Source organism: Altererythrobacter sp. BO-6 (genome assembly GCF_011047315.1).
Classification (GTDB): domain Bacteria; phylum Pseudomonadota; class Alphaproteobacteria; order Sphingomonadales; family Sphingomonadaceae; genus Erythrobacter.
In genome coordinates this window covers 966,261-1,022,211 of the sequence record NZ_CP049259.1, presented here as the reverse complement: position 1 = coordinate 1,022,211, position 55,951 = coordinate 966,261, and the positions used below count along the sequence as shown (strand labels likewise).

55 protein-coding genes and 1 pseudogene (2 of these 56 only partly in view) are annotated in these 55,951 nt (G+C 63.3%); 30 read left to right on the top strand and 26 right to left on the bottom strand.

Going from position 1 to position 55,951, the window contains the following annotated elements; all coding sequences use genetic code 11:
• The 4 genes in view from G6N82_RS05000 to G6N82_RS04985 are tightly spaced (at most 44 nt apart) and all read left to right on the top strand, a layout consistent with a single transcriptional unit that may run on beyond the window.
• Nucleotides 1-35, top strand: the 3' portion of a protein-coding gene (locus G6N82_RS05000; RefSeq protein ID WP_165194333.1) for a polysaccharide deacetylase. Its footprint begins 883 nt before the window's first position; the window shows 35 of its 918 coding nt (coding positions 884-918); the start codon falls outside the window, past its left edge; its stop codon occupies nt 33-35.
• A 41-nt stretch (nt 36-76) separates the two neighbouring features.
• The gene (locus tag G6N82_RS04995; protein ID WP_165194331.1) at nt 77-1,585 is read left to right on the top strand and encodes an aldehyde dehydrogenase family protein; all 1,509 of its coding nucleotides are present in this window, start codon (nt 77-79) and stop codon (nt 1,583-1,585) included.
• 44 nt (nt 1,586-1,629) lie between these two features.
• On the top strand, nt 1,630-2,418 hold the full coding sequence (locus G6N82_RS04990) for an alpha/beta hydrolase (protein ID WP_165194329.1): 789 nt from the start codon (nt 1,630-1,632) through the stop codon (nt 2,416-2,418).
• Nucleotides 2,411-3,157 carry an SDR family NAD(P)-dependent oxidoreductase gene (locus G6N82_RS04985; RefSeq protein ID WP_165194327.1) on the top strand — a complete coding sequence of 249 codons (747 nt, stop codon included), beginning with the start codon at nt 2,411-2,413 and terminating at the stop codon, nt 3,155-3,157. The genes G6N82_RS04990 and G6N82_RS04985 overlap by 8 nt, the downstream gene beginning before the upstream one ends.
• Nucleotides 3,158-3,163: 6 nt before the next feature.
• Here G6N82_RS04985 and G6N82_RS04980 read toward each other — a convergent pair whose 3' ends face one another.
• From G6N82_RS04980 to G6N82_RS04960, 5 genes are all read right to left on the bottom strand, one after another.
• The gene (locus tag G6N82_RS04980; RefSeq protein ID WP_165194325.1) at nt 3,164-3,457 is read right to left on the bottom strand and encodes a hypothetical protein; all 294 of its coding nucleotides are present in this window, start codon (nt 3,455-3,457) and stop codon (nt 3,164-3,166) included.
• Between the two features lie 10 nt (nt 3,458-3,467).
• Nucleotides 3,468-4,571, bottom strand: a complete 1,104-nt coding sequence (locus G6N82_RS04975; protein WP_165194323.1) for a class I SAM-dependent methyltransferase — start codon at nt 4,569-4,571, stop codon at nt 3,468-3,470.
• Nucleotides 4,572-4,641: 70 nt separating this feature from the next.
• Complete coding sequence (locus G6N82_RS04970; RefSeq protein WP_241255201.1) at nt 4,642-6,096, bottom strand: aldehyde dehydrogenase family protein; 1,455 nt, start codon at nt 6,094-6,096, stop codon at nt 4,642-4,644.
• Between the two features lie 164 nt (nt 6,097-6,260).
• Nucleotides 6,261-7,823: an FAD-binding oxidoreductase gene (locus G6N82_RS04965; RefSeq protein WP_165194321.1), complete on the bottom strand. Its 1,563-nt coding sequence runs from the start codon at nt 7,821-7,823 to the stop codon at nt 6,261-6,263.
• 129 nt (nt 7,824-7,952) lie between these two features.
• Entirely contained in the window at nt 7,953-9,296 is a 1,344-nt protein-coding gene (locus G6N82_RS04960) for an MFS transporter (protein WP_165194319.1), read from the bottom strand.
• 363 nt (nt 9,297-9,659) lie between these two features.
• Between G6N82_RS04960 and G6N82_RS04955 the strand changes: the two genes are divergently transcribed.
• Entirely contained in the window at nt 9,660-12,083 is a 2,424-nt protein-coding gene (locus G6N82_RS04955; protein ID WP_206520296.1) for a TonB-dependent receptor, read from the top strand.
• An 18-nt stretch (nt 12,084-12,101) separates the two neighbouring features.
• Nucleotides 12,102-12,662, top strand: a complete 561-nt coding sequence (locus G6N82_RS04950; protein ID WP_165194315.1) for a cytochrome b — start codon at nt 12,102-12,104, stop codon at nt 12,660-12,662.
• Here the strand turns inward: G6N82_RS04950 and G6N82_RS04945 are convergent.
• The 5 genes from G6N82_RS04945 to G6N82_RS04925 form a co-directional block, all read right to left on the bottom strand.
• A complete protein-coding gene (locus tag G6N82_RS04945) occupies nt 12,659-13,561 on the bottom strand; it encodes an alpha/beta fold hydrolase (RefSeq protein WP_165194313.1) in 903 nt (300 codons plus the stop codon). The two genes, G6N82_RS04950 and G6N82_RS04945, sit on opposite strands and share 4 nt — an antisense overlap.
• Nucleotides 13,558-14,007 carry a VOC family protein gene (locus G6N82_RS04940; protein WP_165194311.1) on the bottom strand — a complete coding sequence of 150 codons (450 nt, stop codon included), beginning with the start codon at nt 14,005-14,007 and terminating at the stop codon, nt 13,558-13,560. Before G6N82_RS04940 ends, G6N82_RS04945 begins: the two co-directional genes overlap by 4 nt.
• Before the next feature lie 99 nt (nt 14,008-14,106).
• Nucleotides 14,107-15,018 (bottom strand): DUF1838 family protein, encoded by a 912-nt coding sequence (locus tag G6N82_RS04935; RefSeq protein ID WP_165194309.1) that lies wholly within the window; start codon nt 15,016-15,018, stop codon nt 14,107-14,109.
• Nucleotides 15,015-15,917, bottom strand: a complete 903-nt coding sequence (locus tag G6N82_RS04930) for a DUF1838 family protein (RefSeq protein ID WP_206520295.1) — start codon at nt 15,915-15,917, stop codon at nt 15,015-15,017. The genes G6N82_RS04935 and G6N82_RS04930 overlap by 4 nt, the downstream gene beginning before the upstream one ends.
• 85 nt (nt 15,918-16,002) lie before the next feature.
• Nucleotides 16,003-16,914 (bottom strand): LysR family transcriptional regulator, encoded by a 912-nt coding sequence (locus tag G6N82_RS04925; protein WP_206520294.1) that lies wholly within the window; start codon nt 16,912-16,914, stop codon nt 16,003-16,005.
• Nucleotides 16,915-17,160: 246 nt separating this feature from the next.
• Between G6N82_RS04925 and G6N82_RS04920 the strand changes: the two genes are divergently transcribed.
• The 6 genes from G6N82_RS04920 to G6N82_RS04895 all read left to right on the top strand — a co-directional run bounded on the left by G6N82_RS04920 (nt 17,161) and on the right by G6N82_RS04895 (nt 21,412).
• The gene (locus tag G6N82_RS04920; RefSeq protein ID WP_165194303.1) at nt 17,161-18,249 is read left to right on the top strand and encodes an NADP-dependent oxidoreductase; all 1,089 of its coding nucleotides are present in this window, start codon (nt 17,161-17,163) and stop codon (nt 18,247-18,249) included.
• Nucleotides 18,240-18,695, top strand: a complete 456-nt coding sequence (locus G6N82_RS04915; protein ID WP_165194301.1) for a VOC family protein — start codon at nt 18,240-18,242, stop codon at nt 18,693-18,695. Before G6N82_RS04920 ends, G6N82_RS04915 begins: the two co-directional genes overlap by 10 nt.
• 114 nt (nt 18,696-18,809) lie before the next feature.
• Nucleotides 18,810-20,024 carry a class I SAM-dependent methyltransferase gene (locus G6N82_RS04910; protein ID WP_165194299.1) on the top strand — a complete coding sequence of 405 codons (1,215 nt, stop codon included), beginning with the start codon at nt 18,810-18,812 and terminating at the stop codon, nt 20,022-20,024.
• Nucleotides 20,021-20,380, top strand: coding sequence for a hypothetical protein (locus G6N82_RS04905; RefSeq protein ID WP_165194297.1), 360 nt, complete (start codon nt 20,021-20,023; stop codon nt 20,378-20,380). Before G6N82_RS04910 ends, G6N82_RS04905 begins: the two co-directional genes overlap by 4 nt.
• Nucleotides 20,381-20,405: 25 nt before the next feature.
• Nucleotides 20,406-21,098, top strand: coding sequence for a hypothetical protein (locus G6N82_RS04900; RefSeq protein ID WP_165194295.1), 693 nt, complete (start codon nt 20,406-20,408; stop codon nt 21,096-21,098).
• An 11-nt stretch (nt 21,099-21,109) separates the two neighbouring features.
• Nucleotides 21,110-21,412 carry a DUF1330 domain-containing protein gene (locus tag G6N82_RS04895; protein ID WP_165194293.1) on the top strand — a complete coding sequence of 101 codons (303 nt, stop codon included), beginning with the start codon at nt 21,110-21,112 and terminating at the stop codon, nt 21,410-21,412.
• A gap of 3 nt (nt 21,413-21,415) precedes the next feature.
• Here the strand turns inward: G6N82_RS04895 and G6N82_RS04890 are convergent, their stop codons facing one another.
• From G6N82_RS04890 to G6N82_RS04865, 6 genes are all read right to left on the bottom strand, one after another.
• Nucleotides 21,416-22,018: a VOC family protein gene (locus tag G6N82_RS04890; protein ID WP_165194291.1), complete on the bottom strand. Its 603-nt coding sequence runs from the start codon at nt 22,016-22,018 to the stop codon at nt 21,416-21,418.
• Nucleotides 22,015-23,196 (bottom strand): CaiB/BaiF CoA-transferase family protein, encoded by a 1,182-nt coding sequence (locus G6N82_RS04885; RefSeq protein ID WP_165194289.1) that lies wholly within the window; start codon nt 23,194-23,196, stop codon nt 22,015-22,017. Before G6N82_RS04885 ends, G6N82_RS04890 begins: the two co-directional genes overlap by 4 nt.
• Nucleotides 23,193-24,110: a hydroxymethylglutaryl-CoA lyase gene (locus tag G6N82_RS04880; RefSeq protein WP_165194287.1), complete on the bottom strand. Its 918-nt coding sequence runs from the start codon at nt 24,108-24,110 to the stop codon at nt 23,193-23,195. The genes G6N82_RS04885 and G6N82_RS04880 overlap by 4 nt, the downstream gene beginning before the upstream one ends.
• Nucleotides 24,111-24,326: 216 nt before the next feature.
• Nucleotides 24,327-24,947, bottom strand: coding sequence for a 3-isopropylmalate dehydratase small subunit (gene leuD, locus G6N82_RS04875; protein WP_165194284.1), 621 nt, complete (start codon nt 24,945-24,947; stop codon nt 24,327-24,329).
• Nucleotides 24,944-26,323 (bottom strand): 3-isopropylmalate dehydratase large subunit, encoded by a 1,380-nt coding sequence (locus G6N82_RS04870; protein ID WP_165194282.1) that lies wholly within the window; start codon nt 26,321-26,323, stop codon nt 24,944-24,946. The genes leuD and G6N82_RS04870 overlap by 4 nt, the downstream gene beginning before the upstream one ends.
• A gap of 173 nt (nt 26,324-26,496) precedes the next feature.
• On the bottom strand, nt 26,497-27,882 hold the full coding sequence (locus tag G6N82_RS04865; protein ID WP_241255200.1) for an alpha/beta fold hydrolase: 1,386 nt from the start codon (nt 27,880-27,882) through the stop codon (nt 26,497-26,499).
• A gap of 90 nt (nt 27,883-27,972) precedes the next feature.
• On the opposite strand from G6N82_RS04865, the gene G6N82_RS04860 reads away from it, so the two are divergent.
• The 9 genes from G6N82_RS04860 to G6N82_RS04820 are packed head-to-tail and all read left to right on the top strand — an operon-like array spanning nt 27,973 to nt 35,302.
• Nucleotides 27,973-28,656 carry an isochorismatase family protein gene (locus G6N82_RS04860; protein ID WP_165194279.1) on the top strand — a complete coding sequence of 228 codons (684 nt, stop codon included), beginning with the start codon at nt 27,973-27,975 and terminating at the stop codon, nt 28,654-28,656.
• A 3-nt stretch (nt 28,657-28,659) separates the two neighbouring features.
• Complete coding sequence (locus G6N82_RS04855; protein ID WP_165194276.1) at nt 28,660-29,538, top strand: polysaccharide deacetylase family protein; 879 nt, start codon at nt 28,660-28,662, stop codon at nt 29,536-29,538.
• Nucleotides 29,535-30,455 carry a polysaccharide deacetylase family protein gene (locus G6N82_RS04850; protein ID WP_165194273.1) on the top strand — a complete coding sequence of 307 codons (921 nt, stop codon included), beginning with the start codon at nt 29,535-29,537 and terminating at the stop codon, nt 30,453-30,455. The genes G6N82_RS04855 and G6N82_RS04850 overlap by 4 nt, the downstream gene beginning before the upstream one ends.
• The gene (locus G6N82_RS04845; RefSeq protein WP_165194271.1) at nt 30,452-31,870 is read left to right on the top strand and encodes an aldehyde dehydrogenase family protein; all 1,419 of its coding nucleotides are present in this window, start codon (nt 30,452-30,454) and stop codon (nt 31,868-31,870) included. The genes G6N82_RS04850 and G6N82_RS04845 overlap by 4 nt, the downstream gene beginning before the upstream one ends.
• Nucleotides 31,870-32,328, top strand: coding sequence for a hypothetical protein (locus G6N82_RS04840; RefSeq protein ID WP_241255199.1), 459 nt, complete (start codon nt 31,870-31,872; stop codon nt 32,326-32,328). Before G6N82_RS04845 ends, G6N82_RS04840 begins: the two co-directional genes overlap by 1 nt.
• Complete coding sequence (locus tag G6N82_RS04835; RefSeq protein WP_206520293.1) at nt 32,325-32,834, top strand: DUF1330 domain-containing protein; 510 nt, start codon at nt 32,325-32,327, stop codon at nt 32,832-32,834. The genes G6N82_RS04840 and G6N82_RS04835 overlap by 4 nt, the downstream gene beginning before the upstream one ends.
• Complete coding sequence (locus tag G6N82_RS04830; protein WP_165194266.1) at nt 32,831-34,018, top strand: class I SAM-dependent methyltransferase; 1,188 nt, start codon at nt 32,831-32,833, stop codon at nt 34,016-34,018. Before G6N82_RS04835 ends, G6N82_RS04830 begins: the two co-directional genes overlap by 4 nt.
• The gene (locus G6N82_RS04825) at nt 34,015-34,269 is read left to right on the top strand and encodes a hypothetical protein (protein WP_165194263.1); all 255 of its coding nucleotides are present in this window, start codon (nt 34,015-34,017) and stop codon (nt 34,267-34,269) included. The genes G6N82_RS04830 and G6N82_RS04825 overlap by 4 nt, the downstream gene beginning before the upstream one ends.
• 4 nt (nt 34,270-34,273) lie before the next feature.
• Nucleotides 34,274-35,302 (top strand): NAD(P)-dependent alcohol dehydrogenase, encoded by a 1,029-nt coding sequence (locus G6N82_RS04820; protein WP_165194260.1) that lies wholly within the window; start codon nt 34,274-34,276, stop codon nt 35,300-35,302.
• Between the two features lie 6 nt (nt 35,303-35,308).
• Here the strand turns inward: G6N82_RS04820 and G6N82_RS04815 are convergent, their stop codons facing one another.
• From G6N82_RS04815 to G6N82_RS15300, 8 genes and pseudogenes are all read right to left on the bottom strand, one after another.
• Entirely contained in the window at nt 35,309-36,031 is a 723-nt protein-coding gene (locus tag G6N82_RS04815) for a DUF3108 domain-containing protein (protein ID WP_165194258.1), read from the bottom strand.
• Nucleotides 36,031-37,188 carry a nitrilase-related carbon-nitrogen hydrolase gene (locus tag G6N82_RS04810; protein WP_165194255.1) on the bottom strand — a complete coding sequence of 386 codons (1,158 nt, stop codon included), beginning with the start codon at nt 37,186-37,188 and terminating at the stop codon, nt 36,031-36,033. The genes G6N82_RS04815 and G6N82_RS04810 overlap by 1 nt, the downstream gene beginning before the upstream one ends.
• On the bottom strand, nt 37,189-38,751 hold the full coding sequence (locus tag G6N82_RS04805) for an FAD-binding oxidoreductase (protein ID WP_165194252.1): 1,563 nt from the start codon (nt 38,749-38,751) through the stop codon (nt 37,189-37,191).
• The gene (locus G6N82_RS04800) at nt 38,751-40,052 is read right to left on the bottom strand and encodes an MFS transporter (protein WP_241255198.1); all 1,302 of its coding nucleotides are present in this window, start codon (nt 40,050-40,052) and stop codon (nt 38,751-38,753) included. The genes G6N82_RS04805 and G6N82_RS04800 overlap by 1 nt, the downstream gene beginning before the upstream one ends.
• A complete protein-coding gene (locus G6N82_RS04795; protein ID WP_165194246.1) occupies nt 40,049-41,251 on the bottom strand; it encodes a serine hydrolase in 1,203 nt (400 codons plus the stop codon). Before G6N82_RS04795 ends, G6N82_RS04800 begins: the two co-directional genes overlap by 4 nt.
• Entirely contained in the window at nt 41,241-42,275 is a 1,035-nt protein-coding gene (locus tag G6N82_RS04790; protein ID WP_165194243.1) for a VOC family protein, read from the bottom strand. The genes G6N82_RS04795 and G6N82_RS04790 overlap by 11 nt, the downstream gene beginning before the upstream one ends.
• The gene (locus G6N82_RS14945; RefSeq protein ID WP_241255197.1) at nt 42,275-43,279 is read right to left on the bottom strand and encodes a TonB-dependent receptor; all 1,005 of its coding nucleotides are present in this window, start codon (nt 43,277-43,279) and stop codon (nt 42,275-42,277) included. Before G6N82_RS14945 ends, G6N82_RS04790 begins: the two co-directional genes overlap by 1 nt.
• A 187-nt stretch (nt 43,280-43,466) precedes the next feature.
• Nucleotides 43,467-44,852 (bottom strand): annotated as a pseudogene (locus G6N82_RS15300) (TonB-dependent receptor); the annotation flags it as partial.
• 190 nt (nt 44,853-45,042) lie between these two features.
• Here G6N82_RS15300 and G6N82_RS04780 point away from each other — a divergent pair.
• Nucleotides 45,043-45,726: a hypothetical protein gene (locus G6N82_RS04780; protein WP_165194241.1), complete on the top strand. Its 684-nt coding sequence runs from the start codon at nt 45,043-45,045 to the stop codon at nt 45,724-45,726.
• Between the two features lie 44 nt (nt 45,727-45,770).
• Here G6N82_RS04780 and G6N82_RS04775 read toward each other — a convergent pair whose 3' ends face one another.
• A complete protein-coding gene (locus tag G6N82_RS04775; RefSeq protein WP_165194238.1) occupies nt 45,771-46,694 on the bottom strand; it encodes a DUF1838 family protein in 924 nt (307 codons plus the stop codon).
• 138 nt (nt 46,695-46,832) lie between these two features.
• Here G6N82_RS04775 and G6N82_RS04770 point away from each other — a divergent pair, with 138 nt between their 5' ends.
• Genes G6N82_RS04770 through G6N82_RS04750 form a run of 5 tightly spaced genes read left to right on the top strand, consistent with a single transcriptional unit; the run spans nt 46,833 to nt 51,718 of the window.
• Nucleotides 46,833-47,657, top strand: coding sequence for a CoA ester lyase (locus G6N82_RS04770; protein ID WP_165194236.1), 825 nt, complete (start codon nt 46,833-46,835; stop codon nt 47,655-47,657).
• Nucleotides 47,650-48,159 (top strand): MaoC family dehydratase, encoded by a 510-nt coding sequence (locus G6N82_RS04765; RefSeq protein ID WP_165194234.1) that lies wholly within the window; start codon nt 47,650-47,652, stop codon nt 48,157-48,159. The genes G6N82_RS04770 and G6N82_RS04765 overlap by 8 nt, the downstream gene beginning before the upstream one ends.
• Before the next feature lie 10 nt (nt 48,160-48,169).
• Nucleotides 48,170-49,354, top strand: coding sequence for an acyl-CoA dehydrogenase family protein (locus G6N82_RS04760; protein WP_165194232.1), 1,185 nt, complete (start codon nt 48,170-48,172; stop codon nt 49,352-49,354).
• A gap of 13 nt (nt 49,355-49,367) precedes the next feature.
• A complete protein-coding gene (locus G6N82_RS04755; RefSeq protein WP_165194230.1) occupies nt 49,368-50,585 on the top strand; it encodes a CoA transferase in 1,218 nt (405 codons plus the stop codon).
• A gap of 20 nt (nt 50,586-50,605) precedes the next feature.
• Nucleotides 50,606-51,718, top strand: coding sequence for a CoA transferase (locus G6N82_RS04750; RefSeq protein ID WP_165194228.1), 1,113 nt, complete (start codon nt 50,606-50,608; stop codon nt 51,716-51,718).
• A gap of 8 nt (nt 51,719-51,726) precedes the next feature.
• On the opposite strand, the gene G6N82_RS04745 is transcribed toward G6N82_RS04750, so the two are convergent.
• Nucleotides 51,727-52,452 carry a GntR family transcriptional regulator gene (locus G6N82_RS04745; protein WP_241255196.1) on the bottom strand — a complete coding sequence of 242 codons (726 nt, stop codon included), beginning with the start codon at nt 52,450-52,452 and terminating at the stop codon, nt 51,727-51,729.
• Between the two features lie 98 nt (nt 52,453-52,550).
• On the opposite strand from G6N82_RS04745, the gene G6N82_RS04740 reads away from it, so the two are divergent.
• The 3 genes in view from G6N82_RS04740 to G6N82_RS04730 are tightly spaced (each overlapping or abutting the next) and all read left to right on the top strand, a layout consistent with a single transcriptional unit that may run on beyond the window.
• On the top strand, nt 52,551-53,780 hold the full coding sequence (locus G6N82_RS04740) for an MmgE/PrpD family protein (protein WP_165194226.1): 1,230 nt from the start codon (nt 52,551-52,553) through the stop codon (nt 53,778-53,780).
• Nucleotides 53,777-55,063, top strand: a complete 1,287-nt coding sequence (locus G6N82_RS04735; RefSeq protein WP_165194224.1) for an MmgE/PrpD family protein — start codon at nt 53,777-53,779, stop codon at nt 55,061-55,063. Before G6N82_RS04740 ends, G6N82_RS04735 begins: the two co-directional genes overlap by 4 nt.
• Nucleotides 55,060-55,951: the 5' portion of a phenylacetate--CoA ligase family protein gene (locus G6N82_RS04730; protein WP_165194222.1), read on the top strand. The gene runs 476 nt beyond the window's last position; 892 of the gene's 1,368 nt are visible here — the first part of the coding sequence; the start codon lies at nt 55,060-55,062; the stop codon falls past the right edge of the window. Before G6N82_RS04735 ends, G6N82_RS04730 begins: the two co-directional genes overlap by 4 nt.

The window sequence follows — 55,951 nt, the reverse complement described above, 5'->3', positions numbered from 1 at the left end:
ACCACGCGGATCACTTTCCCGGACAGCTTGGCTAGGGATCGATGCAAAGGCTGGCAGAGCTGTGGGAGGACATAGAGTGAAGATTGATGTCAACCTGCCGCATGGTACGCCAATTCTGCCGCACGGCCTTGATTGGGCTGCGGGGGAGGCTCAGCCGGGCCAATCGAGGCTGATCTACGCGGCCACCGAAGAACCACTGGTGGATGTGCCCGATACCAGCGAAGCGCAGGTCGACGCTGCTGTCGCGCGGGCGCGCCATGCGTTTGCTAATGGCCCCTGGCGCAAATTGACTGCTGCCGACCGCGCGCGCATCCTCGCCAAATGCGAAGCCGCGGTGCTCGCCCATGCCGATGAACTTGCAACACTACAGGCGCTGGAGACCGGGATTCCCTATGCGCAAATTCGCGGCATGCATGTGTCGCGGACGGCGGAGAATTTTCGGTTCTTTGGCGAGCTTGTCACCTCGCTCTCGGGCGAAAGTTACGAGCAGACCGGGCGCTATCTTTCGATCGTGACGCGCGAACCGGTCGGTGTCGGGCTGCTAATCGCTCCGTGGAATGCGCCGCTCGTCTTGGGTTCGATGAAGATGGCTGCAGCCATCGCGCTGGGCAATTCGGTGATCGTAAAGCCGAGCGAATATGCCCCGCTGGCGATCATGCGGCTGGTCGAAATCCTGGAGGAAGCCGGCCTTCCGCCAGGCGTGGTGCAGGTGGTTACCGGGCCCGGCGCCAGCGTGGGCTCGCAGCTGGTGCGGCATCCTGGCATCGACGTGGTCGGCTTCATCGGCGGCACCGCAACAGGAAAACGGATCATGGCCGATGCCGCTTCCGGCTTGAAGAAGGTCGGTCTGGAACTGGGCGGCAAATCGGCCAATATCGTTCTGGCATCGGCCGATTTCGAGCGCGCGCTGGATGGGACGATTCTGGGTTTCCTGGCCGGCAATGGCGAGCAGTGCCTGTCCGGATCGCGCATCATGGTCGAGGATTCGATTGCCGATCGCTTCATTGAGGCGCTGGTCGCCAGGGTCGAGAATGTGAAGGTTGGCGATCCGTTCGCTGCCGATACCGAGCTGGGCCCGATGGCGTTCCGTGCGCATTACGAACGCGTGCTCTCGTTCGCACAGGAAGCGCATGCCAGCCCCGATTACCGCGTGCTGACAGGTGCGAAGCGGGCCGAGGGGTTCGAGCGCGGCTATTACGTTGCGCCAACGGTAGTGGAAGCGTTCGAAAATTCGACGCGGCTTTGCCAGGAAGAGGTGTTCGGCCCCTTTGCAATGGTTCAGCGCGTGCGCGATCTCGACGATGCACTGCAGCGCGCCAATGACAGCGAGTTCGGGCTGGTCAGCTACATCTGGTCGAACGATTTGCCATCGGTCATGCGCGCCCGGCGCGAACTTCAGGCCGGAACGGTGTGGGTCAACACGCCGATGTCGCGCGATCTGCGTGCGCCCTTTGGCGGCTATAAGCAGTCGGGGATCGGGCGTGACGGCCTGCCCGGGTCGGTCGAGCTATTCACTGAAGAGAAGACCACGATGATCCCGCAAGAGCCGCTCGACCTGCCGAAGGTGGGCGGGACTCTCTCCTGAGCGGCGCGCTCGCCAGGGCCTATGCCGCGATTGCCGAGGGGCAATTGCACCTGCGGTGCAAGAACGAACAGTCGGGCGACCTGCCGCTTGTGCTGATGCATGCGTCGCCCGCCAACTCGGGAGCACTCGAACCATTGATGCGGCAGTTGGGCGAGCGTCACCCGCTCTATGCTTTCGACACGCCCGGCAATGGTCAGTCCTGCCTGCCGCTTCAGCTGCAGCCGGAGGTGGCCGACTATGCCGACATGCTGTCGCGCGGGGCAAGCGCACTGGGGATCGAAAAATTGGCGCTGTATGGCACCCACACCGGCGCGCATATTGCGATTGAATGGGCACTGGCAGAGCCAGAGCGGGTCGCGGCCTTGGTGCTCGATGGGGTTGCGCTGCTGGACGAGGTAACACGCCGCGAATTTCTTGAGGTCTATGCCCCGCCGCAGCAACCCGACCCGAATGGCGCTCAGTTCCATTGGGCGTGGAGTTATATTCGTGATCAAATGATCTTCTTCCCGCATTACAGGAAGGATGCGGCGCATATTCGCGCTGGCGGCAGGTTCGACGCGGATATCCTGCACGAGCTGACCGTGGGCATCTTGAACAACCTCACGACCTATCACCAGCCTTATGAAGCTGTCTTTCGCCACGAGGCGAGAGATGCACTAGCGCGCCTCAAGGTGCCTGCGCTGATCCTTGGCGAGGCGGAAGGGCCGTTGCAGGACGCGAATGAAGAACTGGGGCGATTGGTTCCGGGCGCGCGAATGGCGACGGATTGCCACGGGCTGGCAGACAAGGCTGCGGCGATCGTCCGGTTCCTCAAGGAGGTTGAACATGGATAGGCCGGTATTCCTGGTGGCCGGGGCAAGTTCGGGCATGGGGCGGCTGGCCGCGCTCAAACTCGGGCAGGGCGAGGGGCACATCATTTTGGCCGCGCGCCGGATCGAGCCGCTTGAAGAGGCAGCAGAGCGGATTCGGTCGGCGGGAGGGTCGGCCGAAGCGATGGCATTCGACGGGGCCGATCCGCAGTCGGTTGAAGCCATGATCGCACAGATCGCCAGCTCCCATGGCCGGCTCGATGGGGCGTTCAACAATCTGGGCCATACTTTCGGAGATTCGCCGCTTCATGAAACACCGCTGGAACGCTGGCATGATGCGCTAGCGGTCAACCTGAGTGCCGTGTTCTACCTGATGCGATCGCAAATCCCGCTGATGCTTGCGAATGGCGGCGGAAGGATCGTGAACAACAGCTCGACCGGCGGGCTGCGCGGCACGCGCAACATGAGCGATTATTCCGCCGCGAAATGGGGACTGATCGGGCTCACCAAATCCGCCGCGCTGGAATACGCCAGCCAGAACGTGATCATCAATGTGATTGCGCCGGGCATCATCGCGACCGAGAAATTCAGCCAGTTCGAAGCGCAGATGCCCGAATTGTTCGAGCGGTTGCGGCAAGAAACGCCGGTGGGGCGGTTCGGCGAGATGAGGGAGATCGCCGAAGTGGTCGACTGGCTGCTGCGCGAAGCGCCGGCCTATCTCGCCGGCAGCGTCATACCGGTCGATGGCGGCCGGACCGCCTGAGCCGGTTCAGGAAAGATCGTGCATCAACCCTTCGATCAGGCTTTTGCGGCGCGCGGCGCGCCTGGCCGCACGCTCCGGATCGGGATTGTAGGATTCCACATCCAGGGCGGTGTAGGCCCCACTTTGCTCGGCCAGGGCTTCATGCGTGTCGATCCGGTCGCGCAGGACCGAAATTTCCATCGCGAGCCGCAGGATTGCAGCGACTGCCTTGTCCTGACCCGGGTTATCCAGGAATTGCGGCTTCTTGCGGTCAGGATCGTTCAGCAGGGAAATCGCGCCGGGCTGGTCGGGTTTGCTCATGCCTGCTGCCTTAGCCCGCCTTGCTGGCGCCGAACATGAAATAGTCGCCGCTGCCGAGCGGGATGTAATCGGCGAAGATCCTGTCCTCGTCGAAACCTGCCGCGCGCATGGCGTCAGTCACGTCGGTCTCCGCGAAACCGCGCCAGAAGGGCTCGCCATTGTAGGCAACCTGCCAGGCGTTGGTGACCTGCTTGGGAACCGGGATACGGTGCATCTGGTAGGCCACGTCGGCATTGAGGAATACGCCGCCGGGTGCGAGCAGGCGCTGTGCCTCCTGCATGATCTGCGGCAGGATCTCATGCGATGTCTCGTGGAACAGGATATGTGAGACGATGAGGTCGAAATGCCCGTCAGGATAAGGCGTGCACGCGGCATTGCCCTGCCGGTAATGGACGGGAATTTCGTGCTCCTCTGCCCACAGGTGGGCGAAGCGCAAAAACGGCGCCGAAAGGTCGAGGCCATGAACCTCTGCACCCTCGAATGCGCGGGCAAAACCGAGTGTTTCCGTGCCCGGGCCGCAGCCAAGATCGAGAATACGCTTGGGTGCAAACCCTGTGAACTTCTCGCCCAGCACCTTCAGCATCAACGGTGCCATCCCGGGTTGGCCGGTTTTGGCATTGGTCCCAAGGCCCTTTGCGGCGCGATAGAGCTCGACGCTGGAAAAATAGAGCAGGGGTGAGATCAGGTCGTCGGGGCCGGTTTCGTGGAAATAGCCGCCCGGCTGGCGATGGATTTCGCGCGAGGCAATTGGCTCAGGAAGGGCAAGCTCCGGATCGAGCACGAGCGAGCCTAGCGTTTCTCCTCGATCCTGCAGCGCCTGCCAGCGCGCATCGAATTCGGGCGTTACCCGGTCGACCGTCTGCCCGACCGATTCCCACAGGAGATCCTGCGAGGTGTACACTGCGCTACCCCAGAGCTGATAGGGCGCTTCGCGCTCGTACAAGGCGATAACATCGTCGAGCTGGCCACTATCACGCGCGGCAAGCTTCTTTTCGTACAGTTCGGCAAGGTCGGCCTCCATCGGGCCGTTCACATGCGACTTGAGTGCGCCGACAAAGGCCTGGCGTGCGGCTTCGTCATGATCGGCGCTATAGATTTCGGCGATGTGGGTCATGACGTCTCCTTACACTATTGCGCAGACTGTTTGGAGATTGAGATAGTTCTCGATCGCCACCTGGCCACTGTCACGCCCCCCAGCCCGACTGCTTGATGCCGCCGATGGGCAGTGAGGGATCATACATGGCATGGCTATTGATCCAGACCGTTCCAGCCTCAAGGCGGCGCGCGGTGCGCGTCGCGGTGGAAAGGCTTTCGGTCCACAATCCCGCGGCGAGGCCATAGTCGCTGTCATTGGCGGCAGCGATCACCGCGTCGAGCTCATCGAACCGGGTCGCCACCACCACCGGGCCGAAGATTTCCTCGCGCACTACGGACATGTCGGGCGTGACATCGGTCAGCACGGTCGGAACGACAAAGCTGTCATTCGGGCCACAGGTCTCGCCGCCGACCAGCACACTGGCCCCGGCCTTGCGCCCATCATCGATGTAGCTTGCGACCTTGCTCGCATGGTGTTTCGAGACGAGCGGCCCCATTTGCGTTTGCGGATCGAGGCCGTGGCCCAGCTTGATCGCTTCGGCCTGCTTCGCGATCCCTTCAACGACGCGGTCGAACACCGAGGAATGGGCGTAAAGGCGGGAGCCGGCGATACAAACCTGCCCGCCGTTGAAGAAGATCGCATTGGCGGCCCCGGGAATGGCCGCGTCAAGATCAGCATCGTCCATGATGATGACCGGGGACTTGCCGCCAAGCTCCAGCGTGACCCGCTTGAGGTTGCCCTTGGCGGCGTCGAGAATGGCGCGGCCCGTTGCGGTCGAGCCGGTGAAGGCGATCTTATCGACCCCCGAATGCTTGGCCAGTGCCGCGCCAGCTTCGGCTCCGAGCCCCGTCACGAGGTTGACGACACCATCCGGCAGCCCGGCTTCCTGCATAAGCTCGAGCAGACGCACAGCGGTGAGCGAAGTGTCTTCGGCCGGCTTCAGCACGACCGTGCATCCCGCCGCCAGCGCAGGAGCTAGCTTCATCGCGGTCAGCACCAGCGGCGAATTCCACGGCACGATCGCGCCGACCACTCCGACCGGCAAATGCTGGGTGTAGGCAAAGACTTCCTTGCCCTCGGGCTGGTAATTGATCGATGTCGGAATGGTCGCCCCTTCGATCTTTGTGGCGAGCCCTGCGAAATAGCGGAACTGGTTGATCGCTCCGGGGATTTCTGCCCACCGCCCGACATAGAGCGCCTTGCCCTGGTCGAGCGTCTCCAACTCGGCCAGCTCGTCGATATTCTCTTCCAGCTTGTCGGCGATCCGCCACAACAGCTTGCTGCGTTCGAGCGGAAGCATCTTGGGCCACGGCCCGCTTTCGAAGGCTTTTCTGGCTGCCGCTACCGCCGCGTCCACCTCTGCGGCGGAGCCGCGCGCCAACTGGCCGATGCTTTTACCAGTCGCAGGGTCGAAGGTCTCAAAATACTCGCCCGAACTGCTCTCGACCCATTCGCCGCCAATCAGGTGGCGGTGTGTCTTGCGGCCAAGAAAGGCCGCAGCTGCCGCGTTCTGCGGAGTGGAAATGGCGAATTCCGTAAGCATCAACCTACCTTCTCAGCTGCGCGAAACTTCGAGGAATTTCATCTAGTCAAATCAACAAGGGAACTGATGCGGCACGTTCGTCCTGATCGTCCAGTGGATAGCAACGTGGTTCCAGAAGACCGATTGTCAATCGAACGCCTTTCTGGAATCGGCCCGCCACTTCGCTAGAGTCCCAGCGAGCCTGGATTCATCAAGCCCTTCGGATCAAGCTGGCGCTTGAGCAACTGTAACAGCGCGTTCGCGGCCGGATCGAGACTTTCGCGATAGCGATAGGTGCGCCCGATCTGGAAATGCACGGCCTTGTGCTCGAAGAACAGGTCGACCAGCGCGCGCTTCAGTTTTTGCGTCAGCGCCCAGCTTTCGGCGTTGGCTGCAAGCTTCGGCAAACGTTTTAGATGCGAGTCTTCCACTGTGTCGCGGATCAGCGGATTGCTGGCATCGGGCCAGTAGATGCATGGCTCAATGATGACGCCTTGCCCCCCGACATTGGCAACGAGCGTGCCGATATGGATGCCGAGCCGCTCCATCTCGTCACGGTGACGATCGAACAGGGCATTGATCGCATTGTAACAATCCTGCGCCTTGCCGTGCGGCAGCAGTCCATGGATCGGCGCCCAGCGTTCGCCATCGGGGCCGAGCATGGAGTTCAACGGCCCGAACGGATTGGCGCGCACGATTTTCGGGATGGAGTTTTCGACTTCGCGCCCGCCGTGGCGGTGTACAATCGCACGGGCCGCCTCGATATCGGCTTCGGCAGCTGCCGCGATCCGCCCCTCGGCCAGGACGTGCAGCGAGAACCTGGCATCCTTGAGGAAATCGCGACCAGCCGCGACCACTTTTGCGCCTTCCTTGAGCGCTTTCAGCACGCCGCCACCCGATCCGGCCTCTTTCTTCATCATGCCGACCAGCTGCCTGGCATCGCTGCTCAGGCTGTCGCGCTTCATGCGCAGGGCATTGAGGTTAGGGTCGAAACCGAAGCATTCGGTGGCAATATCGCTGCGCTCGATTTCCGATGACGCAGCCAGCCAGCTCGCATGATCGTCGAACACGAAGCTGGCATAGGCGTTGTGCGCCGCTTCCCGCACCAGCCGCAGCGTGACAGTGGCCTTGATGCCGAGCGCCCCTGTGTCGCCGCAGAACAGGCCGGTGAGATCGGGGCCGTAGGGCCGGGAGAATTCGCTGCCCGTCCGCATGACGGTGCCGTCGGCCAGGACCACTTCGAGTGCCACGCAACTGAGCGCGGCGGAGCCGTGGCGGCTCGATCCCCAGAAGATACCATTCTGGCTCATCCCCCCGCCGATGCTGGCCTTCAGACCGGAAAGAGTACCCCACATCGGGGTGCGCAGCCCCATTGGCTGGAGCGCCTCGTACAGCTTGGCCCAGGTACAGCCTGCCTCGACCTTGACCGTCATGTCGGTCTCGTTGATGTCGAGAATCCGGTCCAATGCTGCAAGGTCGAACAGCACGGCGCCGGGCTGTTGCTGGGTGTAGCCACCGGTGTAGCTCATGCCGCCGCCGCGCGGGGCAACAGGGCGGCCCGCTTCGATTGCCACTTTGACTGCGGCGGCGAGCTGCCCGGTGTTGGCAGGACGCACGATGGCGGCAAGATCGGCACCGCGCGAATAGATATCGTGCGCGTAGAAATCGAGCGAGCCAGGGTCGTCCAAAACCTCGGCGCCGGTGTCGCGCAAGGTGGAAATAAGCGACAGTTCGGCAAGTGTTGCCATTGATTAGCCTCCAATTGAGGTTTCCGGCACCGTCAAAGCGATGCGCTGCCACACGCTTTTGAACAGTGATCGGGTAATTTGCCACGCGCGTGTGCCCACCTATCCGGACAACGAACATGGCGGTCGTTCTCAAGGCCCTTGGTCATGCCTATGTTGTTCGACATGCAGCTTATAGAGGCGATATGTGCCGGGCAGCAGTAGCGCGGGCACAATCCCGTAAATCACCGGAATGGCGGCGAGCGCATAATGGATGTTTTCCTCGCCCAGCAGGCGGGTGGACAGGGTGCCTACGGTGGTCGGGCCAAGCAGCAGCCCCGCCATGCTCACCACCATGTAATAGAGCGCGACCATTTGCCCGCGGATCGATGCCGGCGTTATCATCAGCAAGGCTGTGACGCCGACTGCGGATACCATGGCAATGCCAACGGTATTGATCGCCAGCATGGTGTAGGCGAGCGGTGCGCTGGGCATGAAATAGGGCAGTACCCCGCTGGCCAGCATGACGCCGTAGCCAATCATCAGCAGTCGAAACGGCGCGATGCGCAGCCCTTTCTGGCTCCACCGGTCGGACAAATAGCCTGTTCCCATCACTGACAATGGTCCGATCACCAGCATGACAAGCCCGTTGACCAAAGCGTAATACTCCACTTCCCAGCCCCAGATCCGGTTAAAGGTGGAGGGCAGGAAAGCCTGGCTATAGGCGATGATCGTCATCACGCAGACCAGCGCGACGAATCCGCCGAACAGCCGCCCGTTGGCAGCCACATACTGCAGCGCATCGCGCAGGCCGTTGCCGGCCAGCTTGTCAGCCTCAGCTTCGCTCGCGCGGCGCGCCGGTTCACGCAGGAACAGGAAGACAAGCGCCAGGGTAACGCCGGGCAATCCGACAGCGATGAAGGTTGCCTGCCATGGCGCCATTTCACCCAACAGCGGGACTGCAACCGTGTCGTGACGTTTCGCCCACGAGATCACCGCGCTGCCGATCAGCGATGCGAGCCCAGCGCCCAGCGTCAGGGCGGCGGAATAAAAGGCGATCGGCTTGCCCCGCCGGTCAGGCGGAAAGCTGTCGGCGATCATCGAAAAGGCCGCCGGGCTGAGTGTTGCCTCTCCTGCGCCCACCGCCATTCGGGCCAGAAAGAGGTGCCAGAACTTGCTTGCCAGTCCCGATGCCGCAGTCGCCAGCGACCACACCGCGATCCCCGCCGCAACGATCCATGTGCGCCGCTTGCGATCGACCAGCCACCCCAGCGGAAGCCCCATCGTCGCATAGAAAATCGCGAAGGCCCAGCCGATCAGCCAGCCGATCTGCTCGTCGCTCAGCGACAGATCCGCCTTGATCGGCTCGATCAGCAGGCCAAGGATATAGCGATCGACGAAGCTGAAAATATAGGCAATCGTCAGCAGTACGACCATGGCCCACGAACGTGATAGGGAGGGCCATGCGTCGCTGCCGCTAGGCTCGGTACTGGTCATGGTTCAATTACCCCCAATTTCCCCTCGCGCGTGCCCGTAAGAGCCCCTGCTGCGCAGAACTGCGACCAATGTGGGACAAATTCGCAACAGGACGATGCGCAATTTATCCTTCTGAGTCCGCATGATCCATTAGCTCAGTAGCAGTTGTCCGGACAAATTTGGAGCAAAATTAAGGGCCTGCAGACGACGCTGGCCGATCGATGCGATCTGAAGATCGCTACATTTATCGAAACTATTGAAAGCTAAAAATAATAAATTCGACTTTGGTGGTTCGAATGGCACCGTGTGGCCGACTGCACCTTGGTGCGATGGGAGGAAATTATGCGAAAAATGCGGTGGTTGGCCGGTGTTGCAACATTTGCCGTGGCTTTGCCGGTAACTGCTCAGGCGCAGGAAAGCGGTTCCGATGAAGCCGAACAGAGGGCGGCTGGCTCCCCTGTCATTGTCGTCACCGCACGCAAGCGCGAGGAAGACCTGATCGATGTGCCGCTCTCGATCACCGCGCTCGGCAGCGAGGAAATCGCTGAGGCGGGGATCGACAACATCGCCGATGTCGCGTTGCAGACGCCGGGCTTTTCGTTCCGCCAGGGCTTTGGTCGCACTGGCGGCGGCGATGGCGGGGCCAGCGTGCGGCCTGCGATCCGCGGCATGTCGAACATCCTTGGCGCGCCGAATGCGGGCTTCTTCGTCGATGGTATCTTCGTTTCTGGCAATATCACCAGCTACCAGCTGGAAAACCTTGAACGGGTCGAGGTGATCCGCGGCCCGCAGGCGGCGCTCTATGGCCGCCAGACCTTTGCCGGGGCAGTGAACTTCGTCACCCGCAAGCCTGACGACACGCTGCGCGCTGGCGTCAAACTGACGCTTGGCCAGTACGATCATCAGGAGATTTCAGGATATGTCTCCACTCCGCTACAGGAAGGGGTCGCCGCGCTGGAGGTGAACGGGCGCTATTACAGTTTCGGCGGCGACTATCGCAATGCAGACAACGGCAAACGCGATATCAATGACCAGCAAAGCTGGAACGTGGGCGCCAAGTTCCGCCTGACGCCGAGTGACAATTTCGAGGCTATCCTGGGCGTCGCCTATGGTGAAGACCGCGACAAGGGCTATGCCACCTACAAGGTCGGATCGAACAATCTCAACTGCTTCCTGCCGATCACCAATGTCCTGACTCCTGTGTTCGGGATCCCGCGCAGCACGACGCGGTCGCGCGGCTATTTCTGTGGCGAAGTCGAACAGCCCGATACGCTGGCCTACAACAATGACGAGCTCGAGCAGCTCGGCTATCGCGGGTTGACGCGCGATTATTTCCGCAGCGACCTGACGATGAATTACTTCTTCGACAGCGGCTGGCAGCTGACCTCGATCACGGCCTACAACGGATCGGAAAACATCAACGGCTTCGACAATGACCTTGTCGCAAAGACGAACCCCAGCCTGACAATCGGCGGCAGCTCGACGCATGACTTCAGCCAGAATGTGCGCCTGCTTTCGCCACAGGAAGGCCGCCTGCGTGGCTTGGTTGGCGCCTATTACTACCGCCAGCGGGATGGCGAAGGCTTCGATGTCAACACCACATGGACGGTAACCGGCGGCGCGCCCAACCCCGCGTTGGGCGACATCTATCGCTTCGACTCTGACGACGGCGTCAACAACTGGGCCGTCTACGGCATGGTCGAATTCGATCTGACCGACAGGCTGACGATGAGCGCCGAAGCGCGTTATCAGGAAGACAAGATCTTCGCTTCGATCGAAAGCAACGGCAATAGCGCGGCGATCACCCCGGCAACCGGGCAACGTGACGAAACCTACACTGCCTTCCTGCCACGCTTTACCGCTCGGTATGAGCTGACACCCGACTGGAACCTTTATGCCGCCGTGGCCAAGGGCAACAAGCCGGGTGGCTTCAACGATTTGCCGACCAATATCGTCCAGTCATTCCTCGACGATTTCATTGCGGACGGGATCGAGACCTTCGATGAGGAACAGGTCTGGTCTTACGAAGTCGGCACCAAGGGGCTGATCCCCGGTACCAATCTGGCCTTCAACGTGGCGGGCTTCTATCTTGACTGGACCAGCCAGCAGCTGACCCAGTCGCAGCCCTATCAGCAGCTCAATGGCAGCTTCACCACTACTCCGTTCATCGTCAATGCCGGCGCTTCGGAGATCAAGGGGCTGGAAATGGAACTGTTCGGCAGCCTGACTGACTGGTTCGATATCCGCCTCGGCTATTCCTACAACGATGCCACGTTCAAGGATTTCTATGACGAGAATACCGAGGAACTGCTCGACACCGATGGTCGTCCGAGTTTCCTTGATGCGGACTTCACCATCCCCAACCCGGCAGATGTTGACGGTCCGAACGGCCAGGTTGCCGGAAACCGGTTGCCGCAAACCCCTGTTCACCAGCTCAATGCGTCAGGCACCCTGCGCTTCCCGGTGGGCAACAATGTCGAATTGTTCCTGCGCAATGACCTGATGTACGAAAGCAATCGCTATGCGCAGGTCCACAACCTCACGCGCACAGGTGACAGCTATAACTGGAATATCCGCGCCGGTGCCGAATTCGGCGACATCACTGTCACAGCCTTTGTCGACAATGTGCTGGAAGACCAGACGCCGCTGGTGATCACGCGCCTGTTCGACTTCAATCGTACCCTGCTGGTACCGGATCCGGTGCGTACCTTTGCCGGACGTCCGGCGCGCCTGACCTTCTATCGCGACTATATTGTCGGTGCCCCGCGCAAGCGGCAGTTCGGCGTGACTGTAAGCTGGCGTTACTGATCGACGGGAGGCCGGGCCATGCCGCTCGGAAATAGCGCCGACAAATGGGGCGCGCTCAGCAAGTGGTTACACTGGCTGATCGCGCTCCTGATCATCGGCACATCGGTGCTGATCTGGCACGTCAATGACAGCACCTATTGGTTCAAGTCGACCGCGCCGATTTTCCTGGAATATGTCCATTGGCACAAGGCGTTCGGTCTGTTGGCGCTGGTGCTGATCCTGGTGCGGCTGTGGTGGCGACGCCGCAACCCGCCGCCGCAGGTTGCCGAGCTGACCCCGTTCGAGGAGCGCTGGAGCAAACGGGTGCACGCCGCTTTTTATATTCTGATGGTGATTGTGCCGATCAGCGGTTGGGTCAGCTCCAGCTTCTTCGGCAGCCCAACCAAGGTATTCGGCTGGTTCGTGGTCCCGGGCATCGTGCCGGAAAACAAGGACATGGTGCCGTTCGCCTATTGGGCGCATTTCGGCCTGGCCTGGGCGCTGATGCTGTTGGTGGTTGGGCACATCGGCGGTGCGCTCTACCACCACTTCGTGCGCAAGGACCGGGTGCTTACGGCCATGTTGCCTGAGCGCGGCTAGCGATCAAGGAATGCCAGCACCGGGGCCGCAACAATGGCAGGTGCTACGTCGAACAGGCCATAGGCATGATCGGGCAGCTCGATTAGCGCGGCATCGCGGATTGCGCTGGCGGCGGCGCGACTTTCGGCCTGCAAGCCGTCATGCGGGGCAAGCACCAGCACCGGTTTCTCAATACTAGCCAGCGTCGCGGCGAGGCTCGCTTCGAGCGCCGACAGCAGGGCCCATGCACCAAACCGCCCGGCGCGCTGCTTTTCGGCAACCAGCCGGGCAATGTCGTCATTCGACTGGCCATCGGCCCGCGCGCGGAACGAGCCTTGCCACAGCGGCAACAGGTGTGACCCGTCTTCGGCATAGTCTTCGATCGGATCATCGGGATTGCCGATCATCGCGATGAGCTCGTCGCGTCGCTCGGCCGAGAAATAGGGCATGGAAACGAGGACGCACTTCGCCACCTCTTCCCGCCTTGCCGCCATGTCAGCCGCAATCGCGGCGCCGGTATGATAGCCCAGCACATCGAAGCGCTCACCGGCAACCGCCTGTATCGCCTCGGTAATGGCGTCAGCATAACCGGCCAGGTTGGGGCGAACCGAAGGACGGTCCGACTCGCCATATCCGGGCGTGTCGACCGCTATCACCCGACGCTGCCGAGCAAGGTAAGGCATGAACCGCTCGAACATCCGGCCTGACAACGCGGTCTGGTGCAGCAGGACCAGCGTGTTTGCCGTCGCCGAGGCGCCCGACGGATCGGCAATCCGCAGATGGATCTGGCCGAAAGCGCCATCGACATACTGTCGGCGCATCGCCGGATTGGGCGGATCGGGCAGGGCGCGAGCCGGTGTGAAAGTCGCGAATGCGCCAGCCAGGCCAAGGCCAGCGAGCACGCGCCGCCTGCCGATCAATTGTGCCTCTCGGTCAGTTCCACCATATTGCCGTCAGGGTCGAATACCATCAGGAAGCTTGCATCCCACTCGCTGTCGACGCTTTCGATATGCGTCGTCTCCAGCGGTTTGTGGATGCGATAGCCCTCCTGTGCAAGCTTTCCGGAGATCGCGGCAAGCCCGGTGGTCTCGATCATCATGATCGCATCCCCCGGTGTCATGCGCCCGACTTCGGGCAATGGACGCTTTGCGCCATATTGCAGCAACCCGATCATCCCGATGTAGGGGTGCTTGCCTTTCATGATGATCAGCTGACTTGGGTCGCCGGGTTTGACGCCGTCGATCGGCAATCCCTCTCCCGAAACCGTGCCGCCTTTGCCGACATACCAGCGCTCGAACCCGATCGCTTCGTAGAAGGCAACCGAGGCATCGATATCATGCACGACCAGCGTGGCACGCCGCAGCACGGTCCCGTCGCTGGCACCCGGAGTGTTGGCGGAGATCGGGGGAGGGGGGCATTGCGCAGCCCGCAAGGCTCAGCAGCGATGCAACAATGGCCCAGCGCGTCATTCGCTTCCCGCTGGCTCTTTGGCGGCGCGCGCGGCATCGATCGCACGCTTGGCAACGGTCCAGCTCGTGTCGTTGGGTCGATCGTCGTCGACCGGAGGCGGCGCAACATAGGCCGGGTAATTCGTGCGGATTTCGTTCTTCATCTTGTCCGGCATTTCGTCCCAGGTGTTGAGCCTCAGGCCGCCGGTATAGAAAACCAGCACGCCTTCACGCCCGCCCATCTTCATCCACGGCAGCCAGCGCGAAATCCGGCCCCAGGAAATGACATTGTCGACCACATGCGGCGTATCGCCGTCCTTGATATCGGCAAGGGGCGCGGTCCAGGTCAGGAATTCGGCCGCCTGGTACTTGTTGCCGACGTAATCCTGGTAGTCGCCCGCCAGCGGATTGTCATAGAACAGCAGTGCCGCGCCGCCGCCCTGATAGGCATACTCGCCCATGACGATCGGATCGAACTTCGCTGTTGGCTCGCCCTTCTCGTCGCGCGACCAGCTGGGTCTGCGCGAATTCACCGGATCGTTGGCGACATGCAGCACTTCCACCGTTTCACCAGTCCACGGATTGTTCCATTGGCGCAGGATTTCGCCGGTTTCCGGATCGAGGTAGAACATCACCTCGCGGCTGACGGATCGCGAGCCCACACCGCGCACCGGGTCTTCAAAGGCTTCGCATTGCCGCGTGTTCATGGCGATCACGTCGAACAGGTGGCGGTCCTTTTCGCCGCGGATCACCGAATAGACCGTCCCCTCCCAGTAATAGACGGTCGGATCTTCCGTCTCGAGCGAGCAGAACATCTTGGTGCTCATGCGGAATGCGTCATCCGCGTTGTTCGGATCCAGCTCATCGGCAGCGAGGGGGCTGGCGATAAGGGCACCTGCCGCGGCTGCAGTTGCAATAGTGCGGATCATTTCTCGCCCCCTTGCTTGCGGGTTTCCATCAGCTTCTTGAACACTTCCCAGCTGGTTTCGTTGGGACGCTTGTCATCAAGCGGCGGCGGGGCAGCATAGAGCGGATAGCGTTCGCGCAAGGTCGTCCGCAAAGGTTCGGGCAACTCGTCGATCGAGTTCGCACGCCCGCCGACGGTCGCGGTGTAGACGATCCCGTTGCGGTCACCCATTTTCATCCACGGCAGCCAGCGTGACGTGCGTGACCAGCTGATCGAATGATGCGCCACGGTCGGCTTGTCACCGTCGAACAGGTCATCGGCGTAGAAGAACTCGTTGCCCATCTCCATCGCGTGATAGCTGCCGCCGACCCAGTCCTGGTAGTCGCCGCCCAGCGGATTCTTGTAGAACAGCGGGGCATTGCCGGTGCTGATCGCCCGGCCGTTGATGACGAGGTAATCTGTTGTCAGCGGCTTTCCATCGGCGCGGCGGGCGAAAATCGGCGCGCGCATGTTCACCGGATCATTGGCGACATGGATCACTTCCAGTTCCTCGCCGGTCCATGGATTGGTCCAGCTGTCGCGCACTTCGCCGGTTTCGGGGTCGAGATGGATCATGATCTCGCGGCTGACGCTGCGAAACCCCTCGCCTCGCTGTGGATCGCGCACGGTCGCGCATTGGCGGATGTTCATGCCCTGAAGGCCAAACAGCTTGCGATCGCGCTCACCCTCGACGCGGCTGAACATCGAGCCTTGCCACCAATATATCACAGTCTCGCCATCATTGAGCGAACAGATCGCCTTGCGCATGATCTTGAGCGCGTCTTGCGGATCGTCCTGGTCGAGTGGTTCCGCCATCGTCGGCACAGCAAGCAAGCCAGCAGCTAACGGCAGGCACATTGCGACAAATCGGTGTCGAAGCATCCGTTTCCTCTCCTTGTCATGACAAGGGATGCGGACGCGCCGTCATTCGGTCAAATTTATAAAATTCGCCGCTGCATATGCAGCCTTAATGGCTTGCCTCGGCTAGTCGCTCATCAAGCCGCTCCAGGAATATCCGCACGCTGGCAGGCGGGCGCTTGATCGTGGAAGTGATCGCGTTGATGGTCAGCCGCCAGTTGATTTCCGGCGGCGTTACCGAGTGTAGCAGCCCGGCGTCGAGATCGGCCTGCACCATCGGCTTGGGCAGCACCGTCAACAGCTTGCCTCGGTGCAGCATGTCGCGCACCAGCGCCAGGTTGCGGATATCGACCGCGATGCGCGGCGGCGAAAGGCGGGCGCGGGCAAAGGTTCTGCTCCATTCGGGCAAGTTGGCATTGATGTCGCCGATCTGGATCCACGGATGCCGGGTCAGGTCTTCCAGCGAAACATCCAGCTTCTTGGCCAGGGGATGACCGGGGCCGGCGACAGCAACCATGGCGACATCAAGCAGCGGCGTGAAATGGAGCGCCGAGTCGCGCAGGCCATCGACCGATGCCCCCACCAGCACGGCTATCTCGCCATTATGAAGCCGCTCCGCCGCAGCCGGCAGCACCCCGTGCGAAATGTGGATCTCCAGCTGCGGGAATTCCTCCACCATCCGGCTCAGCACGTCGCTGATCACAGTTCCAGTGGCGCTGGGTGACATGCAGATATCGAGCCGACCGATGCGGCCGCTTTCCATCGCGCTGACCTCTTCGCGGGCTTGCTTTATTTCACGCACGACTCGCTGCGCACAGGCCGTCATCAGTTCGCCCGCTTCAGTCAGCGCCACGGGCCTGGTGCCGCGTTCGACCATGGGTACGCCCAGTGCCTCTTCCAGCTGCGAAATCGCGATGCTCAAGGCGGGCTGGGTGATGCCGAGCGCATCGGCGGCGGCAGTGAAAGACCCTTTTTCATGCAATCGCGTCAGATAGGTCAGCTGACGCAGCGTGATTTCCATCTGGGGCATGCACCGATTTAGTAAGGTGAGCTTATAGTTCTGTCAAAAGCATTGATAAGAATTACAATCCTAGCAGCCGCAGCTATGACTGGTCGAGCGCGTGCAGGGCGCATGGAAGCATAGGAGCCTGCACCCTGCATGCGCATCAATGCGATGGGCCAGCCGAACGGCTGGGACCCTCTCGCCGATAAGAGGACGGGCGCCAATGCGGGACCAGCGGCGCGGGACAGGAAACGGGTGCATGCCATGGGTACAGTGACCGAGCTGGACCGGTTCGATGTGCTTTCCGCCCGCGAAGTCGATGATGCGGTGAATTGCCAGTGGCGCATCGCGCGCCGGCCGCAAGGCAACGTTCGGCCCGAGGATTTTTCGTGGCATGTTACGGATGTACCGGAACCTGGGCCCGGCGAAGTCCTCTTGAAGACTCTCTATCTGGGGCTCGCGCCCGTGATGCGCTTCTATATGCAGGGCACCGCCCGGACCGGGGATGACATCCTCCAGCCCGGCGACTTGATCCATGGACGCGGCGTTGCCCAGATCGTGAAGTCGCGCCATCCGCAATGGCGTGAAGGCGAAGTGGTGCAGGGACAAATGGGCTGGCAGACCTGGAAAGTCAGCCGGATGACGCCGCAGGAAAAGTTCTTCCGTATGCCCAACAATGGCCTGCCCGCCGCGCTGGGTGCAGGCGTGTTGGGCATGACCGGCCTTTCCGCGCATGCCGGGCTATTCGCCTGTGGCCAGCCCCGGGCAGGGGACCGGATGGTCCTGTCCGGCGCGGCAGGCGGGGTTGGTTCGATGGTCAGCCAGCTCGCAGCGAATGTGGCCGGTTGTGACGTGGTCGGGCTGGCCGGCGGGCCCGACAAATGCCGTTTCGTCCTGCAGCACGGCTGCTCTGCCGCGATCGACTATAAGGCCGAAGCTGTCGCCGCCCGGCTTGACGAATTGCGACCGGATGGGATCGACCTCTATTTCGACAATGTCGGTGGCGAGATACTTTCCGCCTGCCTCGAACGGCTGCGGATGCATGCGCGGATCGTGCTGTGCGGGTCGATCAGCGAATATACCCGGGACGAGCCATTCGGCCTGGCGAACTATACCCGGCTGCGTGCAACCGACAGCAGCATGCGCGGCTTCTTCGTTTACAACCATCTCGATCGCTGGGAACAGGTGATGGAAGATCTTGCCGGCTGGATCAGGGGCGGCAAGTTGAAGCCTGTTCAGGATATCGCCAACGGGTTTGCCGAGATGCCGCGCGCGCTCGCAAACCTTTATTATGGGCAGAATGTCGGGGTCCAGTGCTGCAGCGTGCGCGGGGAGCCGGGCGAATGGCTGTGACGAATCCCGAATGCGCGCCGGTCCGGTTCCAGCGGGCCAATTTCGTGGTCGCTAACCTTGATCGTGCGTTGTCATTCTATGTCGATGTACTGGGGTTCGAGGTGACCTATCGCCAGGGCCACAATCCCGATAGCTATTCGATCGACTTGTTCGAAATCCCTGCTGGCGCGCAACTGGGTTTCGCAATCCTGTCGCTGCCAGGCCAGCCGCGGGTGATGGCACTCACCGAAATTGCCGGGATCGACCTGCCACCGTCGCAACACCCGCGGCGTGCAGCGCTGGTGCTCGAAGCGGGTGATCCGGATCAGGTCGCAGCGAGCGCGCGCGAGCTTGGGCTGCAAGTCTATCCCGCTGAAGTACTTCATACTCATGACGGGCGCACCGGCCGGGAGATCGGCATTGTCGATTTCGATGACAATCTCGTGCTGGTCTACCGCATTGGGTGAATTCGGTCTGTTTGACAGCGGTCAAGGACTTTATTCGGTAAGGGGCGACACTCGCGATTGACACGAGGTATAGCTTCGGTCAAATTTGTCCGGACAACTTTGAGAGGTAGTGCGATGTCCGCCGATCTTCCCCCGCCCTATACCGCGCTGACGCGCCATCCGATGATGCCGCGCACCACCCATGACGAAGCGGCGCGATTCAATTTTCTGACCCATTTCAATCGTTATCTGTCGGGGCCGATCGGCGCGGGCAACCGGCTCGCTTATGAAAAGCGCGTGCTGCCCGCTTTTCGGGCCGAACACGGGCGCGATCCCGAGCATCGCTATGAGATCCGCGACGCGATGAACAAGGATCCATGGCACCGCACATGGTCCGCGCTCAAGCGCAATTCGATGGAAATGCGCCAGCACAACGGGCGGCAGGTGGTACTGCGCCAGCTCGATGAGCTCGACGCCATGGCCAAGCAGTACAACGAACATTCGGGCATGCTCGAACTCGATCCGGCGGTCGAGCAGCCACATTATCAGACCGCGGTGGACATCCATTGCCAGCCCGGGGGTTATCACAGCGAAGAGCGGCCCGGCGACATCACCGTGGGCGCCAATTACGACGTCGGGCTGTTCGCCACGACCGGCGGTGCGCTGGGCGGGCTCAATGATGGCGGCGGGCAGGCGATTGTCGAATGGATCAAGCAGGAGCGGCCAGACTGGCAGCCGCGCCGCATCCTCGATATCGGCTGCACGGTGGGCCATAACGCGGTGCCGATCGCGCAGGCCTTCCCCGATGCCGAAGTGATCGCGATCGACACAGCGGCGCCCTCGCTGCGCTATGGCGCGGCGCGCGCAGCCGGGCTGGGCGTCAAGAACATCAGGTTCGTCCAGGCATCGGGAGAGGACCTGTCGCGCTGGCCCGATGGCTATTTCGACTGGGTCCAGACCACCATGTTCCTGCACGAGCTTTCTGCGAAAGCCATGCCGCGCATTCTGGCAGAGGCGAACCGCATGCTCGCTCCCGGCGGGCTGATCTTCCATATCGAACAGCCGCAATATTCGGACGAAATGCCGCTGTTCGAACAGTTCATGCGCGACTGGGATGCGTTCAACAATAATGAGCCGTTCTGGTCGGCAATGCATGGGCAGGATCTGAAGCAGGTGATGGCCGATGCCGGCTTCCCGCGTGAAAGCCAGTTTACCGTTGGGGTGCGCGCGGTGGTCGATCCGGAAATATTCCCGCCATCGCCGGACGATGGCGAAGAGGATTATGGGCGCGCGGCGATCTGGAATGCCTATGGCGCCTGGAAACCGGTTGCACAGGCGGAAGCGGCATGAGTGAAGAGCTGGACTGGGTCGCGCTTTCGGGCCGCCGCGCGAAGGGCAAGCGCCCGGAGTATTTCGACGATCCCGCGCTTGACCGGCTCTATTCCACGGTCTTCGCGCTAGCGGCGGAGGTTTCCGCACTGCGCGAGCGGCAGGACACGGTCGAGCGCCTGCTCGATGCCAAGGGCACGATCCGGCGCGAGGATATCGAAAACTACGCGCCCGACCGGCAGGCCGGGGAAGAGCGCGGGCTGGCGACGCGGGCCTACATCGCGCGGATCATGCGCGGCTTCCAGCAGGAGGTCGAAGCGCTGGATGCTGGCGATCCGCCGATCGCGGATATCGTCGAAAAGCTGTCACGCGAATAGTCGAAGTACCTTTTGGGGAGGAACAATGGAATTTCTCGTCGCCAACGAACTCGCCATCCTGCGATGGCTCCACATCCTGTCGATGGTCTATTGGCTGGGCGGCGAATGGGGCGTGTTCCAGACCAGCTATCATGTGACCAATCGCGCGCTCAGCCTGGAAGAGCGCAAGCGGCACATGGAAACCGCCTATCGCATCGACATCCTTGCGCGCACCGGCATCGTCCTGTTGCTGCCGCTGGGCCTGCACATGGGCAAGCTGTTCGGCTTCGTGCCCTGGCTTGAGGGTGCGGGCGTGTGGTGGATGTGGCTGTTCTTCGCGGTGTGGCTGGGGATGACCTGGACCGCCTTCTTCAAGCGCGAAACCGATATCGGGATCAAGGTCACCCGGACCGAGGAACTGCTGCGTTACCCGCTGATCGCGGCGATCTTCATCGCGGCCTTCCTTGCCTTTGGCGGCTCGGGTCCGATCGAGAGCGGTCCCGGCAATTTCTGGTATCCGGCCAAGATGGCGCTCTACGCCTTTGCCCTGTGCATCGGCCTGTTCCTTCGGCTGGTCATGCGGCGCTGGACCGCGCGGTTCCGCATCCTCGCCATGGGGCCCGACGCCGCGCAAGAAGCGGCGCTGGAGCGTGAGATCGGGCAGGCGCGGCTCGCCGCCTATATCTACTGGATCACCATCGCCTCGGTCTGTTTCCTGGGCGCGGTCAAGCCGTTCTGATCGGAGACGCCATGCCAGCCTATATGATCGTGACTGCCGCCATCCACGACCGCGACGCTTTCGTTTCAGGCTATGGCGCCGCCGCGGCCGCGCTGATCCCGCAGTTCGGCGGTCAGTACCTGCTGCGCGGGCCCGGGGCGGAATGCCTGGAGGGCGAGTGGGGCGACGGCGCCTCCATGGTCATTTCGAAATGGCCTGACCGGGATGCGGCCAAAGCCTTCTGGAACAGCCCCGAATACGCCGAAGTCAAAAAGCTGCGCGAAGGGCTGGCCGATGTGCAGGTGCTGCTGATCGACGGGCCGGAGATCGGCTGAACATTACTCGAGGATCTGGTTCATCTCGATCAGGATGCCATCCGGGTCGAAGAAGTTGCAGCCCATCACGCGAATGTCCGGCCCGCCATTGCGGCCAGGGTAAACTTGCAGCCGCGCCTCCGCGGTAAAGGTAACCCCTGGCACTTGCTTGGCAGCTGCACAGCGCCCCTCGACATCATCGGTGTTCATCACGATCACGGTATCGCCCGGGCCCATGCGCTTGGGGTATTCACCGGCAGGAATGGGCGGATCGAGCCATTCCATCAGGCCGATCCAGCCGACCCAGGAATCATTGGCATTGAGCAGCACCAGCCGCGCCTTGGCACCCGGCTCGCCAGCGGGAAGGGCGACCCCGCTGGTTTCGACCACTGTATCGTAATTGACCTGCATGCCCACCACATCGCGGTAGAGCCGCAGCGAATTTTCCATGTCGCGCACGATGATGGTGGTCCGGCGGATGTCGGTCGGAAGCCGCTCTGTGGGCGCGGTGACGCCCGGCGCGGATGGCACGGCTGCAACCGCTTGTGGCCGGTCGCCCGTCACTCCGCCGACGGCGCTGCAACCCGCCAGAAGGCCAATGGCAACAATCGCTCCGATCCGCTTCATTCGCCTTCTCCCACTGCGCCCGAGGCTATCAGCGCCTCGATTTTGCCGGTGTCATAGCCCAAGGATTTGAGCACATCTTGCGCGTCCCGGCCCGGTACCGGCAGGGTTTGAGCCGCACCAGGGCGCTTGCCGTCCATCTCCAGCGGGATTGTCGGCAGCTTCGTCTGCGCGCCGGTGTCGAGCGTGACCGGCTCCATACCCCCGGCATTGAGATGCGGATCGTCGAACAGCTCTTCGGGCTTGCCGATCGGCGCGAAGGGCATGCCGGTCCCGTCGAGCCTTGCGATCACTTCGGCCCGCGTCATCCCGCCGATCAGCTCGCGAATGCGTGGCAGGATGCGGTCGCGCGCCAGCACCCGCTGGTTGTTGGCGCGAATGCTCTCATCGGCCCAAAGATCGTCAAGCTCGAAGATCGCGCAGAATTTCTCCCACAGCGCATCGGTGACCACGCCGATGAACACCGGATCGTCCTGCGTCTCGAACACGTCGTAGATCGCCCAGGCGGAAACGCGCGCGGGCATGGGCGCGGCCGGTTTTCCGGTTACCGCGAACTGCGCCATGTGCTGGCCGACGAGATAGGCGGTGGTCTCGAACAGGCTGGCGACGACCTTTTGCCCGCGCCCGGTGCGGTGGCGTTCCTCCAGCGCGGCAAGCACGCCGATCACGCCGAACATGCCGCCAGTCACGTCGATCACGCTGGCACCGGCGCGCAGCGGCTTGCCCGGCGGCCCGGTCATATAGGCCAGCCCGCCCATCATCTGCGCCACTTCGTCCAGCGCGGTGCGCTGCTCGTAGGGGCCGGGCAGGAAGCCCTTCTCGCTGCAATAGATCAGGCGGGGATTTATTTCGGAGAGTGGCTCGTAACCCAGCCCAAGCCGGTCGAGCGCCCCGGGGCGGAAGTTCTCGACCAGTATGTCGGCCTGCGCGCACAGGTCCCTGGCCACGGCCAGCCCTTCGGCAGACTTGAGATCGAGGCAAATCGATTGCTTGCCGCGATTGTACATCGGGAAATAGCCCGCGCCCGAACCGAGCAGACGCCGGGTCTGGTCGCCCCCGATCGGCTCGACCCGCACCACTTCGGCGCCCAGTCCGGCAAGGATGTGGCCGACGGTCGGCCCCATCACCATGTGGGTGAATTCGACGACCTTGATGCCCTTCAGCGGTGTCGGGGCGCTCATGCCGCAACCCTCTGCCGGTAATCGAGCATCGGCCCGGCATCGGGGGTGAAGCCATAAAGCGGCTCGCCCGGCAGCGCTTCGATCAGGATCTTGCGGACTTCTAGCAGCTTTTCGAGGTCGATCCCGGTCTTGAGGCCCATGGAATTGAGCATCAGTACCAGGTCCTCGGTCACCAGATTGCCCGATGCGCCGGGGGCATAGGGGCATCCGCCCAGGCCGCCCAACGAGGCATCGAAGGTAGTGATCCCTTCCTCAAGCCCGGCCACCACATTGGCAAGGCCCAGCCCGCGCGTGTTGTGCAGGTGCAGCGTGGTGAGCTTGTCCCCCACCGCGCCGCGCACCTTCTTCACCAGGCGGCGCACCTGTGCCGGATCGGCATAGCCGGTGGTGTCGGACAGGCTGAATTCCTGCGCTCCGGCCTCGGCGGCAGCGGCGGCGAGGCGCACGACCTGCTCTTCGCTCACCGCGCCTTCCATGGTGCAGCCGAAGGCGGTGGAAAGCCCGACGGCGAAATGTACGCCGCCGTCCTGTGCGATGCGCGCGGCTTCGGCGATTTCGGCCAGCATTGCCGGATGGTCCTTGCGGACGTTCTTCAGGCTGTGGGTCTCGCTCATCGAAAAGGGGATCGACATGCCGTGGACACCGGCCTCGACCGCGCGTGCCGCGCCCTTCGCATTGGGGACCAGAGCCACGACGTTGAGCCCGGGGATCGTGCGCGCGAAGGCGACCAGCTCCGCCGTGTCCGCCATTTGCGGCAACAGGCTGGGTGGCACGAAACTGCCGACTTCGATTTCGGGCACACCGGCGGCTGCCTCGGCAGCGATCCAGCGCTTCTTGGCTTCGAGCGGCATCACGCGGTCGATCGACTGCAGCCCGTCGCGCGGGCCGACCTCGGATACGAGGATTTCGGTCATCTAAGCCTCCGATGGAACACTGATGCTGCGTGTTTGAAAAAAACGCTCATGGATGATTTCCGTTCATATTCATCGGGATAGAACGATTTCCACGCCCTGAAGTGTCACCTTTGCCCTTTGGCAGGCAGCCCGGTCCCGCGAACGAGCGGGAAGCGTGCCGGAGATGTAATCCTTTCCATGCAGCGATGTGTGCCGCAGGCCGGCCGAGTAGGAAAATCATTCGCGCGCTCCGTTTTTGCCGGACAGATAGATCCATGGGCGCATCGACCGGTCGGCCTTGAGCCAGCGGCCCATGGTGGATTTGATGTTTGCCAGCGTCAGGTCGATCGCGTCGAGCCCGTTGAGCAGCATCTCTTTCGCTTCGCGATCGATCTCGAAGCGCCAGCTGCGCTCGCCCGCGCTCACGGTCTGCGCCGCGAGGTCGATCCGGACCATTTCCCATGGCAATGAGCGGACCACCTCTTCGGGCAATTCGATCGGCAACAGCCCGTTGCGGATGCAATTGCCCTTGAAGATCGGGGCAAAGCTGGGGGCGATGATCGCTTCGATGCCGAATTCGGCCAGCGCCCACACAGCATGCTCGCGGCTTGAACCGCAGCCGAAATTCTTGCCCGCGAGCAGCAACCGCGTGCCGATCGCGTCGCGCTGGTTCAGCACGAAAGCCGGATTGCGCGTGCGCGTGGTCGCATCGGTATAGCGCCACGGGGCGAACAGCCCGTCCGCAAGGCCAGTGCGCCCGGTGCTGCGCATTTCGCGGCTGGGGATGATCGTATCGGTGTCGATATTGTCGCGCAGCAGCGGCACCGCCGGACTGGTGATGGTGGAGACAGGCTTCATGACGCTGCCTCCTCGCGTGCGAACTCGCGCGGATCGGCGATGGCCCCGGCGATGGCACTGGCGGCGACCGTTTCGGGCGAGGCGATATGGGTGCGGATGCCCGGCCCCTGGCGCCCTTCGAAATTGCGATTGGTGCTGGAAATCACGCGCGACCCTTCCGGAAAGCCTTCGCCCCCGGCATAGAAACATAGCGAACATCCGCTCATCCGCCATTCGAAACCGGCGGCTTCGAATATCTTGTCCAGCCCTTCCGCCTCGGCCTGGCGTTTCACCGCCATTGATCCGGGGACGACCAGCGCCTTTCTGATCGACGGCGCAATCTGGCGGCCGCGCAGGATGGCTGCGGCGCGGCGCAGGTCTGAAATGCGGCTGTTGGTGCAGCTGCCGATGAAGGCGGCGTCGATCGGCGTTCCGGCAAGCGCGCTGCCCGCCGCCAGTCCGATATATTCGTGCGCGCGTTCCGGCCCTTGCGGGACGATGCCATCGACCGGGATGGCTTGCTCCGGGCTGGTGCCCCAGCTCACCATCGGGGCGATCGAACCGGCATTGATCGCGATCTCGCGGTCGAACGTGGCTCCCTCGTCAGATGTGAGACTTTGCCAGTAGAGATCGTCGAAATCGTCCGGCGCATAGGGTCGCCCGGCGAGGTATTCGAATGTCTTGGTATCGGGCGCGATGATCCCGGCCATGGCGCTGAACTCGGTCGCCATGTTGCACAGCGTCATGCGCCCTTCCATGTCGAGCGCGCGCACAGCCTCGCCGGCGAATTCGACCACATGGCCCGCACCGCCGCCCGCGCCGTGGGTGGCGATCAGCGTCAGTGCCATGTCCTTGGGCGTAACGCCCTGTGCCAGCTGCCCGTCGAACGTCACCCGCATCGTCTTCGGCTTGGCCAGCCGCAGCGTGCCGGTGGCCATGGCATGTTCGGCCTCGGACGAGCCGATCCCCCAGGCCAGCGCGCCAAAGGCCCCTTGCGTGCAGGTGTGGCTGTCAGGCGCGACCAGTGTCACCCCGGGAAGGACAATCCCTTGCTCGGGGCTGATGACATGGACGATGCCCTGGTTCGGATCGTTGACATCGAACAGGGTGATCCCGGCCGCCCGGCAGGCAGCGCGGGTTTCGGTGATGAAGCCTTCGCCGCCCTGCATCAGTGTCCCGTCTCCGCGGCCCGGCCTGGTGTCGACGATATGGTCCATCACCGCGAAGACGCGCGCGGGATCAAGCACTTCCCGGCCCATTTCCGCCATGCGCTTCAAGGCGGCCGCGCCGGTACGTTCGTGCAGGAACACGCGGTCGATCGCGATCAGCGCGGCGCCTGCCGCCGTGTCGCCGACATGGTGGGCTTGCCAGATCTTGTCGAACAGCGTGTGCGGCATGGCATTGTCTCAGGCGGTGGCCTTCATCTCCTGTTCGACGCTGCGCCAGTCCCGGGTGACGAAACGTTCCTGGATCCGATCGTAAAGATGCGTGGGAACACCGGCCGTCTGACAAGACAACAATATGGAGCGATTATATTCGTCCAGCGGAACTTCTGTGGCCCTATCCTGCATCAAATCGACCTTCGATCAAATCGACGCCTTGCGACAAGTGTGTCGTGCCAGCGGCGTGCGGCGTCCCCTGCGCGGATGCGGGCGCGGGCGCGGCGGTGCAGCGCTTGCGGATCGAGCCGCGCAGGATCGAGCGGGATGGCGTTCGCGGCCCCTGCGGCATACCACGGTGCGAAGAAACATTCGGCGCGCGCCACGGCCCATGCGCGCTGGAGGTAATTGCCGAAGCGATCCGGCGTCATGTCGGGATATAGCCGGTCAGGATCGCCCGCAGGCGCTTCGGGCCAGGCGATGGCGCTTGCCCCCAGTGCCGCGGCAGCCGCTTCCACGGCGCCTTCAATGTCTTCGAAGTCGCTCGATTGTCCGTGCCCGGGTACGTCGATCGCGAGTTCGCCGGGGGCTTGTTCCACCATTTCCCCGGCGGGACTATGCAGCAGCAATGACCCGCCACGGGTTCCTTTCCAGTGGATCAGCCCGCCATCGAGCGCCAGCCAGCCCTCGTCCAAGTCTTCGGCCAGATCGGGGCAGGGGCCATCGCCGCCATGCGCCTGCAAGAAAGCCAGGCTCGTTGCGTGATGGTCCGCCGGTGTGCGCACTTTCTCGGCGCGCCAACCTTGCGGCATCGCGCCCAGCCGGTCGATATGGGCCTGCAACGGATCGCCGTCGAAAGCGCTGATCAGGCAGGGGGGCACTGTGGACTCTGGCGCAGGAATGTCGCGCGGTGCGCGCAGCACCGCGCCATATCCGGCCTGATAGGCGTTGCCCGCGTCGAGCATTTCCGACACCGCCTGCGCCACCCGCGCGATATCGGCATGGGCAACGCTGAGGCGCGCCTCTTCGCGCGTGTCGAACCAGGGGAACACCCAGCTCTGCTCAAGCATGCGGTGCCATAGCCAGGTCAGGTGCTCCCCATAAGCGGACGGATGCCATTCCGGCAGATAGCGCTCGCCGAAGATCCGCATCTCTTCTTCTGTCCAGATCGCATAGCCGCCCACCGCCAGGCAGCTGAAGCGCTGCGGCTGGCGCTTGATCGCGGTGACCAGGATGATCCCGCCCGAATGGAAGCCATAGGCGGCGCAGCGGGCAACACCCAGTGCGTCGAGGAATTCGCACAGGCCATCGGCAAAGTCGGCGATTTCGGGTTTCCCCGGTAATGCGTCAGACTGGCCGAAGCCGGGGGTGTCGGGCGCGATGCAGGTGAAATGCGCACCCCATTGGTGCATCAGTGCCTCATATTCGGCCGAGGAGCGCGGGCTTTGATGCACCATCAACAGCACCGGTCCGCTGCCGCATCGGCGATAGTGTACCTTGCGCGGCGGCGCGCCACTCGCACTGCGAACAGTCAGGACGTGACGGGTGATCATGCGCTTGATTTCCGCTTCGCTCATAACGGCAAAAGTTGTCCGGACAAATTTTGCTCGACAAGCCTCTACGCGGGTTTATTGTCCGATGTCAAAGTGGAATCGAAGAGGAGCATCATGGCTGATCCGATCGGCACGAAGATGGTTGAAGACGGCAAGACGGCGCGCCAGATCTTCGAAGAGGTGATGGCCAATCCCGCACGCAAGAAATTCGGCTTTGGCGAAAAGCTGGCGATCGTGAATGTCGATGTGCAGCAGGCCTATACGCGGCTCGACATGTTCAAGACCGCCTATGAAACCGATCCGCGCCAGATCGAATATATCAATACGATCAGCCGCCTGGCGCGCAAGCGCGGCATGCCGGTGATCTGGAGCCGCGTCGCTTACAAGGCGGATGCGGGCGATGCCGGCGTGTGGGGTACGCGCACCGATACCGAGGATTCGCTGCAGAACATCAAGTATGACAGCGAGCGCCACCAGTTCGACCCCCGCTGCGAGATCGGCGCCGATGACCTGCAGTATACCAAGCGCATGCCCAGCGCCTTTTTCGAAACGCCACTGGCCAGCTATCTCACCTGGCACAAGGTGGATACGGTGGTGGTGGCCGGCGGTTCGACCAGCGGCTGCGTTCGCGCCACGGCGGTCGATGCGCTGAGCCACGGCTATCGCACGATCGTGCCGATCGAGACCTGCGCGGACAAGCACGAAAGCTATCACTTCGCCAACCTGACTGACCTGCAGCTCAAATACGCCGATGTCGAACCGGTGCAGGCGGTGATCGATTGGCTGGAGGCACGCTGAACCATGCAGGAGGGCGCGCCCGATCCGGGGCTTTACGATTACGATCCCTACAGCGACCGCAAGAAGATCGTCTGGCCGGAAGGCAAGACCTGTGCGGTATGGGTCGCGCCCAATCTCGAATATTACGAGATCGACCCCCCGCTCAATCCGCAGCGCAAGCCGTGGGGACGGCCGCATCCCGATGTCGTCGGCTATTCCTATCGCGACCATTCCAACCGCGTAAGCCACTGGCGCATGGCAGATGTAATGGATCGCCACGGCTTTCCGGGCAGCGTCAGCCTGTCAGTGGCATTATGCGACCATCATCCTGAGGTTGTCGCGGATGGCGTCGCGCGCGGATGGGAGTTCTTCAGTCACGGCATCTACAACACGCGCTATTCCTACGGCATGTCCGAAGAGCAGGAGCGGGCAATCATCGAGGACTCGCTCGAGACGGTCGAGAAAGCGACCGGGCAGCGCATTCGCGGCTGGCTGGCCCCGGCGCTGACGCATACGCCGCGTACGCTGGACCTTATCGCCGAATACGGGCTCGATTACACCTGCGACCTCTATCACGATGACCAGGTGCAGCAGGTGAAGACCAAGACCGGAAATCTCGCCTCGATCCCCTACAGCCTTGAGGTCAACGACCATTACGGCTTCAACGTCTACGGCATGGCCGGGCGCGAATATGCCGATAGCCTGATCAAGCAGTTTGAGCGGCTCGCGAGTGAAGGCGACCAATCGGGTACGGTGATGTGCATTCCGCTGCATGCCTATCTGATCGGCCAGCCGCACCGCATCGGCCCGTTCGAGGAAGCGCTGCGCCATATTGCTGCCGATCCGCGTTGCTGGAAAGCCCGCGCGGGAGAGATCATCGACAGCTGGAGGGCGCAGCAATGAGCCTTCCCGACGAATACACGCAGTATCCCCGGCGCGGGGAAGGCTATGACCACGATTTCTACACCTGGTCCAATATCCACACGCGCCCGCCGGTGCGCTGGCCGGGGGACAGATCGGTCGCCGTATTCCTGACCATCAATCTGGAATATTTCCCGATCACGCCCACTGACCAGCCGTTTCGCGCACCGGGCCACATGGTCACGCCCTATCCCGATTATCGCCATTACACAGTGCGCGACTATGGCAACCGGGTGGCCGTGTTCCGCATCCTCGAAGCGCTGGACAAGGCCGGGGTTACGGCCAGCTTTGCGATCAATGCCGCCGTGGCAGAACGCTATGGCGCGCTGATCGACGCGGTAAAGGCGGGCGGGCACGAGATCGTCGCGCATTCCACCGATATGAATGGCACCATCGCGTCTTCGATGAGCGAGGAAGACGAACGCGCGCTGATCGCTGACGCGCAGGCGCGGCTGGAAGCGGCCACTGGCACGAAGGCCAGGGGGTGGCATTCGATCGCACGCTCGCAAAGCTGGCGTACGCTCGACCTGCTGAAAGAGCACGGGCTGACGTGGTGCGCCGATTGGGTCAATGACGAGCTGCCCTATCGCTTTGCCAACGGGATGATCGCCATGCCATCGAGCGTTGACCTGTCGGACCAGCAGATCGTCGCGGTCCAGCAGCATTCGGCCGAGGCCTGGGCGCAAATGATGCGCGATGCCTTTGACTGGCTGGCGGATGAGGCGGCGGCACAGTCCTCCGCTCGTGTCTTGCCCATTCAGCTGACCCCATACATCATGGGGCAACCGTTCCGCATTGCTGCGCTGGAGGATCTCCTTGACGATCTGGCCGGGCGCGAAGAGGCATGGTTCGCTTCCGGTAGCGCGATAGCTTCGGCATGGGAGGAGCAGCAGGCATGAAGGCGCGCAATCCACGCACCGGTGAAGAGGATTATGAATTCGCGGCGAACTCGCGCGAAGAAATTGCCGCCGCCGCAGCCCGCCTGCGCGCGGCGCAACCGGCGTGGGAAGCGCTCGGCCCCGAAGGTCGGGCCGCGGTGTTGCTGCGCTTTGCCGATGCCATCGATGCCGCCGCGCCGCAGATCGCAGCCGCGCTCACTATCGACACCGGGCGCGGGACGGTGTCGTGGATCGAAGTTCAGGGCTGCGCGGCCAATATCCGCCGCTGGGCCGCAAGGGGCCCGCAGTTGTTCGCCGGGCTGGAGCGCGGGCCGAAGCCTTCAGCCACGCCCGGTATCGAAATCGCCATCGATTACAGCGCGTTCCCGCTGTTCGGCGCAATCTGCCCGTGGAACTTCCCGGTAATCCTGAGCCATATCGACGCGGTCCCGGCGCTGATGGCCGGCTGCGCGGCGCTGGTGAAACCTTCCGAAGTCACCCCGCGGTTCGTCGAGCCGATGCGCGCGGTGCTGGCGCAGGTGCCCGAATTGCCGCTGGCCTATGTCATGGGCGGGCCTGAGGTCGGCCAGGCGCTGATCGAGGAAGTCGATTATGTCTGCTTCACCGGCTCGACCTCTACCGGTCGCAAAGTGGCGGAGGCAGCGGCGCGCCAGCTGATCCCGGCCAATCTTGAGCTGGGCGGTAAGGATCCGATGATCGTGCTGGAAAGCGCCGATCCGCACTGGGCGGCGCAGGTGGCGCTGCGCTCCAGCGTGGTCGCGACCGGGCAGGCGTGCCAGTCGATCGAGCGGATCTATGTTGCGCGCGGTATTGCCGAGCCGTTCCTGGCCACACTGGTCGAAGCGGCGCAGGCGGTGCAGGTGACCTGGCCCGATCCCGCGCAGGGCCACCTCGGCCCGTTCATCTTCCCGGCACAGGCGGACAAGGTGCAGGCGCAGATCGACGACGCCGTGGCGAAAGGCGCGCGTGTGTTGACAGGGGGGCAGGTCGAGACGCTCGGCGGCGGCAAATACCTGCGCCCGACCGTGCTCGCCGATGTCACGCGGGATATGGCCGTCATGCGCGAGGAAACTTTCGGCCCGGTGATCCCGGTGACGATTTATGACGATCTCGATGATGCCATCGAACAGGCGAATGATACCGAATACGGCTTGTCCGCAGCGGTACTCGCTGGTTCGCTGGAGGAAGCGGCGAGCATCGCCACCCGGCTCGATGCGGGCGCGATTTCGCTGCAGGACGGGGCGCTTACCAGCATGGTCGGTGACGCCACCAACCAGTCGCGCAAGGGCTCGGGGCTAGGCCCCAGCCGCATGGGCGACAGCGGGATGCTGCGCTTCCTGCGCGAACAGGCGCACATCCGCCAGACGGGCCAGCCACTGCCGCTCGACGCCTATGCCGAACGGAGCGTTGGCTGATGGGCAACCGGGCCGAACTCGCCGCCGTGATGCCCGCCATGCTGCTGCACGAAGGCTGGTGGGACGGCTGGTATCGCCATTTCGAGGCAGACGGGACACCGATTGACGCGCACAGGGTGAAGACCCACTGCGAATTCCCCGATGACGGCCCCTGGCACTATATCCAGCACAATTGGCTCAGCTGGGATGACGGGCGCGAGGCGACCTATGAATTCGGCGGCCGGCTGAAAGGCGAGCGGCTGCTCTGGGCAACCGACCGCTTCAGCGGCTATGGCTGGCAGACCGGCGAGAACACGCTGATGCTGAAGCTTGACCGGCTCGATGTTCCCGGCGCGTACTACATCGAGATGATCAACATCGCGCCCGACGGGCAGAGCCGCGCACGGACCTGGCAATGGTTCAAGGACGGGCGCCCATGGAAGCGCACGCTGTGCGACGAATGGAAGATCGAGCCATGATCGCCTTTGCCATGCCACTGTTGCTTCAGGCGCTGCCCGCGGCAGAGGCACTGCCCCCGCCGCAATCCACCTGCGATGCGCCGGTCTACATGGTCGTCGAAGGGCGCACGCTCGATCGCGCGCGGTTGCTCGCCTATGGCAAGGCGATTGCCGACAGCGAGGTCTACCAGAAGCTCGGCGGCTATTACGTTACCATGCCGCAACCGCTCGAAGTGTTCGAAGGCGACCTGCCGCAGGGGTACGTCAATCTGACCGTGCGCTTCCCCTGTATCGAGAATGCGCGCGCCTTCTGGAACAGCAAGGTCTATCAGGAGCAGATCCTGCCCATTCGCCAGAACCCGAGCGCGGGTGACTATACGGTTAGCATTTATGCCGAGGCGCCGCTGCGCGAGGATATGGTAGGGCGGGTTGGCGACGCCCGCTTCATCGCCGATTTCGCCGATCACGGCGTTCCCCAGGTGGAACGGCCAGTGGTCGGCCCGGCAGCACAAGGAGAGCAACCATGACGGTCGAACTCAAGCATCCGATGAAGGCGCAATCGACGCCCGACGAAGTAGCGCGCGGGCGCTTTGTTTCGGGCATGCGCAGCCTGATCCTCAACGACCTCGCGGCGGATATGAAGTCCGCCTATGAGCGCCGCGCCGCCCCGGCCTTTCGCAAGGAGCATGGGCGCGATCCGGAGTCCAGCCGCGAGGCGCATCAGGCGCTGCGCGGCGACCCTGCGTTCAACATCTATTCGGCGATGCGGGTGCAGGCGCAGAAGATGGTGTGGGCGAGCGTGGCCGACAGCGTCGAGCGCGAGGCGGAGCGGCTTGCCGCAGAAGCGGCAAAGGTCGCCGATGCGCCGGGCGGGCTGGAGCTCGATCCCGCGCTCGACGTGCCGCGCAACGTCCATGCGATCGACGTGCACCTGATGCCGGGCAGCTACACCCGCGGGGCGGACAGCCTTGAAGCGGGTGCCGTCTATGACCGCGGGCTTGCGGTGTTCTCGATGGGGCTGATGGGCGCCAATCTCGACGACATCGGCCTCTCGATGAGCCAGTATATCCGGCAGCGCTTTCCCGATTTCGCGCCGCAGCGGATTCTCGACCTCGGGTGCACGATTGGCCACAATACCTTGCCGTGGAAGCAGGCTTACCCCGCCGCAGAGGTGATCGCGATCGATGCTGCACCGGGGCCGCTGGCTTATGGTTCAGCGCGGGCGAAGATGCAGGGGCAGGAAGTACAATTCCGCCAGATGTGTGCCGACGATCTCGCCTTCGAAGATGGCAGCTTCGATGTCGTATGGTCCAGCATGTTCCTGCACGAATTGTCGAAGAAGCAGCGCGCGAAGGTGTTCGAGGAAGCATTTCGCGTGCTGAAGCCCGGCGGCTTGATGCTGCATATGGAACTGCCGCCCAACGAACAGATGGGCGCGTTCGACGGCTTCTATCTCGACTGGGACAGCTACTACAACAACGAGCCGTACTACAAAGGCTATCGCGATGAAGTGCCGCGCGAGCTGTGCGCCCGCGCGGGGTTCGGTGAGGCCGACTATTTCGATTTCGTGGTTCCTTCGATCGGGATTTATGGCGAAGCGGCGGTGGCCGATGCCGCGCATGGCGACCGCGCCGAAGCAGTGGGCCAGCAGACCACCGGGCGGCTTGCTGAAGGGGTCATGTGGTACGGTTTCGGAGCGTTCAAGCGATGAGCGAGGAAGCACCCCTCAGGCCCGAGGACGCGCCGCCCAGCCTCTATGACGACCAGGGCAATCCGCGCTTTTTCAGCGATCCGGGGATGGACCGCTTCGTGGCAGTGGTGATGAACCTGGCCCAGGAAGTGTGGGTGCAGGAAGAACGGCTGCTGGCGCTCGAAGAAGCGAAAAGCGGTTCACACGTGGACCGTGAGGCGAAAGTGAAGGAATTCATCGACCGGGTGTTCGCCCCGATCAGGGAGGCATAAGGCGATGAAAGCGTGGGAAATCGGGCCGAGAGGTGGAATCGAAAGCTTGCGCCAGTCCGAGCGGGCTGATCCGGTTGCGGGGCGGGGCGAGCTGCTGGTGCGCGTGACTGCAGCCGGGCTCAACTACCGCGATCTGATGGTGCTGCGCGGGCAATACGGCAGCGACCTGCCCGAAGCGCGCATCCCGCTGTCCGACGGAGTCGGCGTGGTCGAGGCCTTGGACGAGGGCGTGACCGGCCTTGCGCCGGGTGACCGGGTGATTGCGCCGCATTTCCTGGCCTGGCTTGAGGATGAGGCTTACGGGTTCCACATATTCGGAGCCGACATGGGTGTCACCGCCGATGGCTGGCTTGCGGAAAAGCTGGTGCTGCCAGCCAGTGCTACGATCAAGCTGCCCGATGCGGTGTCTGACCAGACTGCTGCGACGCTGGCTGTGGTGGGCGGCACGGTGTGGCATGCGATGGTCGCCTTCGGCGGGGCTGGTCCGGGCAGGCTGGTGCTGGCGCAGGGCACCGGCGGCGTTTCGATCTTCGCACTGCAGCTGGCAAAGGCGCTGGGGGCGCAGTTCGCCATCACCTCCTCCAGCGATGACAAGCTTGATAAAGCCCGCGCGATGGGCGCGGACTACGCGATCAACTATCGCGACCGGCCCGATTGGGCGGCGGCGCTGCTGGAAGCGACCGGCGGGCGCGGTGCGGACGTGGTGGTCGATACGTTGGGCTTCCCGGCACTGGGGGAAACAGTGCGCGCGACGGGCGTAAGCGGGCGGATCGGCACGCTGGGCGCGCTGTCAGGCAGTCCGCAGGATAGCGCCAGCGCGAGCCAGGGCGAGATCATCGGCAAGAACATCACGATCAAGGGGATCGCCAGCGGCAGCAAGGCCATGCTGGCCAAAGCGATTGATGTGATTGCGCGAAACGGCATCGAGATGCAGGTCGATCGCGAGTTCGGCTTTGCCGATGCGCCCGCCGCCTATCGCCACTTGGACAGCGGGGCGCATATGGGCAAGGTGCTGGTGCGGGTGGCGGATTAGGCCAGACTAACGCTCCAGCTCGACCAGTTCGTAGCGGTTCATCATATAGCCGTCGATCGAGCCGTAGACGAGCACGCTGTCATCGTCGGCGGTGACCCACATGTCGAAATCGGGATGCCGCGTCCCGCCCATGCCTTCGTCGCTGTCATCGACATAGCGGTAATGGCGGCAGCGGAAGGTTCCCGCCTCGACCGTCTTCTCCTCTTCGCCGACATATTCCATCACCATCTCGACTTCGGCGATCTGCGGCGGGGTGGCGCCGCGGTGATCGGGCGAGGGCAGGAAAAAGCGCAGCTTGCGGCGGTGCGGCCCCTGGCTGACATCCATCAGCCGCGTCGTGAAGCCGTCGCCGACCACCGGATGCGTGCCGAATGCATCGAAGGTTCCCGCCTCGCGGCTTTCCGAATTGCGTCCAATCGACGGCCCAAAGCTTTCGCAGGTGATTTCGCCCGCTGCCTGGTCATAACGCATCCAGCCCGAGCCAAGAAATTCGTCGCCCAGCGTCAGCTGCACCAGCAGGTTGTGCGGTTTCCGATCGGGCCCGATGTGGCAGACGATATCGCGCAGCACGGTGGGGTCCGGCTCCTCGATCTCGCACCGCGCACGCATGATGACCGAGCCATCGCCGTGGTGCGTGAAGGTAAACCATTCGCGCCCGCGTTCCTGCCCTTCCATGCCGGGCTTCATCGAACTGTAGCGGATCTTTCCCGAAACGGTGCGGTGCTGCATCAGATCACTCCCGATTTATCGAGCCGCGCGATCACTTCTTCTTGCGCGCGGCGGAAATAGTCGCGGTCGGGGATGGCGGGCTTGCCGCCCTGCATCATCCCGTCAGGCCCGCGGAAAGGTTCGGCCGCGGCGGCATAGGCCTCGGCAAACAGCGCCGGGCGCTGGCGCGCCAGGTAATTGGTCATGGCCGGAGTGCGGCGCCCCTCGCGCAAGGCTCCAAGGTCGATCGGCGCAAAGGCGGTGAACGTTTCGCCATCGCCCGATTGCGCGATGACCCGGCCCTTCCAGTCGACCACCTGGCTGTTGCCCTCGGCGCTTGAGAGCGGCATCGCCGTGCCTGAGATACCCGCGGTGTTGGCCGAAACAACATAGGCGAGGTTCTCGAAGGCGCGGGCCTGCTTCGCGACATCCTTGTTGGTGGCGAGCGGCGAGCCGATCTCGCTCGAGGAATGGCAGAACACTTCGGCCCCGCGCAGCGCAGGCGCGCGGGCGATCTCCGGATAGAGGATTTCCTCGCTGGCGATGCAGGCAAGATTGCCGATTTCGGTCCGCGCGACCGGGAACACGCCCTCCAGCCCGTATTTGTCGAGATAGGCCTCCCACACGTCGTGCGGGCTGGGCGCGAACATTGACAGCAGCCGGCGATAGCGCAGCACCACTTCGCCATTGGGCGCGACGACGAAGCTGGTCTGGAAATAGAAATCGGGAAAGGCTTCGTCGGTCTCATAGGCATTGCCAGCCAGGAACATCCCCAACCGCTCTGCCACTGCGCCCAGCGCCTCGTATTCGGCGCCGCCAGCAGCCCAGCCGACCCGCGCGGCAAAGTCGGGAATGGAAATGCGCCCCGGATAGGATGTGAAGAGATATTCGGGCAGCACCACCAGCTTCACCGGCTTGCCCGAATATTGCGCCACGAAGATCGCGCTGGTGCGGATCTGGCCTTCGATCGCGGCGATATGTTCGAGCATCGCGGCGCGCGCAGCGGCGGCATCGGGCAGCGCTTCGAGCGAGCGCGCAGTCAGCTGCATCGCCATTGCGGTGTAGGTTTTTGCGTCGGTCACGTTCTCTCCTTCGGTTGCCGACAGCGGCACATGCGCGGCGATGGCGGAGCAAATTCCGGCGGCGATGGCGCGCCTGCGGTCAAGCTCCAGCGCCATCTATAGCCCGAGCGAACCCGGATTCATCAGTCCGTTCGGATCGACCTGCCGCTTGAGCGCTTCGAGCATGGCCCAGGCAGCCGGATCGTGGCTTTGCTTGAGTGGATAGGCGCGCGCAATCTGCAAATGGATCGCGCCGAGTTCGCGGAAGATCGCGATCACCTGCTCGCGCAGTTCCATCACCAGCGCATTCGCTTCGGGGTTGTCGGGCGCGGACGAAAGCTTGGCCATGTGGTCGGGCTCGATCGCTTGATTGTGCAGCGGATTGTGCTCGCCCGGCCAGAAGAACACCGGTTCGATCAGGCAGCTGGTGCGCCCGGTCGCGGCAATCAGCGCGCCGGTTTCGACCTGCAGCCGCGCCATCGCTTCGGCATTGTCAGTCCACAGCGCCTGCAACCGCTCCCACGCCTCGACCAGCTTGGAATGCGGCAGGAAGCCATGCACCGGCACCCAGCGCTCGCCATCGGGGCCGAGCATCGAATTGGGCGGCGGGAAGGGATTGGCGCGCAGGATCTTGGGGATCGAATTTTCGACCACCTCGCCGCCATGCTCGCGCACGATCGCTTCGATCGCCCGCATATCGGCATCAACCGCGCCCTGGTGCCGCCCTTCGGCGATGCAATGCAGGCTGAAGGGCACATCGTCGAGGAACGAGCGGCCCGCCAGCGCAACCTTGGCGCCTTCCTTAAGCGCCTTGAACATGCCGCCCGACTTTGCCTGTGCCTTCATCATGTTGCCCAGCTGCTTGGCGTCCTTCAGCAGCGTGTCACGCTTCATCCGCTGGCTTTGCAGGAAGGGATCGAAGGCGAAGCTTTCAGCGGCGAGTTCGGCCCGCGCGATTTCGCTCATCGCGCCGAGCAGCGCATCATGGTTGGCGAAGCTGAACGAGCCATAGGCGAATGCGGTCGCTTCAAGAACCAGCTTCAGCGTTACCCGCGCCTTGACGCCGAAGGCGCCGCAGTCGGCGGCGAACAGCCCGGTGAGGTCTGGGCCGAAGGGGCGGAAGAAATCCGATCCCGTGGAGACGATCGTGCCATCGGCCAGCACCACATCGAAGCTGATCGCGCTGTCGACCGCGCTGCCGTTGCGTGCGCCCCAGAACAGACCGTTCTGGCTCATCCCGCCGCCAATCGCGGCTCGTATGCCGGACAGCGTGCCCCAGGCGAGAGCACGCAGCCCGCGCGGCTTGAGCGTGCGATAGAGCTTGTCCCAGCTGCAACCCGCCTCGACCGTGACAGTCATGTCGCTCTCGTTGATGTCGAGGATTTCGTCGAGCGCAGCGGTGTCTACCAGCAGGAACGGTCCGCCATCGTAAAGATAGCCGCCGGTGTAGCTCATCCCGCCGCCGCGCGGCACCACCGCAACCCCGGCCTTGGTCGCGGCACCGACACCCGCGGCCAGTTCTTCCACGCTCGCCGGGCGGAACACTGCGAGCGGGGCATTGCCGCGCGACAAGACGTCATGGCTGTAAAGCGACAGAGTGTCCGGATCGGTCAGCAGCGATTTCGCCGCAACCTTGGCGGCGATCGGGGCGAGCGGGTTTTCTGCAGCAAGCGTGGCCATCAGGCAGGCTCCATCCGGGCGAGAGCGGGATCGGCTTCAGCTTCGGGAAACTGAGTGGGATATCGCCCTAGAAAAAGCAGCAAGGCGCCGCCTGCGATGAACATGCCGATGGAAACCATCAGCATCGGATCATAGCTGCTGGTGCGGTCGAACACCTGCGCGTAGATGACCGGCGAAGCGGCGGAGAACAGCCCGAACGGCATATAAAGCATGCCATAGATCTTGCCGTAATTGGCCATGCCGAAATAGCGCCCCGTCAGGTATGCGATGAGGTCGCTTTCCGCCCCGGCGGCGAAGCCGAGCAGGAACCCGGCCATTGCGGCAAGCGGGAAAGTGATGCTGTCGCCCAGCAGCAGCCAGGCCGATATGGCCGGCAGGCACAGCAGCGGGAAGGCGACGAAGCCCTGCCAGAAACGGTCGAGCAGGGCACCGGTGATCAGTCGTCCTGCGAAAATGCCGAGGCCCAGGATACCCATTACGGTGGCGGCAGTCTGCGCCTCCACGCCGCGCAGGCGCAGCATGGTGGGCATGTTGATGAAGGCGCCGCCGAATGCCGCCGCGATCAGTCCGATCGACAGCCAGATCAACCAGAAGCGATAATCCTTCAGTGCGGTGGCAAGCGTTACACCGGTCAGTCTGCCGCTGGCGCTCTCGATCGCCTTCGGACGCTCGTCCGGGCGGGGCTCGCGAAACAGGAAGAAAGCGATGACGAGCGCAACCGCAGGAAACAGCGCCACTGCCGCAAACATCGCCCGCCAGCCCTGCGTCTGGATCACCCAGACCGCGAATTTCGGGATAATGATCGCGGCAAGGCTGGTCCCCATCAGCAGGATGCCCAGCGCCAGCCCGCGATGCTTGAAGAACCACAGATTGATCGCGCGGCTCCACGTTACCGGCGTCGATCCGATCCCGACCAGGCCGAGCGCCACCCAGAAGCCATAGTAGATGTAGAGCGTGGACGGCTCGTTCGCGGTCGGCGTCAGCGAGATCGCCGCGAAAGCGAGACCAAAGGCAAACAGCGACCAAAGCGCGACCGGGCGCACGCCGAACCTGTCGGCCATCCAGCCGAAAACGGGCGCCAGGACGCTCGCGATCACCCCGAACAGGGTGATCGGCAGAAGCACTTGGGTTTGGCTCCAGCCGAACTCCGCCTGGAGCGGTTCGGCGGTAAAGCCGATGACGTTATAGGGGATCGGCGACGCGCCGCACATGACGCCGAGCACGCCTGCAAGCAGGACGGTCCAGCCCTTCGAGAACTCGCCGCGGTCACTTGCGGCTGGCTGGGCTGTGTCTGCGGTCACTCGGCATCTCCTCGTTCGGCGGTGCCCCGCCATATCACATTGGGCAGCAATGCGTCGTCCCATGCCGCGGGCCATTGCCGCGCCGCACGCACGATAACTAACTGTTTGTCGGGCATGACATAGACCCGCTGCCCGCCGTGGCCGTGGAATATCACCACTTGCGGCGCGGCGAAGCCTTCGCTCTGCCATGGCACCAGCGGCACGCCGGGCGGGCGCTCGCCGCCAATCGTATGATTGCCGACCCACACCTGGTAGCCATAGCCGGGATAGCCGGGGGAGGGCTGGAGCATCTCCTCAAGCCAGGCTTCGGGCACGATTTGCTTGCCCTGATAGCGCCCACCGCTGACGAAAAGCTCGCCGATCCGCAGCCAGTCGACCGGCCGCGAGAGGATGCAGCAGCTGGTCAGCACCAGCCCGCCTTCACGGTCGAGCGGCATCGCTGCATCTCTCAGCCCGAGCGGCTTCCACAGCCATTCGGACAGCAGGCTTTCGTAGTCACGCCGGGTCGCGCGCTCGAGCGCAAGCCCGATCAGCTGGTTGACCTGGTTGTTGTAGTCGAATTTCTGGCCCGGTTCGCCGACCGGCTTCAGTGACAGCAGCAGGCGGGTGAAGTCGCTGCCCAGCGAATGCCGCACGATCGGGTTCTCGGGGCTGACCTTGTAACCGAAACCGGCATCGCCCTGCTCGAGACCTGATGACATCCACAGCATCTGGCGCAGCGTGATCTGGCCGCGCGGTTCGCCTTTCCATTCGGTGATGTAGCGTTCCAGCGGATCGTCGACCGAGCGGATGTGTCTTTTATCAATCGCAATCCCGACGAGCATCGCCAGCACTGTCTTGCTCATGCTTTGCGGGTTGAAGCGCGTGTCGCGTCCCGAACCCTGCCAATAGCGTTCGAACACCAGCTGGCCGTTCCGGGCCACAAGCAAGGCGGTGGAGTTCTGATCTTCGGCCCAGCTGGCAGCGGCTTCGAGCGCGGTCGGCGCGATACCGGAATCTGCGACCGGGGTTGTGGCCGCGGGGGTTTCCGCGCCCTTCACTTGCGCCACCGGATCGTACCAGTCGGTGGGGATGGTCAGCGGCTCGTATCCGCCCGCCAGCATACTCTGCCAGCGCCGATCGAAGCCGGGATCCTCCTGCGCCAAAAGCGGCGCAGCGACCAGTGCAGCGATGGTTGCAGCAAGCAGCTTACGGCGCACTGTAGAACTCCGTCAGATTGCCATCCGGATCGCGCACGGCGATGATGTCGACTTTGCCGAGCCCGCCGATCGGCACCTGGTCGTGCTGGTAGGCCGGAGTGACGCCCTGCGCCGCCAGGAAGCCGTAATAGCCGCCCAGATCGCGCACTGGGTAGCGCACCGATATGATGCCGAGATTGGGCGGAGAAGCACTGGCTGACAGATCGCGCCCTTCGAAGCCTTCGAACGCCATCAGTTCCATCCGCCCGGTTTCGCCCGGCAGGTCTGGCTGTACCACTGCCGCCCGGCGCACCAGCGTGGTGGCGAGATTGGCAGGGACGGAGAAATTGTTCGAACGCGGTTCGGGATCGGTGAAAGGCGCATCGAACAGCACCTTGAGGCCCAGCCGGTCGCGATACCAGGCCAGGCTGGCGGGCTGGTCCTGCACCATGCGCATGGTGTTGAACGCCTGGCTCAGCCGTCCGACCGGGAAACCGGTGAAGGGCGGGGCCTTGCGCTGGTAGAGCGCGTAGTTCACGCCGTGCGGGCCGCGCACCACCACATTGACGAGATCGGATCCGCCGAAGCTGAAGGCGTAGGGTTCACTTTCCGCCCACCATCCGCGCGCGATGGCGGCATCGAATAGCGCCTGGGTATCCTCGCTGCGCAGCATGATCGAGAAGATTCCGCCAGTGTCCCACGGGCGCGCGGCCAAGCGGATCGGGCGCTGGCGTTCCGCGCCGTCGAATTTGACGAAGCGGATGCAGCCGGTGTCGGCCGCCGGCGCGCAGATCTTGCGGAAGGTGGCGGTGATTGTGTCCGGGAGTCGCCAGTAATCGAGTTCGGCCCGGGCAAGGTCGCCTTCGGCAACTATGCGCCAGCCGCCATCTGCCACCAGCCATGATGAACTGGCGTCAAGGTCGGTCACACTGACAACAGCTTCGGTCCAGGGCTGCACCCCAAATGCAGCCGCATCGGGCTGCTGGGCCAGCGTAGGCGCCGCCGCGGCTAGGGAGAGAAGTATCGCCGCGGCGGCAGTTCGCATCAGAAGTCGTACTTGGCCCGCAGCATCCAGGTGCGCGGCGCATTGAGGTAGCTGTAATTGGCCAGTGCGGATTCCACCGCCTCCTCTCCGAAGCAGTTCTTGCACTCGGCCACCAGCGACCAGCCATTGACATGGCTCAGCGTCAGCGAGGCGTTGACGATCCAGCGCGCCGGACTGAACGATCCGCTGGCCGGATCGATACGGTTGCCGATCCCCTGGATGTTGGCCGGATAGACGATGTTCGTGACAGGGCCGGTGACGTCGCCGTCATACAGCGTCACCTGGCTGGTGCCGACTTCGCTGTCGCTGCGCCAGTTGGCGTTGATTGCGGGAATGAGCGAGAAATCGCCCATTTCGGCTTCGTAGCTGCCACCCAGTGCGATCGTCCAGTCGGGCGTACGCACCGGCTCTGCGATCGAACCGTCGGGCGTCACGATGCCGGTGCCGCAATTGGGCGCGGTGTCGAACCGGCGCGGATCGGTGGCGCCGGTCGGCCCGCCAGGAATGCGGCCCGCGGCCAGTTCCGCAAGGCAGGCTGCCTGCTGTGCGGCAACCGACTGCACCCCGAACAAGTCGCGCGCCGGAGCATTGCGATCGATGATGTACTTGTCATCCTGGTAGCCAAGCGAGGCGAACAGGTTGAGCCCGTCAACCGGCGCGGTCTGGAATTCCACTTCCACGCCCTTGTTGCGATAGTCGGCGAAGTTGCGGGTGATGAAGGCCAGCGATCCGTCGGGGTTAGTGAAAGCGGACGGGGTCTGGAGATCCTGCACGTCGAGCCAGAACCCTGTGACATTGAGCCGCACGAGGTTGTCGAACAGCGTGGTCTTGGCGCCGACTTCGTAACTCCAGGCGATTTCGGGATCGAACGGCAGCAATTGTCGTCCCGCTGTGCCGCGTGCGTTCCAGCCGCCTGACTTGAACCCGCGGGTGGCTGAGGCGAACAGCAGGATGTCGTCCGCCGCTTCGTAGTTTATCGCAAAACGCGGGGTCCACAGGCCCACGCTTTGCTTGCGCGGGAATGTTCACCCGCTGCGGAACCAGCGGCACGTCGACGAAAAGGTTGCTGTTGTCGAGGCAGCCGGCTTCAATCGTGCCGTCATTGCACGAAGCGCGGTTGTCGCGGATGTTGAAGGTCTTTTCCTCATCCGTGTAGCGGATGCCCGCGGTGACGGTGAGCCGTTCGGTGACGTTCAGGTCACCCTGGAGATATCCTGCCCAGGCTTTGGCTTCGTTCTTCAGCGTGCGGTCTGCCAGCACGAAGGGGAAGCCGTTCGGCGGCGGGGCGAAGGGCAAGGTGAAGATATCGCCGAAGTCGGTCGTGTTCCATTCCTGGAAATAATAGACGCCGCCGACCAGGTCGATCAGGCCATCGCCGAGCGAGGCGTTGAACTTCACTTCCTGCGTGAACTGGTCATGCTGGCCTTCGTTGGCGATGGTAAATGCGCCGAAGGTGTAACGTGAAGGCACCGGCGGCGTGCCAGGCAGGAACAGCGCCGGCACGGGTGCGGTGATGCCGGGCAGGCCGCGGCCGTCGGCAAAGTCCAGCGCAAAATCCTGCCGGATCGAAACGAAGCCGGTGATCACGTTGATAGACACATCCGGCGACACTTCGAATTCGAAGTTGGAGCTGACGAAATCCATCGTCGCTTCGTTGCCCAGTCCGAAATCATTCTTCTTGCCGGTCAGCAAGCCATTGAACGAGCCGTTCTTGCTCAGGCCGGTGGAAACGAAGCGGCCACTGCAATTCGATGGATCGAGCGGGTCGCAATCGAAATTGAGAATGTTCGATGAATCCGCGAACGTGTGGATGTAGGAACCGGTCCAGCGGGCGGTGTCGGACAGTTTGCCGCGCAGGCCAAGGCGCAGGCCCCAGCCGTCATTCTCGTTGACGCGTTCGCCGGTGAACGTGTTCTTCGCGTAGCCATCGTCATTCTGCCAATAGCCCGAAACCTTGATCGCGAAGCTGTCCGCCAGCGGCAGGTCGACCGAAGCGCGCGCCATCATCCGCTCGTAGCTGCCATAGCCGACTTCGGCATAGCCCGACACTTCGTCGCCCGGTTCCGACAGGAACACATTGACCGCACCGCCGGTGGTGTTGCGGCCGAACAGCGTGCCTTGCGGGCCGCGCAGCACCTCAACCCGTTCGACATCGAAGAATGACAGGTTGTTGGCGTTCTGGCGGGAGATGTAGATGTCATCGACATAGGTGCCGATCGGCGGATCGAAGGTCGCGATCGATTCGGTGTTGCCGATGCCGCGCAGGTAATAGGAATTGGCGGTGCCGAGGCCGGTGTTGTTGAGGCCGACGAGGTTGGGCACGAACTGCGCCACTTCCAGCGCGCTGGTGACGCCGCGCGTCTCAAGCTCGGCCTGATTGAAGGCGCTGATGGCGATTGGCACATCCTGCACGCTTTCCTCGCGGCGCTGCGCAGTCACGATGATATTGTTGATGCCGCGCTGTTCCTCTTCAGCGGCGGCTTCATCCTGTGCCGATGCGGTGGTTGGGATGGCGGCAATAGCAATTGCAGAAGTCACGCCGGCCAGTGCCAGCTTGGTCGTTTTACGCAGCGTCATAGGTCGCTTTCCTTCCCTGGAGTGAGGTGCCGCCGGCTGCCCGCCGATCTGTTGGCCCGTCCTGCGATGCAAATTTGTCCGGACAACCTCTTGCTTGTCAAGCGCAGAAATGCAAATTGTCCGGACAATTTGTAGTGATCGGTCGCGCGGCGTGCCGTTCGCGCAACAGTTTTGCTTGAAGGGGGCTCAAATGGCGCTTGCGGATTTCGCTTACCCGACGCTGGTTTACGTGCATCTTTTGCTGTTCGTGCTGTGGCTGGGGGCTGACGTCGGGGTGTTTGTGCTCGGCCAGCATTTTCGCCGCCGCGAAACCTATACGCTCGACCAGCGGATCGCCTTGCTCAAGCTGCTGGTGATCATCGATCTCACCCCGCGCACCGCCTGGGCGTTGATGGTGCCGATATCGCTGACGGTGTCCTACATGGGGGGCTGGTGGGATTTGCCGCTGGCGATTGTCCTGTTCGGCTGGGCCATTGCCGCCGTTTGGCTGTGGCTGGTGTTCGACGCCCACAACCATGACATGACCCCGCGTGCGGCGCGCGACCGCAAGATCGAAGGGTGGATCCGCTACCTTCTTTGTGCCGGCTATCTGTTCCTGGGCGCGGAATCGCTGCTGACCAACCATCCGATCGAGCCTGACTGGCTGGCGTGGAAGGCCTTGCTGTTCGGGTTGATTTTCGCCGCTGCGATCATGATCGATGTCGCCTTCAAGCCGGTCGGCGCGCAATTGGGGCGCCTGCTGACTGAAGGGTCGAGCGACGAGACCGAGATCCCGCTGCGCCGGACGATGGACCGCACCCGCATATGGGTCTGGGCGGTCTATTTATTGCTGCTGGTCACGGCCTTCCTGGGCAATGTGAAGCCAATCTATTGAGCGAGGCTCCAGTCGGTTGCCCGACTGGAGCCCTGCCGGCATACTTAGTGTCCGGTCTTGGGCGCATCACCCGAAGCGGCGCGCTGTGCATCGACCTTCTTCTTGAAGACGGTCCAAGTGGTTTCGTTGGGACGTGCGTCATCAACCGGCGGCGCGGTGGTGTAATCCGGATAGTTCAGCGCGATCTCGTCTTTCAGCACGGCAGGCAGTTCGTCGAAGCTTTTCAGCTTGTTGCCCATCGCGTTGAACACCATCTGTCCCTGGCGGCCGCGCATCTTCATCCATGGCATCCAGTCCGAAATCCGCACCCACGACACGATCGGATAAGCCATCGGATGCTTTCTGGGGTTGAGCATTTCGTCGGCATCATAAGCGAAATCGAAGATTTCCATCGCGTGGTACTTGCCGCCCACATAGTCCTGGTAATCGCCGCCCAGGACGTTGTGATAGAACAGCGGGATTTCGAACGGGGAGAAGATCCAGCGCCCCTCGCGCCGCCCGGCAAACTTATAGGGCGTGCCATCCGCAGCATAGGGGAACTGCGCGCGTTGGTTGACCGGATCGTTGGCGATATGCATCACCTCCACCGTTTCGCCGGTCCAGGGATTGTCCCACTGGCGCAGGACCTCACCGGTCTTGGGGTCGAGGTAGAGCATGATTTCGCGGCTGACCATGCGCCAGCCCTTGCCGCGTTTGGGATCGGTCACCGAAACGCAGGTGCGGATGTTCATGCCTTCGCCCTTGAACAGCAGGCGATCGGGTTCACCCATGACGCGCGAATAGACATTGCCCGCCCAGTGATAGACTGCAGGCTTGCCGTCGGCCTCGCCGCACTGGATGCGCTTGGCGATTTCCAGCGCATCTTCAGGCTTGGCTGGGTCAAGCGTCTGGGCCAGCACGGGCTGGCCGGCAAGCGCGGCTCCCGTCAGCAGGGCGGCTGCAACCAAACGCGCTTTCAAAGATTTCATCGATACTCTCCCTTTCGGTGACGGCATAAATTGTCCGGACAACTCCGCATTTCGCTTGACATTAGATTTGTCCGGACAAATTGTGAAGCGACAATTTCCCCGCTTTTGCGGGCCTCAATCGGGACTCGATCTATTCGCATGTTTGCAGCTTCCAGCCTCTTGTTCGTGCCGGGTTCGCGGCCAGATCGCTTTGCGAAAGCGGCTGCTGCCGGTGCCGGGCTGGTGGTAATCGACCTTGAGGATGCGGTCGGCCCGGCCGACAAGGAAAGCGCGCGCGCCGCTGCGTTGCAGCAGGTGGCCGAGGCGGGTGAAGGCTTTGCCATCCGCATCAATGCCGTGACAACCGCCGCCGGGATTCGCGACCTTGCCGCTTTGACCGAAGCCGACGTGCTGCCCGCGATCCTGATGGTACCGATGGTCGAAACCGCGACTGAGCTGGATATCGTCGCGAGCGCGCTTGGCGATCGCTGCCCGCAGCTGATCCCGCTGATCGAAACGCCGCGAGGGTTGCGCAGCGCGCTGGCAATCGTCAGCCACCCGCAGGTCTGCGCGCTGATGTTCGGTGGGGCGGACTTCTCTGGCGAGTTGCGCGTGGCCGTATCGTGGGAACCGCTGCTCGCCGCGCGCCAGCAGCTGGTGCTGGCCTGTGCCGAGGCGCGCAAACCACTGATCGACGTGCCCTTCATCCACCTCGACGATGACGCAGGGCTCGAGCGCGAATGCGAGGCTGCGCGGGCGATCGGGATCTCCGCCAAGGCCGCGATCCATCCGCGCCAGGTCCCTGCGATCGAAGCCGCCTTTTCGCCCACCGAAGCGGAGATCGCCGAAGCAGAAGAGGCATTGCGTGTTTACGAGGAAACCGGCGGCAAGGCGGTGCGGCACAAGGGCCGCATGCTCGAAGCCCCGATGATCAAGACTTATCGCGCGGTGATCGCGCGCAGCAAAGGACAAGCAAATGCGTGACGGTGTTATCGAAGTTGCCCCCGGTCGCTTCCGCGAGGTGCAGGGCCGCTATTTCGAGGATTTCGTGGAAGGCCATGTCTATGAACATCGGCCCGGACGGACCATCACCGATGCCGACAATGTGTGGTTCACGCTGCTGACGATGAACACCCACCCGGCGCATTTCGACTATGAGCTGTCGAAAGATACCGAATTCGGCAAACCGCTGGTGGTCAGCCCGTTCACCATCGCGCTGATGACGGGCATGAGCGTGTCCGACACCAGCGGCAAGGCGATCGCCAATCTCGGCTGGGACGAAGTGCGGATGACCAAGCCGCTGTTCGTTGGCGACACGCTTTATTGCGAAAGCGAAGTGCTGGAAAAGCGCGAAAGCAAGAGCCGCCCCGAACAGGGCATCGTGACCTTCAAGACCATCGCCAAGAACCAGCACGGCGATGTGGTCGCGCATTACAAGCGCACCGTACTCGTATGGAAGCGCGGCTTCGGCAATCTCGACGACTGAGGATTTTCCCATGGCTACCGCCCCCAAGTTTGACGACCAGATCCGCACGATCGACCCGGATGAGGAACGCGCCTTCATGGACGCGATCGACCGCTGGCTGGAGCGTGAAGTGATCCCGGTGATCCAGCATCATGACCACAACGACATCTGGCCGGAAAAGCTGGTCGAGCAGATGTCGGAAATGGGCCTGTTCGGTGCCACTATCGGCCAGGAATATGGCGGGCTGGGCCTGCCGGCGACGACCTATGCCAAGATCGTGATGCGCATTTCCAGCTACTGGATGGCGATCACCGGCATTTTCAATTCGCACCTGATCATGGCGGCGGCGGTCGAACGCTTCGGCACGCCCGAGCAAAAGGCCAAGTGGCTGCCCAAATTCGCCAGCGGAGAGATTCGCGGCGGGCTGGCGCTGACCGAGCCCAATGCCGGCACCGACCTGCAGGCGATCCGCACCACCGCAGTGCGCGACGGCGATCATTACGTGATCAACGGCACCAAGACGTGGATTTCGAATGCGCTCAACGGATCCTGCTTCGCATTGCTGGTCAAGACCGATCCGGCGGCTGAACCGCGCTACAAGGGGATGAGCCTGTTCATCGCCGACAAGCGTGACGGATTCACCACCGGCAAGAAATTCGACAAGCTGGGTTACAAGTCGATCGACAGCGCCGAGCTGATTTTCGACAATTACCGCATTCCGGCCGACCAGCTGATCGGCGGGGTCGAAGGGCAGGGCTTCTTCCAGGCGACAGGCGGGCTGGAACTGGGCCGCATCAACGTGGCCGCGCGCGGCGTGGGGCTGGCCGAAGGCTCGCTGCGGCTGGCGACCGAATACGCGCAGCAGCGCGAAACCATGGGCAAGCCGATCGCGCAGCACCAGGCGATCCAGCTGAAGCTCGGCGAGATGGTGACGCGCGCCCGCGCCGCACGGCTGCTGACGCTTGATGCCTCGGAAGCCTATGATCGCGGCGAACGCTGCGACAAGGAAGCGGGTATTGCGAAGTATTTCGCTTCGGAAGCAGCGGTCGAAAACAGCCAGGAGGCGATGCGCATTTACGGTGGCTATTCCTATTCCAAGGAATACGACATCGAACGCTATTACCGCGACAGCATGCTGATGTGCATCGGCGAGGGGACCAACGAGATGCAGCGGATCATTATCGCCCGCCAGCATATCAAGGAGAACCCGATCTAGGGGCGCGGTGGGCATGAACCTTCCGCTTTCCGGATTCCGTGTCATCAGCGCCGAACAATATGGCGCAGGACCCTATGGGACGATGTTCCTCGCCCAGATGGGGGCGGAGGTCATCAAGATCGAACCGCCGTCCAAGAACGGTCCAGATGGAAAAAAGCGCGGTGGCGGCGACACGGCGCGCGCCGTGGGCCCACATTTCTTGCGCGAGGGCGAAAGCACTTATTTCCAAAGTTTCAACCTCAACAAGCGTTCGCTCACGCTCGATCTCAACACCGCCGAGGGGCAGGAAGTGCTCCACCGGCTGGTCGAGCGCAGCCATGTCGTCGCCAATAACATGCGCGGCGACCTGCCGGCGCGGCTGGGGCTCGACTATGCCGCGCTCAAGGATGTGAACCCTGCGATCGTTTGCGCGCACCTTTCCGCCTATGGTCGCGACAACAAGCGCGCCAAATGGCCGGGCTACGATTATCTTATGCAGGCCGAGGCAGGCTATTGCCAGATGACCGGCGAGCCGGGCGGCGATCCGCAGCGGATGGGCCTGTCGATGGTCGATTTCATCACCGGCACGATCTTCTGCATCGGCTTGCTGGGGGCGCTGGTCGACGCGCAGCGCAGCGGCAAGGGACGCGATGTCGATACCGATCTGCTCAGCGCCGCATTGCACCAGACCAGCTATCCCGCGCTGTGGTACATGAACCATGGCGACGAGACCCAGCGCACGCCGCGCAGCGCGCATCCGACGGCGACTCCCAGCCAGATGTTCAAGGCGGCCGATGGCTGGATGTTCGTGATGTGCCAGCTGCCCAAGTTCTGGGACATCCTGTGTGACCGGATGGGGCGCGACGACCTGAAAGCCGATCCGCGCTTCGCCAGCAATGCCGACCGGCTGGCGCACCGTGACGAGCTTACGGCGCTGCTCGATGCCGAATTCGTGAAGCAGCCGATGGCCTACTGGCAGGAGCTTTTGGCCGGCCATGTGCCGGTGGCGCCAGTCTATACACTGGGCGCCGCGCTCGATAATCCGTGGCTGCGGGAAATCGGCCTGCGCGATGAAGTGGCCCATCCTGACAATCCGCACTTGCAGATCCTCGCCAGCCCGCTGAAGTTCGACGGGCAGCGCCCGCCCAATCGTGCCGCCCCGCTGCTGGGCGCTGATAGCGATGCGATCCTTGCAGAACTCGGCTACGACGCCGAGAAGATTGCCGGGCTGCGTCACAGCGGCACCATCTGAAGCGGGGGAATGACGGAGACATGGGCAAGCTGACTGGCATCACGGTGGTCGACCTGACGCAGTTCCTGCCCGGGCCGATGATGACGGTGATGATGGCCGATCAGGGCGCCGAAGTGATCAAGGTGGAACCGGCAGCGGGCGATCCGGCGCGTGAGCAGGCCCCGTTCGACACCTATGGCCCAGCTGGTGAAGGGGCCGAGCATTCGGTGTGGTTCGCCAATCTCAACCGCGGCAAAACCAGCGTCGTGCTCGACCTCAAGAGCGACGAAGGCACGGCGGCGCTGCGCGACCTGATCGCCCGCGCCGATGTGTTCGTCGAGGGCTTCCGACCCGGCGTGATGGCGCGGCTGGGCTTTGACTATGACAGCGTCAAGGCGCTCAAGCCCGACATCGTCTATTGCTCGATCTCGGCCTTCGGGCAGCATGGCGCGCTGGCGCATCACCCCGCGCATGATATGGCGGTGCAGGCGCTGGCGGGCTTCCTTGCCGTGAATGACGGGCCTGACGGCACGCCGGTGGTGCCGGGCGCGCCAAGCGCGGACATGGCCGCCGGGCTGACTGCGCTTTCGGCCGTGCTGATGGCGCTGGTGGGGCGCGAGCGAACGGGCGAGGGTGCCTATATCGACTGTGCCATGTTCGACAGCCTGCTGCCGTGGTGCGTGCACACCGCGGGTAGCGCCATTGCTGGCGGGCCGAGCCCGAAATCGGCCTCGCAGCGTTCGCTTGGCGGCGCGGCCTTTTACCAGGTCTACAAGACCAGCGATGGCCAGCATGTCGCGCTGGGCGGGCGCGAGCTCAAATTCGCGAAGAACCTGCTCACCGCATTGGGGCGCGAGGACCTGTTGCCTCTGGCTGAAGCACCGGCGGGAGAGCAAGGCGAGCTGATCGCTTTCCTGCGCGCAACCTTTGCCACGAAGACCCGCGACGAATGGGTCCAGTGGTTCGCGGACAAGGACGTCGCCTTCGCCCCGGTGCTCGATTTCCGCGAAGCGCTGGACGAGCCTCATATTGCCGAACGCGGGTTGTGGGTCGCCGGCGAGGGCGGTGGCAGGCACATCGCGCCGGCAATCCGCTTTGTCGGCGAGGACTGGGCGCCGGGCGACGTTCCGCCATTGGTGAAGCGGCCCGCGTGACCTGTATGCTATCCCTCGATGTCGATGTGCATCGCGTAGGCGAAGCGATCGCCGGGGTGGTGGCTCACGGAGATTTCGAACACCTGGCCTTTGCGGTCGATATAGCAACGCAGGATTTGCAGAACGGGGCTGCCGGGTTCCACGTCGAGCGCCTTGGCGATTTCGTCATTGGCCGCGATCGCCTGGATATCTTGCGTCACTGTGCTTGCGCTGACCCCGGTCAGTTCTTCCACCTGACTGAACAGTGTCTTGGGGCTGGCATTGAGGTCCAGCGCTTCGATCGCATCGCCGAGCCGCTCATGGAAATAGGCGGTGGTCGCCGCGATCGGTTTGGCGCCGATGTCCTGCTGGCGCAGGCCGCTGAACATCGTCCAGCTCCCCGTCGTGTCGGGCGCGATCTGCTCCGCGATCTCGGCTGGCAGCGGGCCCTGCCCCGCCGGACGATAGATCACCGCACTGCCGCGCGCATATTGCAGCAATTCGCCGACGTTGGAGAGCGGCTGGTGCAGTGCCCCTCCGCGGGCGGCGGGCGGTTGCACCGTGGTGCCAGAACCACGCTTGCGGGCAATCAGCCCTTCCGCTTCAAGCCGGCGCAGCGCCTCGCGAACCGTAAAGCGGCTGACGTCATAGCGCTGGCACAGCGCCGTCTCGGTCGGAAACTGTTCTCCACCGGCAAATTGGCCGGCCAGGATCGCTTCGCGCAATTCGGCCGCAAGCATGAGATAGCGCGGCATGCGTCCTTGCTTGGCCGCTTTGTCCGCACTCGATTTGGTTTTGGCCTTCGTTGCCAACCTTTGCTCCATCAACCCTCGGCCATGACGGGAGTGCGCGCATGAGCGACCCGCTGCTGGCTCAACTTGTCCGGACAATAGCGCGGCCCGTTGGCAAAAGCGAGCGCCACCGTGCACGTTTGCACCTGCTCGATTGGCTCGCTTGCATCGCGGGCGCCCGAAACAGCGAAGCGGGCGCGCTGAGCGGCGCAATTTCGAGCCAGGGGTGGGAGCGCGCAACCTATCTCGGCAATGTGCTGGAGATGGACGATGTCCATCGCACCGCGCTGCTCCATCCCGGGCCAGTGATCTGGCCTACGGCGATGAGCCTGCCCAGTGCTTCGCTCGATCAGCGGCTTGATGCAGCGGTGCGCGGTTATGAAGCGATGATCGCGATCGGCGCGGCGTTCGATGCGCACCACTATGCCCATTGGCACCCTACCGCGACCATGGGCCTGTTCGGCGCCTGTGCCGCGTTCGGTTCACTGATCGGTTTTGCGCCGATCGAATACGCCAACGCGCTGGGCAATGCCGGTTCGGTCGCGGGCGGTCTATGGCACATGCGGCATGACAAGGATGTGCTGACAAAGCAGTGGCATATCCACCATGCGGTGCGGACCGGGCGCGATGCGGCGCTGCATGTGCATTACGGCGCAACCGGGCCGCAAGCGATCCTCGAGGGGCCGCAAGGGCTGTTTGCCGCGATGACGCGCGAGCCCGGCGAATTGGCGAACAATGGCGATGGCTGGCTGATCGACCAGGTCAGCTTCAAACCGTGGGCTGCCTGCCGCCATGCCCATCCGGCGATCGATGCGGCGATGGAACTGCGTGCCGCGGGCAAGCTCATTCCGCCGTTCACAGTCGAGACCTATGCCGATGCGCTGGCCTTCTGCGACCGGCCCAATCCGACCACCGAACTCGAAGCCAAATTCTCGCTCCAGCATGCGATTGCCGTGGTGGCAGACGGACGCAGCGCCGAACCGCAGGACTTTGCGGCAGACGCGATTGCCGCTCTCGCGGACCTTCGGGCGCAGGTGACTGCGGCAGAAGATTCCGCGATTACAGCGCGCTATCCGGCACATTTCGGCGCGCGGGTGAACGGGCTGGAACTGGTGGACACGCTGGGCGATCCCGAACGGCCGATCGGCGAACGCGAACTCATCGCCAAGATGCACAGCCTCGCACGCTGGGGCGGCTTGCCCGAAAGCGAAGCGCACAAGGCGGTATCGCTGGCGCTTCACGAGCATGACGCTGCCGCGCTCGATACGCTGATCGAGGAATGGACGCGATGAGCGCGACCGCCGATCTCCTCGCCTTTGCGGCAGCGGATCATGTGCTGCCCGATGCAGCGCGCGCCGATGCGCTGCGGTTGCTCGCCGATACGCTGGCGGTGGGTGCGGCGGGTGCAAACGCACCGGGTGCGGATGCCATTCTCGCTACCGCGCGGGCAATGGGCAGCGGCAACGATGCGCGCCTGATCGGCACGGACGAGCGCTTGCCGGCACCCGCCGCGGCCTTCGTCAACGGCTATCGCATCCATTGCCTGGAATGGGACGCTGTGCACGAGCCTGCGGTGGTCCACGCGCTCAGCACCGTGGTGGCCGCGCTGGGCGCCGCAATCGACCGGCAGGGCGGATGCGATCCCGAAGCGGCGCTCACCGCGCTCGCGATCGGCGTTGATGTCGCTTCGGGCATTGGCCTTGCGGCGGATACCGGACTCAGCTTTTTCCGCCCGGCGACAGCGGGCCTGCTGGGCGCCGCGCTGGCGGTGGCGCGGATCGACGGCGCGCCGCTGGATGACACGCTCGGTATCGCCTATTCCTCGGCGGCGGGGACGATGCAGGCGCATGTCGAGGGGCTGGCCACGCTGCCATTCCAGATCGCCAATGCCGCGCGTGCAGCGGTTACGGCGAGCGACCTGGCCAAGGCCGGGTTTCCGGGGCCGAAAGACCCGCTGGAGGGGCAATTCGGCTATTACCAGTTGTTCGATCGCGGTGATCTTGCGCGTTATACATGCGATCTCGGCAAGGTCTGGCGGATTTCCGAAGTCAGCGTGAAGCCGTTCCCTTCGGGCCGGGCGAGCCATGCCGCATTGGGCAAGCTGCAGGAACTCGCGCTCGATCCTGCCGCGGTCGCGACGATCGAGCTCGCCTGCCCGCCGCTGATCCGGCGGCTCGTCGCGCGGCCCTACCTGCGCGAAATGACCCCGGCCTATGCCCGGCTGTGCCTGCCCTGGCTCGCCGCGCTGATGCTCACGGACGGGCGGATCGACCCGCGCCGCTTCACGCCGGAACACATGGCCGATCCGGCGCTGGCTGCGCTCGCCGACAAGGTCGCTCTGGTGCCTGACGGCAATGAGGACCCCAATGCCCTGTTTCCGCAGGCTTTGAGCATCGCCTTCAAGGACGGGACCAGCCAGCGGCACCATATCGGCGCCACGCTCGGCAGCCCGGACAATCCGCTGAGCGAAGCGCAAGCCGAAGCCAAATTCACGCTCGCCCACGAACTCGCCCCCACCGATGCCGACCAGCGCATCTTCGATGACCCTCTCGCTTATTTCACGAAAGCCCTATGACCTACCCGACCTATTTCGAAGCGCTCGACCACCGGCAATTGCTATCGGATTACCCGATCGGCGAGGCCTTCACCGCGCGCTACAAATCTATGAGCCGCGACGAGCTTTTTGCGATCCAGGACGCGCAATTCCGGCGGCTGATGCAGCGCGGCTGGCAGGTGCCGTTCTACCAGCGGTTGTGGGGCGCGCAGGGGATCGAGCCGGGTGACATCCGCGGCCTTGCGGACATCACCAAGCTGCCGGTTTACGACAAGAGCGACCTGATGGCCTCGATCGCGGACTACCCGCCCTATGGCGACTTCCACGGGATGGGCGATCCGGCGACGCGCCCGCCGACGATCTTCCACACCACCAGCGGCACCACCGGCAAGCCGCAAACGCTGATGTTCGGGCCGAAGGGGCGCGAGGTCGGCAATCTGCTGGTCGGGCGGATGTACCGCTGGATGGGCCTTGAGCCGAGCGATGTCGTCCATTCGGTCTATGGCCACGGCATGATCAACGGCGGGCACTATATCCGCGAGGCGGTGACGCATTTCACCAACAGCGTGTTCTTGTCCGCCGGCACGGGGATCGAAACCCGCAGCGTCAACCAGGTGCGGCTGATGGCCGATTTCGGGGTGACCGCGATCGTCGGCTTCGTCGACTATATCCGCAAGCTGGCGGAAACCGCCGAGGCCGAGGGGCTGTTCGACAAGATCAATATCCGCATGATCATCGGCCATCTTGGCACGGAGGATCGCGCCAGCACCGAAGCCGCCTGGCACGGCGCAAAGGCTTATGACTGGTACGGCGTGGGCGACACCGGCACCATCGCGGGCGAGGGGCCGGAGCGTGAGGGTATGTATGTCTGGGAAGACGCACAATATCTCGAACTGCTGGACATCGATA

Excerpts from the sequence above, each read along its gene's own strand:
- G6N82_RS04765 (WP_165194234.1), top strand. The coding sequence starts at position 47,650 with ATGCGTGACGGTGTTATCGAAGTTGCCCCCGGTCGCTTCCGCGAGGTG.
- G6N82_RS04850 (WP_165194273.1), top strand. The coding sequence starts at position 29,535 with ATGAGCCTTCCCGACGAATACACGCAGTATCCCCGGCGCGGGGAAGGC.
- leuD (WP_165194284.1), bottom strand. The coding sequence starts at position 24,947 with ATGAAGCCTGTCTCCACCATCACCAGTCCGGCGGTGCCGCTGCTGCGC.
- G6N82_RS04960 (WP_165194319.1), bottom strand. The coding sequence starts at position 9,296 with ATGACCAGTACCGAGCCTAGCGGCAGCGACGCATGGCCCTCCCTATCA.
- G6N82_RS04810 (WP_165194255.1), bottom strand. The coding sequence starts at position 37,188 with ATGGCGCTGGAGCTTGACCGCAGGCGCGCCATCGCCGCCGGAATTTGC.
- G6N82_RS04880 (WP_165194287.1), bottom strand. The coding sequence starts at position 24,110 with ATGACCGAAATCCTCGTATCCGAGGTCGGCCCGCGCGACGGGCTGCAG.
- G6N82_RS04755 (WP_165194230.1), top strand. The coding sequence starts at position 49,368 with ATGAACCTTCCGCTTTCCGGATTCCGTGTCATCAGCGCCGAACAATAT.
- G6N82_RS04750 (WP_165194228.1), top strand. The coding sequence starts at position 50,606 with ATGGGCAAGCTGACTGGCATCACGGTGGTCGACCTGACGCAGTTCCTG.
- G6N82_RS04845 (WP_165194271.1), top strand. The coding sequence starts at position 30,452 with ATGAAGGCGCGCAATCCACGCACCGGTGAAGAGGATTATGAATTCGCG.
- G6N82_RS04970 (WP_241255201.1), bottom strand. The coding sequence starts at position 6,096 with ATGCTTACGGAATTCGCCATTTCCACTCCGCAGAACGCGGCAGCTGCG.
- G6N82_RS04825 (WP_165194263.1), top strand. The coding sequence starts at position 34,015 with ATGAGCGAGGAAGCACCCCTCAGGCCCGAGGACGCGCCGCCCAGCCTC.
- G6N82_RS04950 (WP_165194315.1), top strand. The coding sequence starts at position 12,102 with ATGCCGCTCGGAAATAGCGCCGACAAATGGGGCGCGCTCAGCAAGTGG.
- G6N82_RS04865 (WP_241255200.1), bottom strand. The coding sequence starts at position 27,882 with ATGAGCGAAGCGGAAATCAAGCGCATGATCACCCGTCACGTCCTGACT.
- G6N82_RS04740 (WP_165194226.1), top strand. The coding sequence starts at position 52,551 with ATGAGCGACCCGCTGCTGGCTCAACTTGTCCGGACAATAGCGCGGCCC.
- G6N82_RS04895 (WP_165194293.1), top strand. The coding sequence starts at position 21,110 with ATGCCAGCCTATATGATCGTGACTGCCGCCATCCACGACCGCGACGCT.
- G6N82_RS04840 (WP_241255199.1), top strand. The coding sequence starts at position 31,870 with ATGGGCAACCGGGCCGAACTCGCCGCCGTGATGCCCGCCATGCTGCTG.
- G6N82_RS04855 (WP_165194276.1), top strand. The coding sequence starts at position 28,660 with ATGCAGGAGGGCGCGCCCGATCCGGGGCTTTACGATTACGATCCCTAC.
- G6N82_RS04910 (WP_165194299.1), top strand. The coding sequence starts at position 18,810 with ATGTCCGCCGATCTTCCCCCGCCCTATACCGCGCTGACGCGCCATCCG.
- G6N82_RS04980 (WP_165194325.1), bottom strand. The coding sequence starts at position 3,457 with ATGAGCAAACCCGACCAGCCCGGCGCGATTTCCCTGCTGAACGATCCT.
- G6N82_RS04735 (WP_165194224.1), top strand. The coding sequence starts at position 53,777 with ATGAGCGCGACCGCCGATCTCCTCGCCTTTGCGGCAGCGGATCATGTG.
- G6N82_RS04775 (WP_165194238.1), bottom strand. The coding sequence starts at position 46,694 with ATGAAATCTTTGAAAGCGCGTTTGGTTGCAGCCGCCCTGCTGACGGGA.
- G6N82_RS04905 (WP_165194297.1), top strand. The coding sequence starts at position 20,021 with ATGAGTGAAGAGCTGGACTGGGTCGCGCTTTCGGGCCGCCGCGCGAAG.
- G6N82_RS04975 (WP_165194323.1), bottom strand. The coding sequence starts at position 4,571 with ATGACCCACATCGCCGAAATCTATAGCGCCGATCATGACGAAGCCGCA.
- G6N82_RS04820 (WP_165194260.1), top strand. The coding sequence starts at position 34,274 with ATGAAAGCGTGGGAAATCGGGCCGAGAGGTGGAATCGAAAGCTTGCGC.
- G6N82_RS04830 (WP_165194266.1), top strand. The coding sequence starts at position 32,831 with ATGACGGTCGAACTCAAGCATCCGATGAAGGCGCAATCGACGCCCGAC.
- G6N82_RS04805 (WP_165194252.1), bottom strand. The coding sequence starts at position 38,751 with ATGGCCACGCTTGCTGCAGAAAACCCGCTCGCCCCGATCGCCGCCAAG.
- G6N82_RS04930 (WP_206520295.1), bottom strand. The coding sequence starts at position 15,917 with ATGCTTCGACACCGATTTGTCGCAATGTGCCTGCCGTTAGCTGCTGGC.
- G6N82_RS04935 (WP_165194309.1), bottom strand. The coding sequence starts at position 15,018 with ATGATCCGCACTATTGCAACTGCAGCCGCGGCAGGTGCCCTTATCGCC.
- G6N82_RS04965 (WP_165194321.1), bottom strand. The coding sequence starts at position 7,823 with ATGGCAACACTTGCCGAACTGTCGCTTATTTCCACCTTGCGCGACACC.
- G6N82_RS04985 (WP_165194327.1), top strand. The coding sequence starts at position 2,411 with ATGGATAGGCCGGTATTCCTGGTGGCCGGGGCAAGTTCGGGCATGGGG.
- G6N82_RS04885 (WP_165194289.1), bottom strand. The coding sequence starts at position 23,196 with ATGAGCGCCCCGACACCGCTGAAGGGCATCAAGGTCGTCGAATTCACC.
- G6N82_RS04920 (WP_165194303.1), top strand. The coding sequence starts at position 17,161 with ATGGGTACAGTGACCGAGCTGGACCGGTTCGATGTGCTTTCCGCCCGC.
- G6N82_RS04770 (WP_165194236.1), top strand. The coding sequence starts at position 46,833 with ATGTTTGCAGCTTCCAGCCTCTTGTTCGTGCCGGGTTCGCGGCCAGAT.
- G6N82_RS04915 (WP_165194301.1), top strand. The coding sequence starts at position 18,240 with ATGGCTGTGACGAATCCCGAATGCGCGCCGGTCCGGTTCCAGCGGGCC.
- G6N82_RS04925 (WP_206520294.1), bottom strand. The coding sequence starts at position 16,914 with ATGGAAATCACGCTGCGTCAGCTGACCTATCTGACGCGATTGCATGAA.
- G6N82_RS04835 (WP_206520293.1), top strand. The coding sequence starts at position 32,325 with ATGATCGCCTTTGCCATGCCACTGTTGCTTCAGGCGCTGCCCGCGGCA.
- G6N82_RS04790 (WP_165194243.1), bottom strand. The coding sequence starts at position 42,275 with ATGCGAACTGCCGCCGCGGCGATACTTCTCTCCCTAGCCGCGGCGGCG.
- G6N82_RS04780 (WP_165194241.1), top strand. The coding sequence starts at position 45,043 with ATGGCGCTTGCGGATTTCGCTTACCCGACGCTGGTTTACGTGCATCTT.
- G6N82_RS04745 (WP_241255196.1), bottom strand. The coding sequence starts at position 52,452 with ATGCCGCGCTATCTCATGCTTGCGGCCGAATTGCGCGAAGCGATCCTG.
- G6N82_RS04900 (WP_165194295.1), top strand. The coding sequence starts at position 20,406 with ATGGAATTTCTCGTCGCCAACGAACTCGCCATCCTGCGATGGCTCCAC.
- G6N82_RS04815 (WP_165194258.1), bottom strand. The coding sequence starts at position 36,031 with ATGCAGCACCGCACCGTTTCGGGAAAGATCCGCTACAGTTCGATGAAG.
- G6N82_RS04760 (WP_165194232.1), top strand. The coding sequence starts at position 48,170 with ATGGCTACCGCCCCCAAGTTTGACGACCAGATCCGCACGATCGACCCG.
- G6N82_RS04860 (WP_165194279.1), top strand. The coding sequence starts at position 27,973 with ATGGCTGATCCGATCGGCACGAAGATGGTTGAAGACGGCAAGACGGCG.
- G6N82_RS04870 (WP_165194282.1), bottom strand. The coding sequence starts at position 26,323 with ATGCCGCACACGCTGTTCGACAAGATCTGGCAAGCCCACCATGTCGGC.
- G6N82_RS04890 (WP_165194291.1), bottom strand. The coding sequence starts at position 22,018 with ATGAAGCGGATCGGAGCGATTGTTGCCATTGGCCTTCTGGCGGGTTGC.